Source organism: Massilia aurea (assembly GCF_024753205.1).
In the GTDB taxonomy this organism is placed as follows: domain Bacteria; phylum Pseudomonadota; class Gammaproteobacteria; order Burkholderiales; family Burkholderiaceae_D; genus Telluria; species Telluria aurea.
This window is the reverse complement of record NZ_JANUGZ010000001.1, coordinates 115,344-172,214: the sequence shown is the minus strand read 5'-3', so window position 1 is coordinate 172,214 and position 56,871 is coordinate 115,344. Positions and strand designations below refer to the sequence as shown.

Below are 56,871 nucleotides of genomic sequence, written 5' to 3'. Positions count from 1 at the left end.
AAGGGCGAGTACACGGGCCTGACCTCGAAGGCAATGACGGCGCCGGACGGCATGATCCGGATCCCGCTGAACGAAGAAGGCAAGGCGGGCGGCGGCCAGATCGAGGAATTCCTCATGCAGTTCAACGGCGAAGGCATCCAGCACATCGCGCTGCTGAGCGACGACCTGATCGCCACGGTCGACAGCCTGCGCGCCGCCGGCGTGCCTTTGATGACGGCGCCGCCCGAGACGTATTACGAAATGCTCGACGAGCGCATCCCGGGCCATGGCGAAGACGCCGAGCAGCTCAAGGTGCGCGGCCTGCTGCTCGATGGCAACGTCACGGACGGCAAGGCGCGCCTGCTGGTGCAGATCTTTGGCGTGGCGCAGCTGGGTCCGGTGTTCTTCGAGTTCATCCAGCGCAAGGGTGACGACGGCTTCGGCGAAGGCAACTTCAAGGCGCTGTTCGAGTCGATCGAGCGCGACCAGGTCAAGCGCGGCGCGCTTGGCGCCGCCAGCGAGGCAACCACCGCCGCTTGATCCGTAATTTGCTATCCTGCGTGTTTGCGGCAGCCTCTGGCCGCCGTCTTGCGTCAAGGAGAAAGCATGCTGGCGGCGTTTGCGGTCCTGTTGTTGTTTCAATGCCTGGGGGAGGGCGTTGTATTCGTGCTGCGCCTGCCGCTGCCCGGCCCCGTCGCCGGCATGCTGCTGCTCGTGGCTGCCCTGATCGTCTTTCCCAAGTTGCAGGTGCTGGTCGAGCAGGCGGCCAACGCGCTGCTGGCGCATCTGTCGCTGCTGTTCGTGCCGGCCGGCGTGGGCATCGTGGTCGCTGCCGCCAGCGGCAGTGGCCACTGGCTGGCGATTGTCGCGTCGGTTGTCGTCAGCACGCTGCTGGCGCTGGCCGTCACGGGCTTGCTGCTGCGCGGCATGAAAGGCAGCCCAGCGAAAGATCGCGATGCCTGATTTCGCCGGCTTGCACCAGTTCTGGGTCTACCTGGCGGCGTCGCCCTTGCTGGGCCTGACCATGACGCTGTGCGCCTATCTGGCCGCGCAGCGCATCGGCGCCTGGTGCAAGGGTGCGCCAATTGCCAACCCCGTCGCCATCGCGATTGCCATCGTGGTGGGCATCCTGAGCCTGTCCGGCATGTCGTACGAGCGGTATTTTGCCGGCGCGCAGTTCGTCCACTTCCTGCTCGGCCCGGCGACGGTGGCGCTGGCCGTGCCGCTGGTGCGCCAGCTGCCGCGCCTGCGTCAGCACTGGCTGCCGCTCACGGCGGCGCTGCTTGCTGGCTCGGTGACAGCCATCGTCTCGGTGGTCGTGGTGGCGCGGTTGCTGGGCGCCACGCCTGCGCTGATCGCGACGCTCGCACCCAAGTCGGTCACGTCGCCGATCGCGATGGCCGTGGCCGAGCGGCTGGGAGGCCTGCCTTCCCTGACCGCCGCGCTGGTGATTGGCACAGGCATCTTTGGCGCGATGTTCTCCACCTGGCTGTTTCATGGGCTGCGCGTGCGGTCGGACGCGGCGCGCGGGTTCGCCATGGGGCTGGCCGCGCACGGGATCGGCACGGCGCGTGCGTTCCAGCTCAGCCCCGAGATGGGTGCATTTGCCGGGCTGGCGATGGGGCTGAATGGCGCGCTGACGGCGCTGCTTGCTCCCTGGCTGGTGCCGCTCGTGACGCGCTGGATGGGTTAATGGCCTGCGCTGCGCCGCACAATCGACGCACCGATTACGCTGACGCTTTGATGATTTTTCGGAGCAGATCGTGACCGACCACAAAACAATCAGTCTGGCCATCCAGGGCGGTGGCAGCTACGGCGCCTATGGGTGGGGTGTGCTTGACCGCCTGCTGCAGGAGCCGGGCTTGCAGATCGATGCGCTGAGCGGCTCGAGCGCCGGCGCGATCAATGCCGTCGTCGTTGCAGACGGCTATGCCCGCGGCGGTGGCCGTGAAGGCGCGAGGAAGGCACTCGACAAGTTCTGGCGCGCGATCGGCACGGCCGCAGCGATGAGCCCATTGCAGCGCACGCCGCTCGATCGCATGGCGCCGCACTTCACGATGGCGTTTTCGCCGGTGTACCACTTGCTGGAAATGGCCGGGGCCATGGCCGGCCCGACGCTCGAAGGCCCGCTGACGCTCAATCCGCTGCGCCACTTTCTCGCTGCGACGATCGACTTCGAACGGGTACGCGCCTGCGAAGAGCTGCAGCTGTTCATTGCCGCGACCAATGTGCGCACCGGCACGGGCAAGCTGTTCCGGCGTGACGAGATGGATGTCCAGCGACTGCTGGCCTCGGCCTGCCTGCCGACCGTGTTCGCTGCGGTCGAGGTCGATGGCGAGATGTACTGGGATGGCAGTTATGTTGCCAATCCACCGCTGGCGCCGCTGATGGCGCACGGCGACGGAACGGACGTCGTGATCATCCAGAACAATCCCATCGCACGCCCTGATATGCCACGCACGGTAGCCGACATCGCCAACCGTGCGAACGAGATCGCATTCAACATCAGTTTCGTCCGTGAAGTCAGCGCAGTGCAGTTCCTTGGAAGCGCCACGGATGAAATGCGCGGTGCCGGTGCGACACCTGCCGCCAAGTTCCTGCACCTGATCAGCGGTAACGAGCATCTGGCGGCGCATGGCATTTCCGCCAAATTCAGTGCCGAGATGCCGTTCCTGCAGCACTTGCACGATCTTGGCGTGGCTTCGGCCGATACCTGGCTGAAGGAAAACGGCGCGCACCTCGGCGCGAAATCGACGCTTGACCCGATGCCCGTGTTTTATCCCGACCTGTAAAACGCAAAAAAAACACCGTCGCCGTTGCCGGGGACGGTGCTCGAGAGCGCTGTTGCGCTACATGGACGACGCGTTATGCGTCTGCCGATGTGTCTTTCCAGGTCTTTTTTGGCGTCAGCGCAAAGGCGGCAATCAGGGCGCCAACCACACCGACGGCCAGCGCCGCGCTGCTGCCCGAGAAGCCGACCAGATGTTCCTTGGCCAGCTTGCCGGCTTTTGGCCCGACGAGTTGCAGACGCCGACGCGTCATCGCGGCCCCCAGTTCTGACAGGCGCGCCTTGCCCAGGATGTTCTCGGCATCGGGCAGCAGACGGGTTTCTTCATCGGCGACGTGATGGATCACGTCGCGCATCAATTCCATGACCAGATCGTCGTGGCGCGGATCGGCGCCGCTGGTACGGCGCAGCTGGGCGATCAGGCGGCGCATCTCGTCATGCTCCGGTTCAGCCTCGTGGATGAACGGCTGCTTTGCATCTTCGCGCCGCATCACGGGATAGAAAATCTCTTCCTCCAGCGTTGCATGGATTTCCAGCGCATCGCAAATGGTGTCGGCCAAGGCCTTCTTGACGGTTGGGCTCTTGTCGCTGGAGTATTGATGGAAGGTCACCATGACGTGCGAGTGATCGAAGCGGATCATGTCGGTGATGGTTGGGCTTAGTTGTTTCAGGTTAAACATGGTGGTACCCCCGTTCGTGGTTGTTTGATCAACATCGTGAGGGAGTCCTTGTCAAATGGCTGTAGGCCTGTACGCCGAGGTTGTGTCAGTGCCAGTCCAGATCGGCCAGCACCATGAGCCAATTTTTCCAGCGCTATATTCATGTTGAATTGAAATAACTACTTGTCACATTAGTCCTACACGAACTCGGGATTACCCCTGACGAGCTACCAACAGTTGTCATGCGATCATGTGTTCACTGGCCTGCCGTTCTGGCACTGGCCCGTCCTGGATGGTCACGCACGACGCGTGCCAAAAGGATGAACAACCTTATCGAGGACACTATCCATGTTTGCTCATAATAAGCGTTTGCAGTACACCGTCCGCGTCAGCGGCCCCAATCCCGGCCTGGCGAACCTGATGCTTGAACAGTTCGGCGGTCCGCAGGGCGAGCTTGCCGCCGCCATGCGCTACTTCACCCAGGCTGTTGCCGAGGACGATCCAGGCCGCAAGGACCTGCTGTTCGATATCGCCACCGAAGAACTCAGCCACCTCGAAGTCATCGGCAACATCGTTGCGATGCTCAACAAGGGCGCCAAAGGCCGTCTGGCCGAAGGTGTCGACATGGAAGCCGATACCTATCGCAGCATCACGGGGGCCGGTAATGACAGTCACATCACCCAGGTGCTGTATGGCGCCGGTGTGCCGCTGACCAATTCGGCGGGTGTGCCCTGGACGGCCGCGTACATCGACTCGATCACCGAGCCGAGCGCCGATCTGCGCTCGAACATCGCTGCTGAAGCGCGCGCCAAGATTGTCTACGAGCGGCTGATTTCATTAACCGACGACCCAGGCGTGAAAGAGGCGCTGGGCTTTTTGATGACGCGCGAAGTGGCGCACATGAAGTCATTCGAGAAAGCCCTGTATTCGATGGAGCCGAACTTCCCACCCGGCAAAATGCCCGTGGTGCCAGCGTTTGCCAGCGTCTACTACAATATGTCGCAGGGCGAAGGCGAGGTCCGGGGCGCATGGAACCAGGGCGCCGACTGGGACTTCATCAGCGACCGCGACAAGCAGATGGCCGTCGATGGCGGTGCAGGCGATGCCGAAGTGGCACTGCCGACCGACGATATCGACGTGCTGGAAATGATGGCGGCGCGCACGCTGTCGGACCCGATGGCCATGCCGCGCACCGGTTCCGAACTGGGCATGATGCAATCTGCATCCGGTGGTACGATAGGTGGCAGTAGCGGAAATGCAATGGGCGAACCGACCGTGGCCTCGCGCGGCGGTCCGCTCGACGATACCGGTATTGCCAAGAAAAAGAAGGCCAGCGTCAAAAAGACGACGTAAGCAAAACGCATAGCGTATGTGCACGCCGCCTGCCACATGATCTGTGGCAGGCGGCATTCAGTTATCAGGAAGCCGCATGGATAGTCAAGTCGAGAAAGCCCCACCACACCGCGGCATGCCGAGCTGGCTCACCCCACGTCGCGTCATTATTGCTGGTATCTGCACCGTCGTCCTGTTTGTCCTGATCGGCAGCCTGATCGAGCAGTTCATGAATGCCAACCCGAAGATGCTGGCTGCCTTGCTGGGCGGCAGCGCCGCGGCAGCAGCCACTGCGCTTGGCACGTTGCCCGTCTTGTTTGCACAGAATTTTTCTCGTCGTACCTACGATTCATTCCTCGGTTTTGGCGCTGGTGTCATGCTCGGCGCCACCGCGTTTTCGCTCGTCATTCCGGCCCTGAACGCAGCCTCGTCGGCCGGAGCGGGCAGCTGGGAATCCAGCCTGATGGTGGGCGCGGGCATCCTGGCCGGCGCCGGCGCGATCCTCCTGATGAGCCGCGCGGTCCATACCGACGGCATCCTCTCAACCGATCCCGATCAGGTCTCGCTGCGGCGCGCATGGCTGTTCGTGTGGGCCGTCGCGCTGCATAACCTGCCGGAAGGCCTGGCCATTGGCGTTGCGTTTGCTGGCATCGACCTGGAAAAAGCCACGTCACTGGCCACCGGTGTATCGATTCAGGACGTGCCAGAGGGCCTGGTCGTGGCGCTGGCGCTGCACTCCGTCGGTTACAGCCGCCTCGCCGCTGTTGGCATGGGCATCGTGTCGGGGCTGATCGAGCCGATCGCCGCCGTGTTCGGTGTCGCGCTCATCGGTATCGCGGCTGGCCTGCTGCCGTATGCGCTGGCTGCTGCGGCTGGCGCCATGCTGCTCGTCATCGTCAATGACGTGATTCCCGAATCGCGCCAGTCGGGCAATGGAACCCAGGCCAGCATCGCGCTGGTCATCGGGTTCATCGTGATGACGGTGCTGGATACGGCACTGGCCTGATCGGATAGCCAACACCGGCCCGCGTTACATCGCCAGCGCGGTGTCGCGCTGCATCCCCAGCGGCGGCGCGCTGTCGGCCCGCATGAAACAGCGGGCCGGCACCAGCGGCCGATCGACATAATAGCCCTGGATTTCGTCGCAGCCAAAGTGCTTTAGTTCGCACAACTGCTCGAGATTTTCCACGCCTTCCGCCACCACCTTCAGATTAAGACTGTGCGCCAGGTTGATGACAGCGCGGGTGATCGCGGCGTCGTCGCTGTCGTGCGGCAAGTCGCGCACGAAGGTGCGGTCGATCTTGAGCGCATCGAGCGGGAAGCGCTTCAGGTACGCGAGGCTCGAATAGCCGGTACCGAAGTCGTCGATGGACAGGCGCATGCCGAGCGCCTTGATCCGTCCCAGAATCGCGACCGCAGCGTCCGGGTTCACCATCAGCATCGATTCGGTCAGCTCGAACTCGAGCAGTGCCGGCGCGATGCCGCTGGCGGTCACGATCCGCTCGATCGTTGCAGCCAGGTCGTCCTGCTCGAGCTGGCGTGCCGACAGGTTGATCGCGACCGGCACGATGGGGAAGCCATCGGCGCGCCAGGCGCCAAGCTGGCGGCAGACTTCTGCCACGACCCATTCGCCGACCGCGATGATGAGCCCCGTGTCTTCGAGGACCGAGATGAATTCGAGCGGCGGCACGAGGCCGCGCTGCGGGTGGTTCCAGCGCAGCAGCGCCTCGAAGCCGCTGGTCTTGCCCGTGACCAGGTCGAGCTTCGGCTGGTAGTGCAGCAAAAACTCGCGCCGCTCCAGTGCCTGGTGCAGCTCGGCTTCGAGCTTGATGCGCTGGGTGGTCGCATCGTGCATGGCGGCGCTGAAGAACTGGAAATTGCCACGGCCATTGTGTTTGGCCGCATACATGGCCGTATCGGCGCTCTTGAGCAGCGCCTCCGCACTGGCGCCGTCTTCCGGATAGCGTGCGATGCCGATACTGGCCGAGACGAACAATTGCTGGCCCTGCAGCAGGAACGGCGCGGCCAGCGCATCGATGATGCTGGTGCACAGCGCGCCGACGTCGCCGTCTTCCACGACGTCGGGCAGGATCAGGGCGAATTCGTCCCCGCCCAGCCGCGCGACCAAGTCGCCCGGCCGCGCACAGGCCTGCAGGCGCTTGGTGGCGAGCACCAGCAACTGGTCACCGACGCCATGCCCCAGCATGTCGTTGACTTTCTTGAAGTGGTCCAGGTCGATGAACATGACGCCGGTGCGGCGCGCCTGCGCGGCGGCTGCGCCGATGGCCAGGTCGAGCGACTCGGACAGGTAGCGCCGGTTCGGCAGGTCGGTCAGGGCGTCGTATTGCGCCAGATAGGTCAGGCGCTGCTGGGCCGTGTGGCGCTCGATCGTGGTGGCCAGGATGTGCGCGATGCTGCGCAGGAAGTTACGGTCGTCCGCGCCGAACTGGCGGGCGTCGTCCGAGAATACGCCCAGCACGCCAAACGGGCTTTCCGTACAAATCACGCAGGCATCGACGCTGCTGCGCACCTGGTAGGCGGCGCCGACGGTCGCGAACAGCGGGCGCAGCAGGTCGGCCGGCTCTTGCTGCGGCATCGGCCCCAGCGGGCAGTCAAGGGCGAACCCGGTGGCCGAGGCGAGGGCGCCGCTGCCCGCGCGGATCACCAGTGAGCGCCCGATCGGCGACGGTTCGAGGGCAAACAGCGCCGCGCTCGGCGCATCCAGGCCCCCCGCTGCGGCCTGGATCGCCTCCCGGAACACGTGGTGCAGGTCGGTGGCCGTCAGGGCCACGCGGCTCAGCTCGGCGATCAGGTTTTCGCGGCGCGCCGTGGCCAGGATCGTGCGCTCGAAGGCCTTGCGCTCGGTGATGTCGATATCGATACAGATATAGCGCACCGTGCCGCCCGCATCAAACATCGGCACGATCGTGCGGTGCCATTGCAGCGTGCGGTCGCGCCCGGCGATCATGACGTCGCCTTTCCAGACGTCTGGCCCGGGTGCCCAGGCCGGCGCCGACCCTGGAATGGTCAGGTACGCCAGGGGCTGGCCGACGACTTCGTCGCGCGACAGGCCGCTGTTGGCAATGAACTGGTCGTTGACGACGGCGATGCGGCCGTCGACATCGATCTCGGACACGATCGCAGCCTGGTCCATTGCGCTCTTGTGCTGGACGAGCGAATTCATCAGGAGCTCGATACGCTCGCCATACTGCACGCGCAGGCTGGCGGTGCCGCGGTTGACGGCCAGGATCGCTTCCTGGATCTCGAGCGGCGCGTCGTCGTGCAGCGGCGCCTCGGCGGTGACCAGGCCCGCAGCGACATCGTGTTCGAAAGCGCGCAGGCCGCCGAGACGGTCCAGCCAGCGGCGCAGCAGCACGCGCATCATCAGCAGGCTGGCCGAGGCCAGTACCGAGGCCACCGCGGCGGTTTCGATGATGAGCTGCCACAGTTGGGCCGCCAGTCTGGTCACGTCGAATGACAGGCGCATGACGCCGTAATCCTTGCCACCGACCGTGATGACGCGGTTGACATCGTAGAACCGCTCGACAATCAACGCCGTGAACCAGTCGGGCGGCGCTGCGTGCTGGCTGTCCTGCGCCTCCAGACTGATGGCGCCGCCACCGACCTCGAGGAACTGGGCGCGGTTGAAGGGCGATTTGACGAGCATCTTGCCCAGCGTGCGCTTGACCGTGTCGTAATCGCCGATGACCACGCTTTCTTCTATGGGCTGGATCACCGCCTCGACCAGCATCAGCGCATTGTCCTGCGTCTCTTCGATATGCTGCAGGTACTGGTAGCGGTAGAACATGCCCAGGCCCGCCACCAGCAGGAGCAGCATCGTGGCCGCGAACACGCCGAATACGCGCCCCATCAGGGAGCGCGGCAGGAAGACGCGCTTGAGCAGGCGCAGCGGAGCAAATATCATGGCGAGACGTGTCACCGCAGGCTGGCCGGCGCGTCGGCGTAGAACGCACGGTAGCTGGCGTAGTCGGCCTGGCTGGCGGCGACGAATGACAGCGGCACCGGGGCGTGAACCAGCGCCCCTGATTCGGCGAGCACGCGCTTGCCTTCCGGGTCGGTGTGCATCGTGAGGAAGGCATTGGCGACGGCGCGCACCTGGTCGGCCGGCACCCGTGGCGAGGCCATCAGAGCGAGATCATTGAATGGCGCCGAACTCCACAGCACGCGAAACGCGCTGCCTTCGCGGCCGCTCCAGTTCGCCACCAGCTGCGAATTCGCACCGACGGCCTTGACCATGCCGGCGAACAGCTGCGTGAACGCGGCGTCCTGATTGCCCGCGAACACGACGTTGACAGGGATATTGGCGCGCAGCAGTTGCGCGTAATTGACCTTGTAGGCAACCAGCGCTTCCGCACCTGGAAAACTCACGGCGGCGCCAGCCAGTTCCGTGATGTCCTTGATCGGCGAGTCGACCGGCACCACGATCTGCGCATGCACGGGCGGCGCATTGCGGCGTCCGAAGACCGTCCAGCCCATCTTGTCCCGATCGGGGCTGAACAGGTGATTGGTAAACGCGAAGTCGACTTCGCGGGCCAGCACGAAGCTGGTCGTGTCGGCCGAGGTGCGGCCCAGCTTGAGCTTCATGCAGACCTTGCTGCGGGCCGAGACGTAGCTGATGATCGGATTCCAGTAACTGGCCGATACCTGGACGTTGAATTGATTAACCGGTGAAAAATTGTAGCAAGCCGGCGGGGCGGCGAGGGCCGATTGCGTGACGAGAAGGGCCCCAGCCAGCAGGGACAGATGCAGATTCATGGTTGTGCGATCGTGAGAACAGGATGAAATACGGCCACGTCCCGTTTACCGGGCTGGGCTCCGTGATGTCGTGCCATGCGGCAGACAAGCCGGGCGCGCGGTAGCGATCGGGGCAAGTGCCAGCGTCGCCATCCGTCGATGGATGCGCGAACTGGTCACTGTAGCGCGGGCCGTTGGGGCACACGCGTGTCGGCTGTAAAGATCATACCATCAGCAAAGATTGCTGGCTGGAATGCAATGTTGTATTTAGTTACGCGAACGGTTCATGGCCTGTGCAGGCAGCCGAAAACAACAACGGCCCCGAAGGGCCGTTGTGTTACTGCCAGCAATTGCCGGGCAGATCAGTCACGAATTTCCAGCTTGCGGTTCAGGCTCAGCGCAGCCAGCGTGGCCACGGCTGCCGACAGCAGGTACAGGCTGACATAGCCAAGGCCGAAGTTGGCCGACAGACCCAGGGCGACCAGCGGGGCGAACGCCGCGCCAACCAGCCATGCCAGATCCGACGTCAGCGCCGCACCGGTGTAGCGGAAGTGCTTCTGGAAGTTCGACGTCGTGGCGCCCGCTGCCTGGCCATACGACAGGCCCAGCAGGGTGAAGCCAACCAGGATGAAGGTGTTCTGGCCAGCGGTGCCGCCATCGATCAGCGATGGCACGAAGACCGAGAACAGCGCGATCAGTGCGGCCAGCGTGCCGAGCGTCGTGCGGCGACCGACCTTGTCGGCGATATAGCCCGAGGCCAGGATGCCCAGCGCGGCAAGCACAGCGCCGGCCATCTGGACCAGCAGGAACGACTCGACCGGACGGGTATCGTACAACTGGATCCACGACAGCGGGAACACGGTGACCAGGTGGAACAGCGCGTAGCTGGCCAGTGCGGTCATGGCGCCGATGACGATGTTGGTGCCCTGATTACGCATCAGTTCGCCGACCGGGGCAGGCGTCATGTGGTTGGTGTCGAGCAGGCGTGCATATTCGGTGGTCGAGACCAGACGCAGGCGGGCGAACAGGCCGACGACGTTGATGGCGAAGGCGACGAAGAACGGGAAGCGCCAGCCCCAGGTCAGGAAGTCTTCCTGCGACAGGTTGCCGATCAGGTAAGCGAACACGCCGGCGGCGATGACGAAGCCAAGCGGTGCGCTCAGCTGACCCAGCATCGCGTACCAGCCGCGCTTGCCTTCAGGCGCCGACAGGGCCAGCAGCGATGGCAGGCCATCCCACGAACCGCCCTGGGCGATACCCTGGCCGATGCGCAGCAGTGCCAGCATCACGATGGCGGCGCCGCCGATTTCGCTGTAGCTCGGGAGCAGGGCGATGACGACGGTGCAGGTGCCCATCATGAACAGGGCAATCAACAGTTTCATGTCGAGGCTCCAGCGTTTCTGGATCCACATGAAGAGCAGAGTGCCGAACGGACGCGCGATGAATGCGAACGCAAAAATGACAAAGGCGTACAGTGTGCCTTCGAGGCGATCGGCAAACGGGAAGAAGATCGACGGGAACACCAGCACCGAAGCGATGGCATACACGAAGAATTCGAAGTACTCCGCCGAACGGCCGACAATGACGCCGACGGCGATGTCGCCGGGGGAAATGTGTTCGTCGCGGGCGTTGATGTTACGTGCGCCGCTGTTCGGGCTCGTGATTGGAGCGGCGTCGTCGCTGCCGTGGGTAGTGCTGTGCATGGTTAATTCTCCAAAAGTCGTGTCGCGGTCGCCACTATTGTGGGTAACACTATTGTTAAAATTGCATTATGGCAAAGGGTGGGACAAACTGTCCAATGTTCTTTGACGACCGTTGGCAGTACAGTAGCACGCTCTCCCTCCATGTAACGTTAGATACCTAGCATGATTCCACAAATTGTCCGCCGCGGACTGCCATTACTTCTTCTTGCAGCGCTTGCTGGCTGCAATACCGTCGTAATGAATCCCACCGGCGATATAGCAAAGCAGCAGGCCGATCTGATCGTCATATCGGTTCTATTAATGTTGATCATCATCATTCCGGTGATGCTGTTGGTCGTCTGGTTCGCCTGGCGCTACCGCAAGGGCGCCAACGCGGCCTACGAACCTGACTGGGACCATTCGACCAAGCTCGAACTGATCATCTGGGGCGCGCCGCTCCTGATCATCATCGTGCTGGGCCTGATTACCTGGGTCAGTACCCACAAGCTCGACCCGTATCGTCCGCTCGACCGCATCGACGCCAACCGGCCGCTCGCCGCGTCGGTCAAGCCACTGGAAGTGCAAGTGGTGGCGCTGGACTGGAAATGGCTGTTCATTTATCCGGAACAGGGTATCGCGTCGGTCAATCACCTGGTGACCCCGATCGACGTGCCGGTGCGCTTCAAGATCACGTCGTCGACCGTGATGAACACGTTCTACATCCCGACCCTGGCTGGCATGATCTACGCGATGCCGGGCATGGAGACGGAACTGAACGCGGTGCTGAACAAGACCGGCGATTATCGCGGCCTCTCGGCCAACTTCAGCGGCGACGGTTTCTCGCACATGAAGTTTGCCTACAAGGGCGTGACGCAGGCCGATTTCGACACCTGGGTCAAGGAAATGAAGACCGGTACCGAAGTGCTCGACCGCGCTGACTACATGGTGCTCGAAAAGCCGACCGCCAAGGAGCCGGTGCGCCACTACGCACAGGTCGAGCCCGCGCTGTTCAACCGCATCCTGAACCGCTGCGTTGCTGAAGGCTCCATGTGCATGAACCAGCAAATGCACGAAGATCACAAGCGCAACGAAATGGCTGCGGCCATCCGCCAGCTGCCGAAGGATGGCAAGTCCATGCTGGCTGAGGCGCTGGAAATGTGCGTCGCCCCTTTTAACACTGTGAAGAAGTAACCATGCAAGACACTTTCGACTTGACGAAGTTTATCTTCGGTCGGCTTGGCTGGGACGCGATTCCCTTCCATGAGCCGATCCTGCTTGCTACCTTCGCAGGTGTGATCGTAGGCGGTATTGCCCTCGTGGGCATCCTGACCTACTTCCGCCTGTGGGGCTCCTTGTGGAAAGACTGGATCACCAGTATCGACCACAAGAAAATCGGCATCATGTACATGATCCTCGGTCTGGTCATGCTGCTGCGCGGCTTTGCCGACGCCCTGATGATGCGTACCCAGCAGGCGCTCGCCTTTGGCGACAACGCCGGCTTCCTGCCGCCGCACCACTACGACCAGGTCTTCACCGCCCACGGCGTGATCATGATCTTCTTCGTGGCGATGCCGTTCGTGACGGGCCTGATGAACTACGTGGTGCCACTGCAGATCGGTGCGCGCGACGTGGCCTTCCCGTTCCTGAACAACTTCTCGTTCTGGATGACCACGATGGGCGCCGTGCTGATCATGGCATCCCTGTTCGTCGGTGAATTCGCACGTACCGGCTGGCTCGCGTATCCGCCGCTGTCGGGCATCCTGGCCAGTCCGGGGGTGGGCGTCGACTACTACATCTGGTCATTGCAGATCGCGGGTGTCGGTACCTTGCTGTCCGGCGTGAACCTGATCGTCACCATCATCAAGATGCGCGCACCGGGCATGGGCCTGATGAAGATGCCAGTCTTCGTCTGGACCTCGCTGTGCACCAACATCCTGATCGTCGTGACCTTCCCGATCCTGACCGCCGTGCTGGCCATGCTGGGCATGGACCGCCTGTTCGACACCGCGTTCTTCACGAACGACCGTGGCGGCAACGCGATGATGTACGTGAACCTGATCTGGATCTGGGGTCACCCTGAGGTCTACATCCTGATCCTGCCAGCGTTCGGTATCTTCTCCGAAGTGGTCTCGACCTTCTGCGGCAAGCGCCTGTTCGGCTACACCTCGATGGTCTATGCGACCTGCGTCATCATGGTGCTGTCGTACCTGGTCTGGCTGCACCACTTCTTCACGATGGGTTCGGGCGCCAGCGTCAATGCGTTCTTCGGCATCACGACGATGATCATCTCGATCCCGACCGGCGCGAAGCTGTTCAACTGGCTGTTCACCATGTACCGCGGCCAGATCCGCTTCGAGCTGCCAATGATGTGGACGATCTCGTTCATGCTGACCTTCACCATCGGCGGCATGACCGGCGTGATGCTGGCGATTCCTGCGGCCGACTTCGTGCTGCACAACTCGCTGTTCCTGATCGCGCACTTCCACAACGTGATTATCGGTGGCGTCGTGTTCGGTATCTTCGCAGGCCTGAACTACTGGTTCCCGAAAGCGTTTGGCTACAAGCTCGACAAATTCTGGGGCACCGTGTCGTTCTGGCTCTGGTCGATCGGTTTCTGGGTTGCGTTCACGCCACCGTACATCCTGGGCTTCATGGGCTACACCCGCCGCGTGAGTCACTTCGATGACATGTCGGTCCAGTGGCTGTTCCAGATTTCGTTCCTGGGCACCCTGATGATCGCTGGTGGTATCGGCGCGCTGCTGATGCAACTGTATGTCAGCTTCCGTGACCGCAACACCGCACGTCTGCGCGATTTCACGGGCGATCCGTGGGATGGCCGTACGCTGGAATGGTCGACCTCGTCGCCACCGCCTGACTACAACTTCGCGTTCACGCCGGTGGTGCACGACAATGACACCTTCGCCGACATGAAGAAGAACGGTTACCAGCGTCCGCTCGCCGATTTCGTCGCGATCCACATGCCCAAGAACACCTGGGCCGGTTTCGTGATCTCGGCACTGGCGTGCGCGGTCGGCTTTGCCATCATCTGGCATATGTGGGCTCTCGTGATCGGGGCGTTCATCGTCCTGCTCGGTACGATCATTGCCCATACCTTCAACTACAAACGCGATTTCTACATTCCGGCTGAAGAAGTCCTGAAGACCGAAACCGCACGTACTCGTATGCTGGAAAGCCATGTCTGACATTAAAGCAACCATGACAGGCGGGATGACACCCGCCGAAGTGACCGCGCGCTACATGGCGCGGGAGCACCACCCGGAGCAGGGCACGTTGCTCGGCTTCTGGCTCTACCTGATGAGCGACTGCCTGCTGTTCGCATCGCTCTTCGCTGCCTACGCCGTGCTGGGCCGCAACTACGCGGGCGGCCCGACCGGTGCCGAGCTGTTCGAACTGCCGCTGATCGCGCTCAACACCGGCTTCCTGCTGGTGTCGTCGATCACCTTCGGCATGGCCATGATCTCGGCGCAAGCCAAGAACGTGGGCAAGACCAAGCTGTGGCTGATCGTCACGGGCCTCTTGGGCGTGGCGTTCCTGTCGCTGGAAATCTATGAATTCCAGCACCTGATCCACCTGGGCGCCGGTCCACAGCGCTCGGGCTTCCTGACAGCGTTCTTCTCGCTGGTCGGTACCCACGGTCTGCACGTGCTGTTCGGCATCGTGTGGCTGGTGACCCTGTTCGTGCAGCTGTCCAAGCACGGCATGACGCCGGAAAACTTCCGTCGCCTGGCCTGCCTGTCGCTGTTCTGGCACTTCCTGGATCTGGTCTGGATCTTTGTGTTTACCTTTGTCTACCTGATGGGAGTGCTGCCATGAGCGATCATCATAACGAGCACGACCATGGTCATCATGGTCATGACAGCTACCAGATCCACTACAGTGGCAAGGATTATGCGATCGGCTTCGCGCTGTCGCTGATCCTCACCGCGATTCCGTTCTGGCTGGTGATGGGCAACGTGCTGGCCCCGGAAACGACCCGCTGGGTCATCCTCGGCTTTGCCGCGGTCCAGCTGGTGGTCCAGATGATCTACTTCCTTCACTTGAATTCGAAGGCAGAAGGCGGCTGGAACATGATGGCGCTGATCCTGACCCTCGTGCTGCTGGTCATTGTGATGTCGGGCTCGATCTGGGTCATGCACCACATGAACACCAACATGATGCCGGGCATGGGTGCTGAAAACACCTCCGACATGACCTGACGGTGGTGATGCACGCGCAGCAGCCGCCGACCCTGTCGGCGCAGGATCAGCCCCCGCCACGGCGCTCGCCCTTCGTGCGACGCCTGGTGGCGGTGCTGGCCTTGCTGCTGCTCGTGCTGTTTGCAGTTCTGGGGACCTGGCAGGTGTTTCGCCTGCAATGGAAACTGGACCTGATCGAACGCGTCGATGCGCGCGTTCATGCGGCGCCTGCTGCGCTTCCTCCGGTAGCGCAGTGGCCGCAGATTTCCAAAGAATCCGACGAATACCGGGCCGTTGCCCTGTCGGGTCACTATCTCTACCAATTCACCGCACCGGTCCAGGCGCTGTCCGAGCTGGGCGCGGGCTTCTGGCTGCTCACGCCGTTCTGCACGGACGAGGGCCACATCGTGTTTGTCAACCGCGGCTTCATCCCGTCATCGGGCGATATCGCCACGCGCTTCCCGGCGCGTACGGCCGGGCCTGACGCCTGCGCCGCCCCGGGTGAGCCGGTGGAGCTGACCGGTCTGCTGCGTATCAGCGAACCGAAAGGCGGCTTCCTGCGCGACAACGACCCGGCCGGCAACCGCTGGTATTCGCGCGACATCATCGCCTTGAGCGCCGCGCGCGGGTTCGACGCGGCCCGCACGGCGCCGTTTTTCGTCGACGCCGGCAAGAACCAGGATCCGGCAGGCGCCCCCGAGCGTGCCGTCGGCGGCCTGACCGTCATCTCGTTCCCAAATAATCACCTCGTCTACGCGCTGACTTGGTATGCTCTCGCCCTCATGGTGGCCGCAGCCTGGTGGTGGGTGGCCCGCTACGAGGCGAAGCGCTCCCGCGACGCCAACGATTAAAGACGCCCCGACCGCATTGCCGCGCACGGGGCATTGAACGGACGGGTTTCGATGCAATCTCCGCTGGATTTCTTCGCCCGGGCGGCGCGCACGTCGCCGTCGGCGGCGGCTGCGAACGTGGAATTCGCCGCCGGCCACAAGAACATGCTGCAGCTGATCGAGCTGCGCTGGATCGCCGTCATCGGCCAGGTCACCACCATCGCGCTCGCGATCCTGCTGTTCGGGATCGCGCTGCCGCTGGTGCACATGCTGCAGGTGCTCTCGTGCCTGATCGCCTTCAATATCGCCAGCCACCTGCGCTGGCACGAACGCCGGCCGGTCTCGAACGGCGAGATGTTCATGGCCATCCTGGTCGATGTCTCGAGCCTGACCGTGCTGCTGTACCTGTCCGGCGGCACCACCAATCCCTTTGCATTCCTCTATCTGCTACAGGTGATCGTCTCGGCCGTGCTGCTCGACGTACTGTGGACCTGGAGCATCGTCGCCATCACGATCACCTGCATGGCAGGGCTGGCGGCGTTTGCCGAGCCGCTTGCGCTGCCGTTCGACCATGAGCGCGGCATCGGCAGCCTGTATGTCCAGGGCTTGCTGGTCTGTTTCGCGCTCAATGCCGGGCTGCTGGTGCTGTTCGTCTCGCGCATTTCGGACAATGTGCGCGACAAGGCCACGCAGCTGGCCGCCCTGCGCCAGAGCGCGGCCGAAGAAGAACACATCGTGCGCATGGGCCTGCTTGCCAGCGGCGCTGCGCATGAACTGGGCACGCCGCTGTCGACCGTGTCGGTGATCCTGGGCGACTGGAAGCGCATGCCCGCGTTTCGCGACGACGCCGAGCTACTGGGCGAACTGACCGAGATGCAGACCCAGCTCAAGCGCTGCAAGTCGATCGTCAGCGGCATTCTGCTCTCGGCCGGCGAAGCGCGCGGCGAATCGGCCGAACGCACAACGGTGCGGGGCTTTCTCGATGGCCTGGTCGAACGCTGGCAGGCCAGCCGCCCGGTGCGTGCTTTCACGTACAATAACCGCATCGCCGACGACTGGCCGGTGGCAAGCGACTCGGCGCTGCGCCAGACGGTCGACAACCTGCTCGACAACGCGCTGGAAGCTTCGCCCGACTGGGTCTGCTTCGATGCGCACATCGACGAGCGTACGCTGGTGCTGTCCGTGCTCGACCGCGGTCCCGGCTTTGCGCCCAGCATGCTGGCGCAATTCGGCAAACCGTACCAGTCCACCAAGGGCAAACCCGGCGGTGGTCTGGGGTTGTTTCTGGCTGTGAACGTCGTGCGCAAACTCGGCGGCACGGTGACGGCGACCAACCGGCCGGAGGGCGGCGCCGTGGTCAGGCTGCGGTTGCCGATGTCGGCCATTGAACTGGAAGAGGAACTGAACGATGCCGAACCCTGAGCCGCTGCTGCTCATCATCGAAGACGACGAAGCCTTCGCCCGCACGCTGAGCCGTTCGTTCGAGCGGCGCGGTTACCGCGTGCTGGCCGCAACCGGTCATGATGAAGCTGCTGCCATCCTGGCGCAGCACAATCCCGGCTACGCCGTGGTCGACCTGAAGCTCAAGGGCCAGACCTCGGGCCTGGCCTGCGTGCAACTGCTGCATGATCACGACCCGGACATGCTCATCGTGGTGCTGACGGGCTTTGCCAGCATCGCCACGGCGGTCGAGGCAATCAAGCTGGGCGCGGTCCAGTACCTGGCCAAGCCGTCGGATGCCGACGATATCGAAGCGGCGTTCGGGCACGTGGCCGGCAGCGCTGAAATCGAGGTGACCAACCGTTCGACGTCCATCAAGACGCTGGAGTGGGAGCGCATCCACGCCGTGCTGGCCGAGACCGATTTCAATATTTCCGAGGCTGCGCGCCGGCTGGGCATGCATCGCCGCACGCTCGCGCGCAAGCTCGAGAAGCAGCGGGTGAAGTGATCATGCGCGCGCTCATCATTGGTGTCGCGCTGTTGCTTGGCCCGGGCGTCGAGGCGCTGGCGGCGCTGGCACCGGCACCGGCTCAGGCCCAGGTCGATGCCGGCCGCCGGCTGTTCGCGCGCTGTACCAACTGTCATGAAGTTGGCGCGGGCGCCCGCAATGGCTTCGGGCCGCAACTGAACGGGATCGTGGGCCGCAAGGCGGGCAGCGCCCCTGCGTATGCCTACTCACCGGCCTTGAAGCAGGCCGGATTTGTCTGGAATGAGCAGAAGCTGGTCGCGTTCATTCGTGACAGCGAAAAGGTCGTACCGGGTAACAAGATGCGCTTTCTCAGCTTCATGAGCGAGAAGCAGGCGGCCGAGATCGTGGCCTATTTGCGCACGCAGGGGGCGGTCGCTGCGTCGGCAGCGCCGAAAAGATAGCAAGGCTGGTTCAGCGCAGCCTTGCCGGTCGCACGATGATTACTTGGCCTGGCGCCGCTTGCGCGATGCCAGCAGGACGCCCAGACCGCCGAGCAGCAGTGCAGCGCTGGCTGGTTCCGGCACGTCGACGGGTGGTTCTGGGACTGCATCCAGATCCGTGACGGTCAGCGAGTATCTGCCACTGCCCAGGTATTCGGTCAGTGCGAACGTTCCCAGGCGGAAGGTCGGGCTGAATTCCGAACCCGTGTAGAGCTGGAAGCCATCGGTACTCAACAACAGGTTATCGCCGTAGTAATCGAGGATCTCCATCCCGCCACCGATGGCCTCGCTGTAGAAGGTGAGATCGGCGTAGTCCAGGAACGAACCGGGGAAATTGCCGAACACGTCTTCCAGCACAAAGCCTTCACCTTCGCCGACAGCATCCGGCGAGACGGTGGAATTCAATTGCCAGCTGGCAGTGTAATCTCCGGTCAGCTGGAACTGGTACAGGGCTGCATTGGCCACGCCAGCCGAAAACAGCATGGTGGCAAGGGCGACATTCCTCAAGCTTTTGATCAGTTTCACAGAGCACTCCGTTCTATTAAGGGATGGATGAACATTCATGTGACATCGAAATCCGAACATTGCTGTTGCGATATCTTATAAGCACGTACCGTGCCTGTTCAAAATCCTCAATACCAACAAGTACTTAAATCAATCGACCTTGATTCGTGTCATACAACTGTAAGATTGGTCGACAATCTTGGCGCATCGAACAGGTTCAAGAGCGCTTCCATCTGCACCGGCTTGTTCAGATGATGGTCGATACCCGCATCGACCGAGCGCTGGCGCGACTCGGCATCGCTCCAGCCCGTCAGCGCGACAATGAAGGTCGTGTCATCCAGCAAGCCTTGCGCGCGTGCAGCGATGGCGACCTCGTAGCCGGACATGTCGGGTAAGCCAATATCGAGCAACAAGACGCGGTAGCGATCCTGGGCCAGCGCAGCCAGGGCGGCGGCGCCGGTATGGGCGATGTGCACGTCGAAACCGTGCAGTGCGAGCAGCGCCTGCAACAGCTCGGCGGCATCCACGTTGTCGTCCACGACCAGCACCGACGGCGTCTGCCGGGGCGCTTCGACGGTTGCCGGCATTGGCGCGGCGATGGCCGTCGCGTGTACTTCGGTGCTCAGGGGCAGGGCGATCTCGAATGACGCACCACGGCCATGGCCGTCGCTGTGCGCGGTGAGCGTGCCGCCGTGGCGCAGGACCAGATCACGCGTCAGCGCCAGGCCGATGCCCAGGCCGCTGTTGCCATCGCTGCCGCTGCGGCCTTCCTGCGTAAACATGTCGAACAGGCGGGGGAGCATGTCCGGCGAAATACCGCGGCCCGTATCCGTGACCCGGATGCGGGCCATGCCGTCCGCTCCGGTGCTGATGTGCAGATGGATGTCGCCCTGATTGGCCGAGAACTTGAAGGCATTGTGCAGCAGGTTCGACACGCACTGGGCGATGCGCGTGCTGTCGACGTCCACGGGAATCGGTTGCGGCGGCAACGTCAGCTGGAAGTTGGCGGCCGATTGTTCGATCATCGGTGCGCTCGTTTCCAGCGCGCTGGCGATCACGTCACGCAGGTCGGCCGGCGCGACCTGCAGTGTCAGCTTGGCCGAGTGGATACGTGACGCGTCGAGCAGGTCGTCGACCAGCCGCGTCAGTTGCAGTCCCTGGCGCGTGATGATGGCCGCAGCGCGGGCCAAGGGTTCATCGTTGCCTGCACGCATGGCGATCAGTTGTGCCGCCGACAGGATCGGCGCCAGCGGATTGCGCAGCTCGTGCGCCAGCATTGCGATGAAGACGTCTTTTTGCCGGTTCGCTTCGCTCAGCTCGGCCTGGCGCGCCACCAGCGCATCTTCGCTCTCGCGCAGCCGGGTGCCGGTCGTGCGCAGCTTGCGCATGGCCAGATTCATGCGCTCGATGACGAGGCAGTCGACGACCAGGATCGACGCGAAAAAGACCAGCGCGATCAGGTCGCTGTGCGCCATGGCGGCCGGCGCCAGGCGCGGGCCCATGAAGAATGCCCAGGCCGCCCAGGTACTCAGGAACGCGGTCAGCAGGCCTGGCCCGAGACCGGCCAGGTAGGCCGCCAGCAGTACCGCAGGGAAGAACGACAGAAACGGGAAACCGCGCGCCGGCAGGATGTCCACGAGCATGAAGCGGGCTGCCAGCGCCACGACGAATAGGAACAGCGCGAACAGATAGCGCAGTGCGAGCGGCGCCGCGCCGTCACGCCAGGTGCCGCCGGAAAACTGGGGTTGCATATTCAGGATGAAGTAGGGATTGCGACGCCGGGGGTGCGACGCCGGGGAAGGGACGTCGCTTGAAAGAGTGATTATAAACAGTAATGCATGGCAATCTCAGGAAGAAAGCTTACTCAGTGTAAATGCAGCGAGAAAGCCCGCGGCGACGATCAGGCCGGCAAAATCATGGGTCTCGTCAAAAGCCTCGGGGATCATCGTATCGACCACCATCGCCAGCACGCCCCCTGCCGCCACTGCCGTAGTTGCCGCCAGCATTTCGGGCGGGAACTGGTGAAACAGCGTGAAGCCCATCGTCGCCGCCAGGCCCGAGGCGAGGGCAATCGCCGCCCAGATGCCCAGGATGTACCCGGTCGAATGGCCGGCGCGCTTCATGCCCGCGGCGCTGGATAAACCTTCCGGCAGGTTCGACAGGAATACCGCCGCCACCATCGCCATGCTGACGCCCTGGCCGCCCAGCAGCGACAGGCCGATGACGATCGACTCGGGAATCCCGTCCAACAGGGCGCCGATGGCAATGGCCGTGCCGCTGGCTTTGGCCTTGGGGTCGGCGCCCTCCTGCGGTGTGGAGCGTTTGCGGTGCTTGGCGCCCTTGCGCGCCAGCAGCCAGTTGGCGCCCGTATAGATGCCCGCGCCGACCACGAACCCGGCGGCCGTCGAGGCAAGCCCACCGGTCTCGAGCGCTTCATCCATCAATTCGAACGACAGCGCCGAAATCAGCACGCCGCTGCCGAACGCCATGATGGCCGCGACCAGACGCTTGGGCACGGCATAGCGCACCCCGATCCCGGCGCCCAGCATCAGGGCGCCGCCTGCCAGCAATCCCCATCCACCTGCCTGCAACCATCCTGCGATTTCCATACCTGTTCCTGTCGTGTTCGGGTGTGCGGCGCCCTCCTGTGTCCATTGGCACAAATAAGGTTGCCTTGATTATACTTTTGGGGCAATATAGGGGCGTGGCAAGTGGGTCGTCCGACCACCTTGCCCCGATCAGCGAAGAGGCGGTCAGCGCCGCTTCTTTTCGTCCCCCGCATTCGTCGGGGGGCTTTTTTTTCCCCCGGTGTCTCCCGAGTGTTCCTGTTATGACTGGCCGAGCGGAATCTTGCCTGCCGCCTCATCGGCATTGAGTTGCGCGATCAACGTCCCCAAGTCCTGTTCAAGCCGCAGCAGCGTCGATTCGTCGAGCGTTGCCAGTGCATTGGGCAGCACGCCGGCAAGGGGCGCCGGGGCGCGGCGCAGCACCTCCTGGCCAGCCGGCAGCACGCGCAGCGCCACGCTGCGCCGGTCCGTGCCTTCGCGCGCTGCAGTCACATAGCCGCGCTCGACCAGGCCGCGTACCAGATTGCTGGCAGTGGACTGGTGAATATCGAGCGCGCGGCTCAGGCTGGTTGCGCCGATGCCGGGCTGGCTGTCGATCACCGACAGTGCCCAGACCTGGGCGCCGCCCAGCCCGGATTCATGTTCGAGCTGGCGAAAATGGGTCTTGACCGCATTGAAGACGATACGGAATTGACGCAGCACGCGTTGGGGCGGCGCATCGGGCGGCAAGGGCTGGGGAGGGGCTTGGGGTTCGGACGACATGCGCGAGATGATAATGCAAGCGTTGTCAAAACACATCATCGCATCGCAGATTCTTCTGCATGCGCGGTCTGGCAGCGCTGCGCCCGAACGCGCCGTTCTGCGTTAGCATCCTCTGTATGTACAGTGCATTTGTCCGCCGCTGGCGTCTTGCCGGACGCGGCCTGTCAAGGGCCGCGGTGGCCACCTGTCTGCTCGGGCTGATGCTCACTGGCGCTCTGTGCGGCCTGGTGCACACGCTGGAATCCAGGCGCGCCGATGCCGAATTCGCGCAGCGCGCCAGCGTGCGCGTGGCCGCGGTCACGCGCGCTTTCTCTGAAGCCGTCGATGCCGCGCGCGCCGCCAATCTGCTGTTTCACGCGTCGCAGCACATCACGCGCGAAGAGTTCGATGCCTTTGCGTTGCCGCTCGTGGCGAACCACGGTTACCTGAAGGCGATCGTATTCCAGCGCTTTGTCAGCGCCGCCGAGCGCCCGGCGTTCGAAGCTCAGCGCCGGGCGTTCTGGCCAGATTTCCAGATCCGGGAGCGGGCACAAGGCGGTGAGGCCGCACTGGTGCGCGCCGGCGAGCGGCCCATGTATCTGGTCAACGATTTCATTGCGCCCATTCTCGGCAACGCCATCGCGTTTGGGGTCGACGCATGGGCCGATCCACCCCGGCGCCGCCTCAGCCAGAGTGCGATCGATGCCGGCGAGCCCGTTGCCAGTCCCCTGGTCACGCTGCTGCAGGGCGGCGGCATGCGCCGGGGCATCCTGATCACTGTGCCCGTCTACCGGGGCAATGCGCGTCCTGCGGATGTCTTTGCGCGCCGCGCGGCGGTGGTCGGTCACACCGGGGTGGTAATCGATGTGGCACTGCTGGTGGGCGGCAGCCTGCATGCAGTGCGCCTGCTTGACGACGCCGCCCTCGGCTTGTCGCTGCAGGGGCCGGACGAAGCCGGGCAGCTGGTGACGGCGTACCGCCATGGCCCCGCGCACGCCGGGAACCTGCAGCGCCATGTCGAATTCATCGATATCGCCGGCAGCCAGTGGCAGGTCGTCGTCGATCAACAGCCGCCGGCATTCGGGCGTCACACGGCCGAGCTGGTCGCGCTTGTGCTTGGTCTGGTGCTGAGCGGCCTTGCTGCCACCCTGGTACAGCAGCGCGTGGCGCGTACGCGCCGCATCGAGGCGCTGGTGGCGCAGCGGACCGCTGCACTGAACCGTGCGACCGGCTCGCTGCGGGTCTACGAACGGGCGATGGCGTCCAGCGCCAATCCGATCCTGCTGGTCGATGCGCATGCACCGGGCTATCCGATCGGCTACGCCAATCCGGCCTGCGAGCGCACCTTCGGCCATGCGCCCCACGAACTGGCCGGCCAGCCGCTGATGCTGCTCCTCGGCCCGGACACCGGCCAGCCGGCGGTGCACTTGCTGTGCGCATCGCTGCACGGGCAGCGCGAAGACCATGCGCTGGTGACGATGCACACGCGCGATGGCGCCGAGCTGATTACCGACGTCTACATCGCACCCGTGCGCGGCGCCGACGGCAAGGTGAGCCAGTTCGTCGTGACCGTCTACGATGTCACCACCGCCAAGCACTACGAGGCGGAACTCGAGCGCCACGCCCGTTACGACACGCTCACGGGCCTGGCCAATCGCGCGCTCCTGGCCGACCGCATCGAGCGTGCGATCGCCGCTGCGGGCAATTTCCCGGTGTGGATCGTGCTGCTCGACGTCGACCACTTCAAGCTGATCAACGACACGCTGGGCCGGCGTGCCGGCGACGAGATGCTGCGAATGCTGGCCACGCGCATCCGGCGCACGCTGCGCCCGCTCGACACGGCGGCGCGTGTCGGCGGCGACGACTTCGTGCTCGTACTGTGCGACTGCGCCGACGAACGCCAGGCTGCCACCCGCATCGCGCAGGTGCGCGAGGTCGTGGCCGAACCATTGCAACTGGCCGGCCAGCACCTGGTGCTTGGCTGCAGCGCCGGCGTGGCGGCCTGGCCGGCCGACGGGGCCGACGCCGACACACTGGTCAAGCATGCCGAAATCGCGATGTACCGCGCCAAATCGGACGGGCGCAATGCGGTGCAGTTCTACGCGCCGCACATGAATGCGCAGGCATTCGACCGGCTGGCGCTGGAAAGCGCGCTGCGGCGCGCGCTGCACGAGCAACAGTTCACGCTGCATTTCCAGCCGCAGATCGACCTGGCCACCGGCCGCGTCGTGGGTACCGAGGCGCTGATCCGCTGGCGCCACCCGCTGCTGGGCACGATCCAGCCGGAGCGTTTCATCGGTCTGGCCGAAGAGACGGGCCTGATCGTGCCGATCGGCGCCTGGGTGCTGCAGACGGCGTGCCGCCAGAACCGGCAGTGGCAACGCAGCGGGCTGGGGCCGCTGCGCATCGCCGTGAACCTGTCGGCGCGCCAGCTGGCCGAGCCCGGCCTGCTGGAGGGCGTCGAGCGCGTGCTGCATGACACCGGCCTGCCGCCGGCGTCGCTCGAGATCGAGCTGACCGAAAGCATGATGATGGGCGACATCGAGTCGGCGATCCACACGATGGCGTGCTTCAAGCGCATGGGCGTGAAACTGTCGATCGACGACTTCGGCACCGGCTACTCCAGCCTGCAATACCTGAAGCGCCTGCCGGTGGACGTGCTCAAGATCGACCGCTCGTTTGTGCAGGACATGGTGGGCAGCGCCGACGGCGCGGCGCTGGTCGACGCCATCATCTCGCTGGCCCACGGCCTGCGCATGCACGTCATTGCCGAAGGCGTCGAGACGCTCGCGCAGCTCGACTTTCTGCGCGGCGCCGGGTGCGACTCGGTGCAGGGCCACGTCTACAGCCGACCGCAGACGGGGGAGCGGATCGAGGTGCTGCTGCGCGCCGGCCACATCGAGCCGAGGACCAGCACCGCGTGACGCCTGGTGCAACGGCGCGCCAGGTGCAGGCCACCGGTCGGCTATACTTGCCGAATTGACAGATTGAGCAGGCAGGGATAGCGCGTGGACCAACAGCAGAACGATGACAACACGGGCAGCACGCCTGCGCCGACCTTCCAGCAACGCTTGCAACGCCTCGTCCGGCGTGGTTTCACCGGGGCCCGGACCGGGGCCGGCGCGCTCAGGTCCGGCGCGCAGCAGCGCCTGCATGGGCGGCCGCTGCCGGTCAAGCTGGCGCTGATCGCCTTGTGGACGATGGCGGCCGGGCTGATGGCGATCTTCGCCTGGCTGTTGGTGCTGATACCGCTGACACCCGGTATCGACGACCTGGAACAGGCGAGCCAGGCGCGCCCGACCGTGATCCTCGATGCGGGCGGCAAGTCACTCGGCACCTTCGAACAGGGGCTGCAGGAGCGCGTCAAGCTGTCGCAGGTCTCGCCCCATGTCGTCAAGGCGCTGATCTCGACCGAAGACCATCGCTTCTACGACCACCACGGCATCGATTTCCGGCGCGTGGGTGGCGCCCTGTGGTCGAGCGTGAAGGGCACCCCGCAGGGCGGCTCGACGATCACGCAGCAACTGGCGCGCAATATGTTCCCGCAAGAGATTGGCCGGGCGCGCAGTATCAACCGCAAGATGAAAGAACTGATCACCGCGATCAAGATCGAGAACACCTACAGCAAGACGCAGATTCTCGAGGCGTACCTGAACACGGTGCCGTTCCTGTACAACGCCTACGGCATCGAAATGGCCGCGCGCACCTATTTCAACAAGCCGGCGTCCAAACTCGATGTGCTGGAGTCGGCCACGCTGGTGGGCATGCTCAAGGGCACGCATTACTACAACCCGGTGGCCAATCCGGTGCGCTCGCTGGCGCGCCGCAATGTCGTGCTGGGCCAGATGCGCAAGCACGGCGCGTTCGACGAGCGGCGCTATGCGGCGCTGATCAAACGCCCGCTGCGCCTGCGCTTTGCGCGCCAGCCGGACCGCAGCGGCAAGGACAACCACTTCAGCGCCTATGTGCGCAAGTGGCTGCTCGACTGGGCCGACGAAAACGATGTCAATCTGCAGCTCGACGGTCTGGTCGTGCGCACCACGCTCGACACGGCGCTGCAGGCCGACGCCGAGCGCGCCGTCAAGCGCCAGGCCGACATGCTGCAGGCCATCGCCGACGTCGAATGGGCCAATCCGAATGTCCCGCGCTCGACGTCCGGCGGCATGTACACGTCGATGCGGCGCAACGTCGATCCGTTCTCGTACTACTGGATCACGCACGGGCGCGAGCTCGATGCGTTCGTGCGTGAGACGGGCGCGTACCGCAATGCGGTCGAAGGCGGCGAAGCGCCGGCCGATGCGCTCAAGCGCATCAAGGCCGACCGCAGCTTCATGGCTGACCTGAAAAGCGCCAAGTCGCGCCTGGAAGCGGGCTTTGTCGCGATCGATCCGGCCACCGGCGAGGTGAAAGCCTGGGTCGGCAGCCGCGACTTCGAGCGCGACCAGTTCGACCACGTGGCCCAGGCCGCACGCCAGCCGGGCTCGACCTTCAAGCCGATCGTCTACGGCGCCGCGCTCGAACGTGGCATCCCGCAGGACCAGATGTACCGCGACGTGGTGCAGTCCTTCCGCGGCGCGAATGGCAGCGTCTGGAAACCGACCGACATGAGCGGCAACACGGGCCGCGCGATGTCGATGCGCGAGGGCCTGATCTTCTCAAAAAATACGATCACCGCGCAGGTGAGCCAGGAAGTGGGCCTGCAGCCAATCATCGACCTGGCCCAGCGCCTGGGCATCCGCCAGAGCAAGCTCGAGGCCGTGCCGGCGCTGGCGCTGGGCACCAGTCCGGTGACGCTGCTGGAAATGGTCAGCAGCTATGCGACCATCGCGGCGCAGGGTGAATACCGCAAGCCGATTTTTGTTCGCCGCATCGAAGACCGCGACGGCAACGTGATTGCCGATTTCGGCGGCAGCGCACCGGAGCGCGCCATGTCGCAGCAATCGGCCCTGACGCTGATCGACATGCTGCGCGGCGTCGTCACGCGCGGCACGGGCGCCGGCGTGCGCAGCCGCTTCGGTATCTATGGCGACGTCGCCGGCAAGACCGGCACCACACAGAACAATACGGATGGCTGGTTCATCATGATGCATCCGAACCTCGTGGCGGGCGCCTGGGTGGGCTTCAACGACAACCGCGTGGCCATCCGCAGCACCTATTGGGGGCAAGGCGGCCATAACGCGGCGCTGCTGGTGGGCGACTTCTTCCGCGGCGCATTCGATTCGAAACGCCTCGATGCGGCAGCCTTGCTCCCGGGTGGTAAACGGCCGGAGCCACGCCGCTACGAAGAAGAAGCGCCTGAAGAAGAGATCTTCGAGGAAGCGCCGATCGAACTGGCGCCGGGATCGCGCGCCGATCAGCTCGATTTCCTGCAGCAGCCGGTCCAGATCCAGCAGGAAGAGGCGGTCGAGGTCACCGAGCCGCAGCAGCAGCAGCTGGAGCAGCAGCCAGCATCTAGCGGCCAGGTGCCGCCGGCGCCGATTCCTTAGCCGTCGTCTCGGCGGCCGGTTCGGCGCGCAGCAACGGGTACGGGTTGATGGCGCCGCCCGTCTCGTAGATGCCGTAGTGCAGGTGCGGCGGCGTGCCTTTCGCATTGCCCGTGTTACCGACGTAGCCAAGCACACGGCCGGCCTCGATGCGCATGCCGGCCTCGACGTCGGAATAACGGTCCAGGTGCGCATAATAATGGCGCTGACCGCCCGGCCCCGTGACCCAGACCACCAGGCCGCCAAGACGGTTGGTGCCGACCTGCGCCACGATGCCTTCCGTGCTCGACAACACCGGCGTGCCGCGCCTGGCGAAGATGTCGATGCCCTCGTGCTTGCGGCCTTCGCTGCGCGCGCCACCCCAAGTGTCGCGCAGCGCGCGGACCGCAACGCCGTCAACGGGCACTGGCAGCGCAACAGGTTTGGGCATCGACGCCAGGCGCATCGTGTACAGCGCCCGTTCGATGGTGGGTTGCAGCAGGGCGTAGCCCAGGATCAGGATGACGGCAACCACGAGGGCGCGCAGGAAGATTCGCATGGTGGTCTCGTATTGACAAGGTGATATCAATCAGGTGGGGACACTTTGGCAGATTCCCAGCCTGCAGGGCGGGTCATCCTTTGCAGATGCGATATTCTGGGCGCCTACTATCTCTGGAAAGAACCACTATGCGCGCAAGCCTTTGTCTCCTGTCCATCAGCCTCGCCCTGGGCGCCTGCTCCAGCATGCCTTCAACTGCACCTGCAAATTCTCCCTCGACCGCACCCGCGACGGCCGTCGCAACACCCTCGCTGGCCGGCACGAGCTGGCGCCTGGCGTCGTTCCAGGCGAACGACGATGGCAGCCAGCCACTGCGGCCCGGTTCGCCGGATGGCTTCACGCTGTCGTTCGGCCAGGATGGCCGCCTGGCCGTCAAGCTCGATTGCAATCGCGGCAACGGTCCGTGGCAGGCCGTGGCCACCGATGCGACGGGCGGCACCTTGACCCTGGGGCCAGTGGCGACGACGCGCGCGATGTGTCCGCCCGATGCGGTGGGTTCGCGCCTGGCGCAGGATCTGCCGGCGCTGCGCACCTGGCGCCTGCAGGACAATCGCCTGCACACAGGTTTACCGGCCGACGCCGGTGTCTATGTGTGGGAACGCATTACGCCGTAGCCGGCACGCGCACGACGAAGCAACTGCCTTTGCCGGGCCCGTCGCTGTGGACGGCGACGGTGCCGCCGTGCAGGGCGGTGAGTTGCTTGACCAGGGCCAGGCCGAGGCCCAGGCCGCCCTGGCCGCGGTCGATGCTCGTCGGCCCCTGCACCAGCACGTCGAAGATCAGTGGGTGCAACTCGGGCGCAATGCCCACGCCGCTGTCGCTGACGCTGATTGCTACCTGATCCCCGTCGCGCCAGACGCGCACGTCGACACGGCCGCCTTTCGGCGTGTACTTGATGGCGTTGTGCAGCAGGTTGTCGACCACCTGTTCCAGGCGCGTGCGGTCGCCATCGACCCAGGCGTCCGGTTCTGTCTCGATGGTCCAGGCGTGGGCGCCGGCATCGACCAGCGCCTTGGCTTCGGCGCTGCTGCGCACGATCTGCGCGACATCGATGCGGGCGCGGTGCAGCACGATCTTGCCCGACAGGATGCGCTGCACGTCGAGCAGGTCGTCCACGATGCAGGTCAGGTGGCGCATCTGGCGCCGGCTGATGTCGCGCGCATTGGCCGCAACCTGCGGCTTGAGGTTGGGCATGTCCAGCACCGACATCGCGCCCGAGATCGCCGCCAGCGGGTTGCGCAGTTCGTGACCCAGCATGGCAAGGAAATCATCCTTGGCCCGGCTCTGGGCTTCGGCCAGGCGGCGCGCGCGCTGCTCGCTGATCAGCAACTGCTCGCGTTCTTCCTGCAGCGACTTGCGCACCTGGCTTTCGCTGGACAGCGCTTCGCTGGTGCGGGCCAGGCCTTCGACCAGCGCATCGACTTCCTCGACCCGGGTGCGGGCGGGCAGGGCGATGGCGCCGTCGGCCAGCAGCGTGACGGCTGCCGCCGCCTGGCTCAGCGCCCGCTCGAGGGTCCGCCCGAGGTACAAGACAATGGCCACGGCCAGGCCCAGCAGCAGCACCAGCACGAGCGCCGCATACCAGGTTGCGGTGCGCGCGGCCGCCTCGATCTGCGCTACCGGCACGCCGATCACGATGGTCCAGTCGCTGCTTTTTGAACGCGTGAACACGCCGTAGACATCACGCCCATCCTGCGTCACGTGGCGAAACACGCCGTGGTTCGCGGCGCGCGTGGCAGCCAGGAAGTCCGCATTCATTGGCTGGCCGAGCGTGTCCGATCCGCGGTTGCGCATGATGGCCAGTCCGTTGCGATCGAAAATCCCGACCTTCCAGTCGGCGCCGATGGCGTCATGGCGCAGGATGCGCTCGAAAAAGCGCACATCGAAGATCTGGCTGACGATGTTGTACTGGCCATCCTCGAGCGGCGCCGGCACGCTCACCGCGACGGTCGGGAGTCCCGAATATTCGTCGACGAAGTAGCCCGACACGAGGGTGCCGCCGGCGAGTGACACCTGGCTCGCCCAGTCGCGGGTTGTCGATAGCAGTTTGGTGCCGGCCGGCGCTTGTGTGGTGAACAGCTCGCGCCCTTTGCTGTCGTACACCACGGTCCAGGATTGTGCATTGTTGGCGTTCGTGCTCGAGGTCCAGCGATGCAGGCGCGCATAGTCGTGCTGGCGCATGCCTTCCGAATAGGCGACGGCGCGCAGCGACGCCTCGGCGGCGGCGATCTCGCGGTCGATCTGAAAGGCGGTGGCGCGGGCCATCTCGCGCACGCTGCGCAGGCGCGATTCGCGTTCCCAGTCAAGCAGCATGGACAGGCCGATCCATGAGGCGATTGCCACGGGTAACAAGATCGCCCCTGCCATCAGGAACAGGTAAGTGCGGGTTTTCATGGATAGGCGGCGACGGGCGCGACGAGAAGGCGGAATGCAGCAGATGCTGCGCGCCGTGCCGGGTAAGCGCGTATTGTACTTAAGTTAATAGTTGGATGGGTCTGCGTGACGTGCGCGTGCAGGCAGGGCTTGCCAGCCCTGCCTGCACGCGCACACCGGAATGTGATCAGAGAATCGGCGTGCCGCCGGTGACGGCGATCCGCGCGCCGGAGATATAGCTGGCTTCATCCGAGGCCAGCATCACGAACACGGGCGCCACTTCCTTTGGCTGGCCCGGGCGCTTCATCGGTGTTTCGTCACCGAAGCTTTCCACCTCGTCTGCCGGCATGGTCGACGGGATCAGCGGGGTCCAGATCGGGCCCGGTGCGACCGAGTTGACGCGGATGCCCTTGTCCGCCAGCAACTGCGACAGGCCGCCAGTGAAGTTGGCGATCGCGCCCTTGGTGGTGGCGTAGGCGAGCAGCGTAGGCTTGGGCTTGTCCGAATTGATCGACGTCGTGTTGATGATCGACGAGCCACTCGGCATGTGCTTCACCGCCGCTTTGCACAGATGGAACATGGCGGTGATATTCACCTGGAACGTGTAGTCCCATTCGTCGTCCGGGATGTCTTCGATGGACTCGTGGCTCATCTGGAAGGCGGCATTGTTGACCAGCACGTCGATGCGGCCGAATTCGTTCACGGCGCGCTCGATGACCGCGCGGCAATGCGCCGGATCGGCCAGGTCGCCCGGTACCAGGATCGCGCGGCGACCGGCTTCTTCGACCAGGCGCGCCGTTTCCTTGGCGTCGTCGTGTTCGTTCAGGTACGAGATCAGGACGTCGGCGCCTTCGCGCGCGTACGCCAGCGCCACGGCGCGGCCGATGCCGCTGTCGCCGCCGGTAATCACGGTGGCCTTGTCCTGCAGGCGGCCGGAGCCGCGATACGATGTTTCGCCGTGATCGGCTTTGGGATGCAGGGCAGCTTCGCTGCCCGGTGGTGTTTGTTGTTGGGATGGCATGTTCATCGGTGGATCCTTTCAGAGTTCAGGGCTGAGGGGGAGCCGACTTGAGCTGACTGTATTTAGAGCTGACTCGAGAGCTGACTGCTTGAGACGTCAGGGTGACAGTGTCATCTGCTGCGGTCGGTTAGGTGACACACCCAGGGACGACCATGCTTCAGTAGCAACCACGATAGGCCGCAACGGGGTTTTCGGGTAGGCTTATGCTATTGACAAGGCCAAAGATCGGCCAAGATCGGCTTACACCAGGAGACCCGCATGTCCACAGCCTACGCAACCCACCAGCCCGAGCGCGCCGAGATCGATTCGGCGCCCGGCATTCTCGTCCTCGACTTCGGCACCGACTGGTGCGGCTATTGCCGCGCGGCTGCGCCGGCCATCGCCCAGGCCGTCGCCGGGCAACCAGCTGCCAGGCACGTCAAGGTCGAGGATGGCCCCGGCCGGCCGCTGGGCCGGTCATTCCGCGTCAAGCTGTGGCCGACGGTGGTGGTGCTCAAGGATGGCCAGGAAGTCGCGCGCGTTGTGCGCCCGGCCGATGCTGATACCGTGACTGAAGCGCTGGCGCAGGCGGCTGCATGAGCGTCGCCACGGCCAACAAGCCCCGTACTGTCCTGTTTGCCAGCCTGATCGGCACGACAATCGAGTTCTACGATTTCTATATCTACGCGACGGCTGCCGTGCTGGTGTTTCCGCGGCTGTTCTTCCCGACCGCCGATCCGGGCGCCGCGATGCTGCAGTCGCTGGCGACATTCGCCATTGCGTTCTTCGCGCGCCCGGTGGGTTCGGCCGTGTTCGGCCACTTCGGTGACCGCGTGGGCCGCAAGGCGACTCTGGTCGCTGCGCTGCTGACGATGGGTCTGTCGACCATCCTGATCGGCCTCTTGCCCACCTATGCCCAGATCGGCGTGGCCGCGCCCCTGCTGCTGGCGCTGTGCCGCTTCGGCCAGGGTCTGGGCCTGGGTGGTGAATGGGGCGGGGCGGTCCTGCTTGCCACCGAAAACGCGCCGCCGGGCAAGCGCGCCTGGTACGGCATGTTCCCTCAGCTGGGCGCGCCGATCGGCTTCTTCCTGTCGGGCGGCGTGTTCCTGCTGCTGGGCGAAGTGATGACCGATGCCGACTTCTTTGCCTGGGGCTGGCGCATTCCATTCCTGGCCAGCGCTGTGCTGGTGGGCGTGGGCCTGTACATTCGCCTGAAAATCACCGAGACGCCGGACTTCCAGAAGGTGTTGGACAGCAAGGCGCGGGTCAAGGTGCCGGTCGTGGCCGTCATGCGCGACCATCGCCGCGCGCTGGTGCTCGGCACGTTCATTGCCCTGGCCACCTTCGTCATCTTCTATCTGATGACGGTGTTCGCGCTGAGCTGGGGAACCGCGCAGCTCGGTTACACACGCCAGCAATTCCTGTTGCTGCAACTGTTCGCGGTGCTGTTCTTTGCACTGACCATTCCACTGTCGGCGCTGCTGGCCGACCGGCGCGGGCGGCGCACGGCGATGATGCTGGTCAGCGGCGCGATCGCTCTCTTCGGCCTGCTATATGGGCCACTGTTCGGGGCGGGTGGCGCGTGGTCGGTTGGCGCCTTCATGGTGCTGGGCATGTGTCTGGTCGGCTTTACCTACGGTCCGTTGGGCACACTGCTGGCCGAACTGTTCCCGGCCGAGGTGCGCTATACGGGCGCGTCGCTGACCTTCAACTTCGCCAGCATCCTGGGCGCGTCGGTCGCGCCGTATATCGCGCTGTGGCTGGGGACGAATTACGGGCTCGAGTATGTCGGCTATTACCTGAGCGGCGCGGCGCTGATCAGCTTGGTGGCGCTGATTCTTGCCCGTAGCCTGATACCGCACACGGCGAAGGCGTGAATGTACGCCGCTTCGGCGCGCTGACGGGCCGTGCGCCGCACGCAACCGACACGTCGTTTTTGGCGGCGCTGTACCTGGCGACGCGGCCCGACCTGGGCGTGTTGCCGGTGCCGCGCAGCGTGATCGAGGGCATTGCGCGGCACCAGCAGCAACTGCAGGTCGAAGAGTACACGCAGCGCTATCCCGCTGCCGAGACGTGGCTGCTGACGGATGGCAACGAGGCGCTGGGACGGGTGGTGCTGGACTGGGCGAGCGACACGCTGCGCGTGGTCGACCTGGCGGTTGCGCCCCACGTCCGCCGCCACGGTGTCGCGCGCACGGTGCTGGGGGCGTTGCAGGACGCCTGCCGGGGGCAGCGCACGATGGCGCTGCGTGTGCGCTGTGAAAATACCGCCGCACGCGCGCTGTACGCGGCGTGCGGCTTTGCCATCGTGCAGGACGACGGCGCGACGCTGGAGCTGGCCTGGCGCTGAATGTCGAGAACGTCTAGAACGAATAGACCATCGTCAGCGAGGTCTGGGTATCCGTATTCTTCTTGTCTTCGGGCACGCTGCTGTCGTTGCGGACGCTGAAGCCCGCCTTCATCTGCATGCTGCCGTTGATCTTGGTCGACAGGGATGTCTCGGCCACCGAGTGGGTATTGGACGTACCTTTCTCGACGGCGAGCGTCTGCGAAAAGTACGCTGACGGGCTGACCTGCCAGCGGAACTGCGCCGCGCCGCGCACGGTCAGGCCGTCTTCTTCTTCGTCCGTCTCGCGCTTGCCGTTGAAGTAGCCCGGACCGATCTCGACGTCGAGCGTCTTGTCCGGCGCCGTGTACCAGCGCGAGCCGTAACCGACCGACAGCGACGAATAGCGCACGTAGGCGCCGAACTTGTCGTTCACATGCGAGCCGAGGATGAACGCACGGCGCCCGTCGCCCAGCAGCTTGAAGGAGGCCTTGGCCGACGTGGCCCAGCGCTCGGCCGAGCGCGTACGCTGCAGCTCACCTTCTTCGTTCTCGTACTCGTCTTCCTTGAAGTAGCCGCTGGCAATGAATTCATGGCTCCAGTCCGACGTCTCGTGGCGGGCGTCGATCTTGCCCGTCACTGACGTGCCGCTCGTGTTGCCGGACGTGTTGATCGCACCGAGCTCGGCCGAGGTGAACCAGCCACCATCGGGAATGGTCGGCATCATGACTTTGAGCGGCGCATGGACGTCGCCAACCTGAGGAAGATCGGGGGCCGCATTGGCCGCGCCGTGGACGCTGACAACGAGCAGCGCCAGGATCGGGGATAGTTTCATCAGCATCCGTTGAGAAGCATGGGCCGCACTGCACCAGACCTGCGCAGGGCAACCGGCCCATCGTTCGTGAATCGTTCATGAATCGTGCGCAGCAGACAGGTTGCCGCGAGTTGGCCGATATTGTAACGCATAGGCTGCGCGATGCGGCGTGCCAGGCACCCGGATCGCGCCGCGCACTGGCATTCACGTCCCGACGTAGGCGATCTTGAACGCGAACAGTGCGGCGATCACCCAGACGACCGGTTTTACGTCGCGTGCGCGGCCCGTCAGGAGCTTGAGCACGGCATAGCTGATGAAGCCGAATGCAATGCCCTCGGCGATCGAGTATGTAAACGGCATGCCCAGGGCGGTGACGGCCGCCGGGATGCTTTCGGTGGTGTCGCTCCAGTCGACTTCGCCCAGGTCGGCCAGCATCAGGCAGGCGACGAACAGCAGCGCCGGCGCGGTCGCGTAGGGCGGCACGACGGACGCCAGCGGCGCGATGAACAGGCAGGCGAGGAACAGCGCGGCGACAGTCAGCGCCGTCAGACCTGTGCGCCCGCCCACCTGCACGCCGGCCGCGCTTTCGATGTACGCGGTCGTGCTCGAGGTGCCCAGCACGCTGCCGGCGACGATGGCGCCGCTGTCGACCAGCAGCGCTTTGTTCAGGCGCTCCATCTTGCCTTCGACCAGCAGGCCCGCGCGGCGCGCCACGCCCATCAGGGTGCCCGTCGCATCGAACAGCTCGACCAGAAAGAACACCAGCACGACATTGAGGATGCCGGCCGCCAGCGCGCCCGGGATATCCAGCGCAAACAGCGTCGGCGAGATGGGTGGCGGCAGCGAGAACACGCCCTGGTAGGTATTGCCGCCGAAGAAAAAGCTGAGCACGGTCACCAGCACGATGCCGATCAGGATCGCACCGCGTACCCGCAGCCGGTCCAGCGCGACGATCACGAAGAAGCCCAAGACGGCCATCAACGCTGCCGGCTGGTGCAGGTCGCCCGCCTTGACGAGCGTGGCGTCGCTGGCGACGACGATGCCGGCGTTCTTGAGGGCGATCAGGGCCAGGAACATGCCCAGCCCCACCGTGATGCCGACCCGCATCGAGCGCGGAATGCCGTCGACAATCATCGCCCGCAGCCCGACCATCGTGACGAGGATGAACAGGCACCCGGAGATGAACACGGCGCCCAGCGCCGCCTGCCACGGGATGCCCATGCCGAGCACGACGGCGTAGGCGAAGTAGGCGTTCAGGCCCATGCCGGGCGCCATCGCAATCGGGTAGTTGGCGTACAGGCCCATCAGGGCGGTGCCGCCGGCGGCGATCAGGCAGGTTGCGACGAACACGGACGCCTTGGGCATGCCGGCGTCGCCCAGGATCGATGGATTGACAAAAATGATATAGACCATCGTCAGGAACGTGGTCAGGCCCGCCATGAGTTCGGTGCGGACGGTGGTGTTGTTGGCGCTGAGTTGGAAGAAACGGTCGAGCATGGTGATCCTGCAGATTACGGTAGGGCGAAGCATAGCATTGCGCGTCGGCGCAGCGGCGACGGATGGCGACTGTCAGGGTCCATGCCGGGGGTGTTACCATGCGGGCACGATCATTCTTTCACCCTCATTCCCTATTTCAGACATGCCAAAAAACAAGCGTCCGGTGCCACGCACCTCGAACAACACACGCGAACCGGACACCGATGCCCAGGCCCAGGAAATGGCCGATCTGGCGCTCGAGATCGCCGAGCGCGAAGACCTGGAAACGGGCGAACCCGACACCGTGCGCCGCGACCAGCTCGTGCTGGCGGTGCGCAAGGCCGTGCGCAAGAAGCGCGACGAAGTCCTGTACGAGGCGATCGAACTGGCACGCTACACCGATCCGCTGGCCTGCCGCGTACTGCGCGGGTGCATCGAAGAAGAAGCAGCGACGCTGCGCGTGGGGCGCGAAGGCGGTCCGGAACACGAAATCGACGCCTTCATGGTGCCGCTGTTCGTGCGCAGCGAGGGCGGATTGGTGGCGCAGGAATTGTTCCAGGACGAAGCGGCGTTCGAGGCGCTCGTGGCCAGCTTCCAGGATGGCGGCCTCGACAGTCCGGATGCGCGCGTGATCCTGCTCCAGCACGCGTTCGACCTGGGCGAGATCGACCATATCGCCTATGGCACGCTGCACGAGATGCTGCGCGAAGCAGCCGCCTCGCTGACCGAAAAGAAGCTGCAACCGGCCCCGACCATCGCAGCAAGCATGCGCGGCTGGACCGGTGAACCGGTCGCGCCGGACGAAACGGCGCTCGAGCTGCGTTTCCTGCTCGGCTTTTCGTTCAAGCGCAGCGACGATGCCTTCTACCGGATTCCAAAGGACGAGGCTGGCAGCGACGCCTATTTCACCGCCCGCATGGACCGCTATCGTGACTGGACCGTGGCGGCGGCGCCATTGGTCGCGCGCTGCCTGGCGGCCGACCCCGCACGGCTCGACCTGAACTTTTTATACCAGGACCTGTTCTACGGCGCCAAGGAGCAGGGCGTGGCCGAGCTGGCAACGCTTGGCGTGCTGGCCGACATCAAGGGCCTGCTGCAGGCCAAGGACCTGGCGCCGGATGCCGTGCATGCGGCCGTCGCGCCGATCGATATGGGCGAACACATCCTGCTGCGCGCGAACCTGTACGCGCTGGATGGTGGCCAGCCGTGGGGCAGCGTCGAGAAGCCGGTCGACCTGGCCGCCGATCTGGTGCTTGAAGTCGATGAACTGTGCGACGCGCTGCTGTCGCTTGGTCTGGAAGGTGTGTCGATCGCCGTAGGCTTCAGCGACGATGGCCACGCTGAGGGCGCCGAGCCGTATCACCCGGGCTGAGCGTCGCCGCCCTGGACGGTGCGCCGCCTGGCGCGCCTGAACACGTTGGCGGTACTGGAATTGCCGACCCGTGGTGCGGCGCAACCTGCTTTTATCCCCCATTTTACGGCGTGACTTTTGGTGAGTTTCGTCAAGTTTTTCACTTGTAATCGTAGTGGAACTTCTTGTCGCGCTGTAGGACGCCACTGACAGGAAATCATGTCAAAAACCGCTTCTCCCTATGAGACGCGACAAGAACCATCAACAGTCCTGTTACATTTCCTGAAATATTGCTATGCACAAATCAAAAAATTAAGAAAATTGCATGTTACGATCCACTCGTCCGGCCAGGTTCCCGCGCGCAAGCTGCGGTGGTCCCGAGTAGAGAGAGAAGAACCGTCCGGCTGCACAATTACCAACAACTATAGCGCCACCAAGGCGAAAGGAAAATTCACATGCCGACCCTCATCGTGTTCTGCCATCTCCGCTGGGATTTCGTGTTTCAACGCCCCCAGCACCTGATGACACGTCTGGCTCAACACTACAAGATTCTCTTCGTCGAAGAGCCGATGCACACGGATGGCGAAGCGCGCCTGGAAAAGATGGAAGTTGCCGACAACATCACCGTCTGCCGTCCGCACACGCCGATTCATCAGTGGGGTTTCCACGATGACCAGCTGCCAACGCTGCAAAACCTGCTGGCCGATCTCGTGCCTGCCGGCGAAGAGCCAATCGTCTGGTTCTACACGCCGATGGCGCTGCCACTGCTGCAAGGTCTGAAGCCATCGAAGGTGATCTACGACTGCATGGACGAACTGGCGATGTTCAAGAACGCGCCGAAGCAGCTGCTGCAGCGCGAAAGCGCCTTGCTCAATATCGCCGACGTGGTCTTCACCGGCGGCCCGAGCCTGTACCAGTCCAAGCGCGACCGTCACGCCAACGCGCACTGCTTCTCGAGCAGCGTCGACGCCGGCCACTTCCGCCAGGCACAGGATGCCGCGATTTCGCATCCTGACCAGAACCATATCGCCCATCCGCGCCTGGGCTTCTATGGCGTGATCGACGAGCGCTTCGACGTCGACCTGGTCTCGAGCATGGCCGATGCGCATCCTGAATGGCAAATCGTCCTGGTGGGTCCAGTCGTCAAGATTGATCCGGCAACGCTGCCAAAGCAGGCCAATGTGCACTACATGGGTCAGCGCACCTACAACGAGCTGCCACAATTCCTGGCCGGCTGGGATGTGTGCCTGCTGCCATTCGCGATCAACGACTCGACCAAGTTCATCAGCCCAACCAAGGTGCTGGAATACATGGCAGCTGAATTGCCATCGGTGTCCACGCCGATCACCGACGTCAAGGTGCCATACGGTGATGTGGTCGAGATCGCCGAATCGCACGCTGACTTCATCGCAGCCTGCGAGCGCCAGCTGGCGCTGACGCCCGAAGCCCGTGCAACGATGGCGGCGCGCATGCGTGACGTCGTGGCCGGCACGTCGTGGGATCTGACCGCGCGCAGCATGCATGAGCTGATCGACAGCGCCGTGCGCAGCAACAAGGTCGAGCGCTTCTTCGCCAGCAACCAGGAAGCCGTGCCAAGCACGCCAGATCTGGTCGCGGTTGCCCAAGCGCGTTAACCCAGCAGCAAGAGGAAATAAAAAGGCCGGTGTCGCAGGACACCGGCCTTTTTTACGTGGACATTGGGTACCTGCTACGTCATCTGCCGTAGCACGTCCTCGATGGCTTCCACGGTTGCCGGCTTCGTCAAGTGCGCATCGAAACCGGCCTGGGCAGTGCGTTCGCGGTCGGCTGCGCCGCCCCAACCGGTCAGTGCCACCAGGCGCACGGCGGCGTAGCGGGCATCGGCGCGGATCGCAGTGGCCACCTCGTAGCCGGACATGCCCGGCATCCCCAGGTCCAGAAACACGACATCCGGCATCAGCATCGGCAGCATCCGCAGCGCCTGATGGCCATCGTTGGCCACCGGCGCGCTGTGGCCCAGCATCGACAGCAGCGCGGCCAGGGTTTCGGCTGCGTCACGATTATCGTCGACCACCAGCACGCTGCTCGGCGGCACCGCGCCTGCCGGGGCCGCCTGGGTTGCCGGCGGCGCTGCACCAACAGGCTCGCTGCCAAGGGGCAGGCGCACCGTAAACTGGCTGCCCGCATTCGTGCCGGCACTGTCGGCGCGCACGCTGCCGCCATGCAGTTCGACCAGGCTGCGCACCAGTGACAAGCCGATGCCGAGGCCGCCGGAACCGGGCTGCTGCGCCTGCCCAACCTGCGTGAACATCCGGAATACCACTTCGAGCGCATCGGGCGCGATGCCGATGCCGTTGTCAGTCACGGTAATGACGGCGTCGTTGCTGTCGCGTTCGGCGCGTAGCGCGATGCGCCCGCCTTTGGGCGTGTAGCGCGCGGCGTTGTTCAGCAGATTGCTGATGACCTGGGTCAGGCGTGTGGGATCGGCCAGCAGCGGCAGGGGCAGGGCGGGCAGATGGACATCGAAGCTGTGCCGCGCCGCCTGCAGCAGCGGCATGCTCGTCTCGATGGCTGCGTTCACGACCGTGGCCAGGTCGACCGGTTCGCAGCGCAGCTCGACCTGACCGCGCTGGATGCGGGCGACGTCGAGCAGGTCGTCGACCAGCAGCACCAGGTGGTCGAGCTGGCGGCCCATGATCTCATGCACGCGGCTGACGGCCGCCGCGTCGCCCGGCGCGCGCCGGATGAATTGCAGGCCGCTGCGGATCGGCGCGAGCGGATTGCGCAATTCATGCGCCAGTGTGGCGAGAAATTCGGTCTTGAGCCGGTTGGCCTCGGACAGGTCGGCTGCCATCTGGCGCAGTGCGGCGTCTGACCGGCGCCGTTCGGTCACATCGGTAAACAGCACCGCGAGGCGGTGCGTAAGTAGCCCGCCCAGCCGTGTGGCGTACACGTCGAACCAGCGCGACAGGCCCTTTGCCTCGTTCTCGAAGCGCACCGGCTCGCCCGTGGTGGCGACGCGCCCGTAGATGTCGAACCAGTGCTGTTCGTGACCTGGCACCATGTCACGCATGGTCTTGCCAACCGCGTCGACAAGGCCCGTGTGCTTGATGAAGGCCGGATTGGTTTCAATGAAGCGAAAGTCGCATGGCGCGCCGTTGGCATCGAACAGGACGTCGATCACGCACAGGCCTTCGTCAATCGAGTTGAATACCGTACGGTAGCGCTCTTCACTTGCGTGCAGTTGCTGCTCCGCCTCGAGCTGGCGGGTGGCGTCGATGATGACGCCGCGCACCGCTGTGGGCAGCCCGTCGCCGTCGGTGTCGACATGGCCGCGCGCCATCACCCAGCGCCAGCCACCGCCGGGCAGCCGGATCCGGTAGGTGGCGCCATAGGCGCTGCGCGTTGCAATCGCAGCGCCGATCTCGGCGGTCGTCGATTCGACATCGTCGGGATGGATGGCGGCCAGGTAGCGCTCCAGCGGGGCGCTGCTGCGTTCGTGGCGGGACACCCCGAACAGATCGGCGACCCGCTCGTCAGCATCGACGCAATCGGCGTGGATATCCCACGACCAGATACCCAGTTCGGCAGCTTCAATGATGCGCGCGAGGCGCCGGCTGGTATCGTCGAGCGCCGCTTCGGCGCGCCGGCGCTCGATCTGCGTGTCGAAGGCAGCGGTGTAGAAGCGCGCCTTGGCGCGCAGGATGGTCGGTGAAAGCGGCTCGGTGAGAACGGCAATCACGCCGGCGTCGTACAGCGCCTCGTGCGACATCGGCAGAGGCAGCGGCAAGCCCATCGCGACGATGGGGGTCAGGCTCGAGCGCGCATTGCTGCGCACGGCGGCCACGACGGCAAGCATGCCGTCGGGGTCACCCGCATAGCCAACCAGCACCAGGGCGAAATCACGGCGCTGTACCTGTGTCAGGCCGTCCTGGAGGGAGGTTGCATGCACGACCGCTCTGCCGAGTTCGCGCGCGACTTCCGACACGACCGGATTGACGGTGGGGTGCGTGCAGACGAACAGGATGCAACTACTAATGAGACTGTCGGGGCAGTCGTTCGGATCGTTCAACATGCGCCTGGTTTGCGAGTGTGTTTACTCTGACAATCTAATGCGCTGATGAGCAAGTGTCAATGACAGACTTGCCCGCGAACAAGACGGCTGGCGCCACTGGCGCCCGCCGCGCAATCACGGTATTACGGTTTTTCAGGGACCTGCTGCGATGGCACCGGGGCTTTCAGTGCCTCTGGCAGGGAATCGGCGATGCCGTTGCCCGGCGCCTGGCCGATGCGCCGCGCCTCGTCGGAGTGCTGGTCGAGGCTGACTTCCTCGGCGACGTCGAAGCGGCCGTCCTCGAAACCTTCTTCGCCCGGCAGCAGGTTTTCGGAGCGTTGTTCCTGGCCACCGGCCGGCACCGGCGCTTCTGGCTTGCGGTCTGCTTGTTCTTGATCGGTCATCATAATCTCCAACGTTGGTTTGATATGCGCCAATTATGTCGCAGCGACCGGGGGCGGGGCGCACGTCAACACCGACTGCATCACGCTGCGCGGGCGTGGCGTGGCACGCCGGTGCGGATGCGGTAGAAGAATTTTATGCTTGGGAAATTGTCGCTCAGCTAGAATGCCCGCTGTTTCCCTCACTGTATCGTCATCATGTTCCGATTGTCTTTTGCCAGTATTGCCGCCCGGCTTGCATTCGCCGGCGCGCTGCTGGCCTCCGCCGCCGCCCAGGCCGCGAGTTGCCCTGTCCATTACCTCGACGGCCGTCCGCCGGAAATCCAGAATCAGAAGCTGGCCGTGTCCACGCGCGAGCTGTGCTACGGCGTGTTTGGCGTCGTGCATTCGGGCGTGACCCGCACGCCATTGTGGTCCGCCGAATATGTGCGCGCCGATAATCTCAAGCGGGCGCAGGGTCTCGACCGGGACGATAAATTCCACGCCGAGTCGCGCCTGCCGCGCGGCCAGCGCGCCGAGTTGGCCGATTACGCCCGCAGCGGTTTCGACCGCGGTCACCTGGCGCCGAACGCCAACATGCCCGACCGCCGCACCCAGCGCGAAAGTTTTTCGCTGGCCAATATGGTCCCGCAGGACCGCGACCATAACCGCAAGATCTGGGCGCCGATCGAAGGCGCCGTGCGCACGATGGCAAAGAAGGAAGGCGAGCTGTACGTGATCACGGGACCGGCATTTTTGGGTACGAGCCTGAAAAAAGTCGGCAACGTGATCGTGCCGACCCATCTGTACAAGGTGGTTTACAGCCCGCGTCAACGCCTGGGCGCCGCCTGGCTGACCGAAAACCGGGCCGATGCCCCGATCAACGTCGTGCCCGTGGCCGAGCTCGAGCGGATCGTCGGCATCGAACTGCTGCCGTCGCTGAGCACGAAGCAAAAGGAGCGCATGTTGCGCCTGCCGACGGTCAAGCCATCCAAGAAACGTTCATAACCCGGAGGATCCATGAGCAAGAAAAAACCCGTCAGCTTTGTCCCGTTCGCCAATGAAGCCGATGTCATCGGTATTGGCGACCTGACGCTGGAAAACCGGCTCGACCGCATCACGATTGCGGGCGACGTCGACCTGACTGCGGACGTGCCCGGCCTTGCGCACGCCCGCCGCCTGCACGCCGTGCTGGGTGAGATTGTCGCCGCACTGGAAGCGCGCGCATCGGCTGGCGAATTGCCAGAGCAATTGCCGCCGCCTGAAGTCAAGACGATCGACAATCCATTCGCCTGAGAGGCAGGTCGAGACCAGGGCGGATACCTGGGTCGGGCGGAACTAAATTTCCGCTCGTCAATGGTGTGCGAGTTCCACCGAGAATAGAGTAATGTTGACAACATAGCGCGAACGAAAGAGGCGGCGTCGCCGCCCGCGCAAGACCTACTATTTCGGAGGAACGTCCATGCAACATACCCTCGTCGCGGTGTTCGATAACCGCACTGATGCACAAAACGCCATGAACGAATTGCTGTCGTCGGGCTTTACCCGCACCGATGTGCGACTGTCGACCGCCGATGCAGACACGATTGGTCAGAGCGATAGCCTGAACGCATCGTCCGACCTCGACACGACCCGCAGCGCCGACGGCGACACGGGCATCACGGCCAGCATCAAGAATTTCTTCGGCGACCTGTTCGGTTCGGATAACGCCGAACACGCTAACCGCTACGAAGGCGCCGTGAACCGCGGTAGCCATGTGCTGACGCTGGTCGCCAATTCGCTGCCGGAAGTCGAGCGCGGCGCTGACATCGTCGAACGCTACGGCCCGACCGACATCGATGAAACCTCGAGCGGCACGCCAGATCTGGCATCGACGGGCTTTAGCAGCGGCGCGATGCACGCAGGCAGCACGATCGGCATGCAGCAGGCATCGTCGATGTCGGCGCAATCCAGCTCGACCCCGACCTCGACCTCGACTCCAACCTCGGCTGGCGCTGGCTCGGTGCAAGCCGCGGCGATCCCGTCGCTGGACAATCCAGGCGACCGTCAACTGTTCCAGCATCAGGAATCGCTGGGCACGTCTGATCTGACCAACTCGACGCACCAGGAACCACTGGGCCAGAGCGGCCTGACCGCCACCGGCGGCACGTCGCTGCAAGGCTCGACCCTGCGTGACACGGCGATCCAGGGTTCGGCGCTGGACGGTTCGATCCGCCAAGGTTCGACGGCTGTCGATCGTGGTGACTCGCTGCAGCGCGATACGACAATGAGCAACACCAGCGGCGTCGGCACCAGCGGCACCACCGGCACCAGCGGCACCCAGTTCACCGACAAGCAGCGTAATGGCGTGCGCATCTTCTCGCGCGGCCAGTCTGATGCTGCATTGGGCACGTCAACCGGTTTTGAATCGGGTTCGGGCAGCAGCGCCATGGGTTCCATGAGCGGCGACGACAGCTATTACCGCAATCATTTCGACACCACCTACGGTGCGAGCGGCGCATCGTACGACGAGTACGCACCAGCCTACAGCTACGGTAGCGAAGCTGCCCGCAGCGGCCGCTACACCAACGGCGCCTGGGACGATATCGAAGCCGACCTGCGCAACGACTGGGACAGCCGTTACGCCACCGGTGGCGAGCCATCGACCTGGGAAAAAATGAAGGCCGCCGTACGTCACGGCTGGGAACGCATGACCGGTGACAACGACGACGACCAGTACCGCAGCCACTACGACAGCACCTACGCGTCGAGCGGCGAAAAGTACGACGATCTGAAGCCAGCCTACTCGTACGGCACCGAAATGCGCCGCAACGAGATGTACCGTAACCGTCCATGGGACGATGTCGAGACCGACCTGCGCACGGGCTGGGACAACCGCATCGACGGCACCCGCGAATTTTCCACCACCGGCAGCGACAGCAGCGAGCCGTCGGCATGGGACCGCGTCAAGAACGCCGTGCGTCACGGCTGGGACAAGATGACGGACGACAATGACGACGACATCTACTACCGCAACCACTGGAATTCGGTCTACGGCAGCACCGGTGGCGCCTACGACGAATTCCGTCCGGCGTATAACTACGGTACCGAGATGGCGCGTGAAGAAAAGTACCGCAACCGTCCATGGACCGAAGTCGAAGCCGATCTGCGCAGCGATTGGGACAACCGTTATCCGGGTGAGCAGTCGACCTGGGACAAGATGAAGTCGGCAGTGCGTCACGGCTGGGAACGCATGATGCGTTAAGCCTGTCGGGTCATCGACAGAAGTAGAAACGGCGCCTGCGGGCGCCGTTTTTTTTGTTTCATTCGCGGTATTTCGACGGTTTGGCGTAGGGTGGACGGGTTTCCCGTCCACGCGTTCAGCCGACGCCGCACGTTGAACGCGTGGACGGCACAGCCGTCCACCCTACATCTTGGTAGTAAAGTGACTGCGACGCGCAGTCAAGCCGCCTCGGTCATCGGCAGGCTGATCCGGTTACGCCCCAGGTGCTTGGCCCGGTAAAGCGCCGCATCGGCAATCGCGACCAGCTGATTGGCATGGTTGTCCGGCCCGGCGATGGCCGTGGCCGCGCCGATCGACACGGTGACGTGGCCGGCGGCAAAGCGGCACGGCAGCTGCAGTTGCTCTACCCGGCTGCGAATGCGTTCGGCCACGATGGCCGCGCCCTTGAGCGACTGGTTCGGCAGCACCACGGCGAATTCTTCGCCGCCATAGCGCGCCACCAGGTCATTGGCCCGCATCTCGCTGGCCACGGCGCGGGCAACACGCTTCAGGCATTCGTCGCCGCCCAGGTGGCCATGGGCATCGTTGTAAGCCTTGAAATTGTCGACGTCGACCATCAGCAACGAGAGCGGCTGCACCTGGCGCAGCGCGCGCGCCCATTCCGCATTGAGTGTGTCATCGAAGCAGCGCCGGTTGGCCAGGCCCGTCAGGCCGTCGCGGGTCGCGAGCTGCTCCAGTGCTGCCTGGGCCATTTTTTCATCGGTCAGGTCGCGCAGGGTTTCGACCACCGCCGACAGCTGGCCGCTGGCGTCGTAGATGGGACTGGCGTCCGCCGCCAGGTAGCGCCGGCGGCCGGCACGCGGCATGTCGCACCAGCTCTCGATGGACAGCCCCGGCGTGGCGCGCCCGGCATCGCCCTGGACGGCGAGCGCCTCGCCCGCCTGTGCCGGATCGCAACCGGTGCGCAGGACGAGATCGGCGAGCGTGGGCCGCTGAACGTCGTAGAAGCTGCGCCAGTGGTCGCCCGTGCCCAGCACTTCGGGCGCCGGCACGCCGGTCAACTGCTCGCAGGCACGGTTCCAAATCGTCACGCGCGCATGGGTATCGAGCACGAAGACCGGTACCGACAGGCTTTCCATCAACTGACCGACGAAGGCGACGTCCTGGAGCAGGGCTGTCGGATATGCCGCGCTGCTGCTTGTGTTGATCATGAGCAGTCCTCTGCGAGTGGTAGCGCTTCGGTTTGCGGCAACCGGGTGGCTGCCGTCAGGAACCGATTCTGCTACTCGCATCAACACATGCTATTGATCTTTAGCAAGGAGGTTTCAGCGTTGTGTTTAACGTACACGGTTGTGCGGTCGCTTGCCGGTCATCACACGCCGATGATCACAAGCCGATTATGCAACCACGGCCATTTCCGCAGCCAGTTCGGTAGCGGGATGCCTGACCGGCAGCGACAAGGACCAGCGCCCGGCATCCCCGGCGGTGGCAACGACGCGCAGCACGCCGCCCATGGCGCGGATCTGGTCGATCAGCTCGGCCGGCAGCGAGGCGACTTCGCCCGGGGCGCTGGCGCAGCCGTCGATTTCCAGCCCCAGCGAGCTGGCGTTTTCCAGCAGGCGCACGTGCAGTTCGCCGTGCTGGACCCGCGCAGCCGTGGCCAGCACATCCTGCAGCACACGAAACACGGCCAGCCGCGCGGCGCGATCCTGGCTGGCGCGCGAGCTGGGGTCGATGCCGGCCTCGAAGCGGTAGCGCATGCCGTACAGGTGCGCGTGCTCGGCCAGACAGCGTTCGAGCGCATGGCGCAGGCCATCGCCCGGACCAAAGCCACGCAAGCCGCTCGCCACCGCGCGCACGGCGCCCAGCGCACCGTCGAGATGGGTCATGGCGCTGGCCAGGCGGCTGGCCAGGGCTGGCGCCTCGGCCGATGTGGCGCTGTCATGCAGCGTCGAGAGGTCGGCACGCAGTGTCAGCAGGCGCCGGCCCAGCTCGCTCTGCAGTTCGCGCGCGATCCGCGTGCGTTCGCTGTCGCGCACATCTTCGTTCTGGCGCACCAGGCGGTACACGACATCGTGGTTGTCCGCCAATGCCTGCTCGGACTGCGCGCGCGACTCACGTTCGGCAGCCAGTTGACCGTGCAGGGCCTGGGCCCGTTCTTCCAGGCCCATGCTGCGCCGCAGGCTCAGGCACGCCAGTACCAGCGCCGCCAGCGTCACCAGAACGCAGGCCAGCAGCTCCGGCGCGGCGCTGCGTAGTAGCATCGGCACCATCAAATAAGCGTCACTCGCGCTGGCGCCGCTGGCGACGAAGGGCAAGGTCACCAGCAAAAAGTTCGGTTTGTTCATCATTGCCCTCGTGAAGGTGTCGGAAGTTTCCGTAAGAACTTACCGCTCCGCTCATGTAGGAATGTTGTTCAGTCTCAAACCTGACGTTTCCGACACGCTCTCAGCGGTCGACGACATCCGCTGCGCCGGCGAATGCGCCGCGCTATAATGGAAGGTTGACGAGAGGCTTAACGTGACTTACAGCATTAAAGAGATCTTCTACACCTTGCAGGGAGAGGGCGCCCACGCTGGCCGGCCGGCCGTATTCTGCCGCTTTTCCGGCTGCAATCTGTGGACCGGTCGCGAGCAGGACCGCGCCACATCGATCTGCCAGTTTTGCGATACCGATTTCGTCGGTACCGATGGTGAACGCGGCGGCAAATTCAAGGAAGCGGCGCTGCTCGCCGCCGAGATCGACGGCCTGTGGCCGGCCACTTATCCGGCCAGTAAATATGTCGTGTTCACGGGCGGCGAACCGCTGCTGCAACTCGACCGCGCCTTGATTGACGCCATGCACGAGCGCGGGTTCACCATCGCCATTGAAACGAATGGCACGCTGCCGGTGCCGGAAGGCGTCGACTGGATTTGTGTCAGTCCCAAGATGGGCTCGACGCTGGTCGTGGAAAAAGGCAGCGAAATCAAGGTGGTCATCCCGCAAATCGGGCAAGACCTGGCCGCCTACGAGCGGCTCGACTTCGACCATTTCTTTGTGCAGGCCATGGATGGGCCGCTTGCCGCGCAGAATATTCGCCTGGCCATCGAGACGTGCCGCGCCAATCCGAAATGGAAGCTGAGCCTGCAGACCCACAAGCTGCTCCAGATTCCCTGACTTATTCACTCCATTATCACTCCATTACCTAGTAAAGCAGCAATGTTGACCATTACCCGCAAGCTTGAATTCGATGCCGGACACCGGATTCCCGACCACAAGAGCCAGTGCCGCAACCTGCACGGGCATCGTTACACCCTCGAAATCACGCTGACCGGCGACGTCATCGACGCTGACGGCAATTCCGACAACGGCATGATCATGGATTTCTCTGACGTCAAAGCACTGGCCAAGCAGCACCTGGTCGACGTGTGGGACCATGCCTTCATCGTGTACGAAAAGGATGACAAGGTGCTGGACTTCCTGTCGTCGCTGCCGGATCACAAGACCGTGGTGATTGACCGTATTCCCACGGTGGAAAACCTGGCGAAAGTGGCGTTCACGATCCTCAAGACCGTGTTCATCGACCGTTTCGGCACCGGCCTGCGCCTGCACAAGCTCGTGCTGCACGAAACGCCAAACTGCTGGGCCGAGATCACCGATGCCTGATGTGTCATCCGCAGTCGTGCATGACAATGCTGCGGATGCTGCGCACGCGCGTTTCATGGCCCTGGCCCTGGAACAGGCGCAACTGGCGTGGGACCGCGGCGAAGTGCCGGTCGGCGCCGTCGTGGTCAAGGACGGCGAAGTCATTGCGACGGGTTTCAACCAGCCGATCAGCGGCCACGATCCGACGGCGCATGCCGAAATCGTGGCGCTGCGCGCCGCCGCCGACAAGCTGGGCAACTACCGGCTGCCCGGCTGCGAGCTGTACGTGACGCTCGAGCCGTGCATCATGTGCTCGGGCGCGATGATGCATGCGCGCCTGGCACGTGTGATTTACGCGGCGACCGACCCAAAGACCGGCGCCTGCGGCTCGGTCGTGAATCTGTTCGACGAGCCATCGCTGAATCATCACACGGACGTGGTTGGCGGCGTGCTGGCCGATCAGGCCAGCAGCCTGTTGCGCGCCTTTTTTGCCGAGCGGCGCGCATTGGCGAAAAAGCCCAGCGCGGTCTGACGTGGGCGAGTCGGCTGGCGCTGCCGGCCGACCTTGATCGGCACCGGTGGGCGCGGTAAGATGTTTCCAGACTCCACCTACCGTCTTCTCGCCACCCGTGATCACTTCCCGTCTCGGCATCGCCATCGTGGCGCCCGCCGGCTGCACCAACGATCCGCTCGCCGTCGAGCGTGCCATCGCACGCTTTGAAGCGCAGGGCTGCCTGGTCCGCAATTACTACGATCACAGCTGCACCCACCAGCGTTTCGGCGGCACCGACGAAGCGCGTCTTGCGCAGCTCAACGCGGCGGTGCGAGACCCTGACATCCACCTGATCATCGCGCTGCGTGGCGGTTACGGCATCAGCCGCCTGCTGCCAGCGATCGATTTCGACGCGATTGCCGCCAGCGGCAAGATCATCGTCGGCTTTTCCGATGTCACGGCGCTGCACATGGGTCTGATGGCCCGAACAGGCGCGCTCAGCTACGCCGGTCCGATGGTGGCCGGCGACTTCGGCGCCGAAGAAGCGGTGCCGTTCACGCTCGACGATTTCTGGGCCTGTCTTAGTGGTCCGACGCACACGATCCGCGAGACGGTCAGCGGCAACCCGCAGCTGGATGTGCGCGGGACGGTCTGGGGCGGTAATCTCGCGATGATCGGCTCGCTCGTCGGCACGCCATACTTTCCGCAGCTCGACGGCGGCATCCTGTGGCTCGAAGACGTCAGCGAACACCCGTACCGCGTCGAGAGACTGCTGCTGCAATTGATGCAGGCGGGTGTGCTCGAACGCCAGCAAGCGGTGGTGCTGGGCGACTTTTCCGGCTACCGCCTGGGGCCGCTCGACAATGGCTACGACTTCGAGGCCATGCTGACGTATGTGCGTCGCACGTTGCCCGTGCCCGTGCTCACGGGGCTGAGTTTTGGCCATATTCCACGGCGCGTCACGATTCCATTCGGCGCGCAAGGGCGCCTGGAGTCGGATGCCGATGGATTCAGTCTGCTGCTGTCGGACTACCCGACCGTGCGCTGCACCTAAGCGCGCCTCAGCCAACGGCGCCCGCCAATCCAGCCCATTCGCCCTGCAGGGCATGCGATGGTAAAATAGCCGGTTAATCAAATACGCTTTTTGGGGTCATACAGTGCTATCCACAGCCAACATCACGATGCAATTCGGCGCCAAGCCGCTCTTCGAGAACATTTCCGTGCGCTTCGGCGACGGCAACCGCTACGGCCTGATCGGCGCCAACGGCTGCGGCAAGTCGACGTTCATGAAAATTCTGGGCGGCGACCTCGAGCCGTCCGCAGGTAACGTCAGCCTCGATCCGGGCGAGCGCCTGGGTAAGTTGCGCCAGGACCAGTTCGCCTACGAAGACACGCGCGTGCTTGACGTCGTCATGATGGGCCACACCGAGCTGTGGAACGCGATCGCCGAACGCGATGCGATCTACGCGAACCTCGAAGCCACCGACGACGACTACATGAAAGCCGCCGAGCTCGAAGGCAAGGTCGCCGAGTACGACGGCTACTCGGCCGAAGCGCGCGCCGGCGAGCTGCTGCTGGGCCTGGGTATCGGTACCGAGCTGCACCAGGGCCCGATGAGCGCCGTGGCGCCGGGCTGGAAGCTGCGCGTGCTGCTGGCGCAGGCGCTGTTCTCGAATCCGGACATCCTGCTGCTCGACGAGCCGACCAACAACCTGGACATCAACACGATCCGCTGGCTGGAAGACATGCTCAACGAGCGTAACTCCACGATGATCATCATTTCCCACGATCGCCACTTCCTGAACCAGGTCTGCACGCACGTGGCCGACATGGATTACGGCACGCTGAAGGTGTATCCGGGTAACTACGACGAATACATGCTGGCCTCGACGCAGGCGCGCAACCAGCAGTTGTCGAACAATGCCAAGGCCAAGGAGAAGGTCGCCGAACTGCAGGATTTTGTCCGCCGCTTCTCGGCCAACAAGTCCAAGGCACGCCAGGCGACGTCGCGCGCCAAGCAGATCGACAAGATCAAGATCGAAGAGTTCAAGCCATCCTCGCGCGCCTATCCGTTCGTGCGTTTCGAAGGCGAGAAAAAGCTGCACCGCCTGGCGGTGGAAGCCGAGAACATCTCGAAAGCCTACGACCGCCAGCTGTTCAAGAATTTCTCGATCATGGTCGAGGCCGGCGAGCGCATTGCGATCATCGGCGCCAACGGCGCGGGCAAGACCACGCTGCTGCGCACGATTGGCGGCGAGCTGTGCGGTCTGCAGCCGGATGGTGGCCGCGTTAAGTGGGCAGAGAACGCGAATCCCGGCTACATGCCGCAGGATCCGACTGAAGAATTCGCAGTGGGCGACAACCTCACCGACTGGATGGGCCAGTGGACGCAAGAGGGTGACGACGACCAAGCCGTGCGCTCGATCCTGGGTCGCCTGCTGTTTGGCGGCGACGAAGTCAAGAAGTCGGTCAACGTGCTGTCCGGTGGTGAGAAGGGCCGCATGATGTACGGCAAGCTGATGCTGGGCCGTCACAATGTGCTGCTGCTCGACGAGCCGACCAACCACATGGACATGGAGTCGATCGAGTCGCTGAACATCGCCCTGGACAAGTACGCCGGCACCCTGATCTTCGTCTCGCACGATCGCGAGTTTGTGTCGTCGCTGGCCACGCGCGTGCTGGAAATCCGTGAAAACGAGATCGTCGACTTCCGTGGCAACTACGAGGAATATCTGGCGAGCCAGGGCATCGACGCGTAATGTAGTACCGGCAGGGGCGCCGTGTTCGACGCGCCCCCTGTCAAGGAGACCGAGAAGAGTATGGACACCGTACCGATCAAGACATACGAATATGACCGGCCCCAGGCCGGTCTGGCCTGCACCGCCGAGGCCTGGGCACGCATCCCCAGCGCGCCCGAACTGGCCGAACGCAATGCGCTCAAGGACAAGATCCGGCGCCTGCTGAAAGAAAAAGGCGCGGTCCTTGTCGCCCACTACTATGTGGACGCCGACCTGCAGGACCTGGCCGAAGAAACGGGCGGCTGCGTGTCCGACTCGCTCGAGATGGCGCGCTTTGGCCGTGACCATGCGGCGCAGACGCTCGTCGTGGCCGGCGTGCGCTTCATGGGTGAGACGGCCAAAATCCTCAGCCCCGAAAAAACCATCCTGATGCCCGATCTCGACGCGACCTGTTCGCTCGACCTCGGCTGCCCGGCCGACGAGTTCGCAGCGTTCTGCGACCAGCATCCCGATCGCACCGTCGTCGTCTATGCCAACACGAGCGCCGCAGTCAAAGCGCGGGCCGACTGGATGGTGACATCGTCCATCGGCCTGGACATCGTGGCCGAGCTGCATGCGCAGGGCAAGAAAATCCTGTGGGCGCCCGACCGCCACCTGGGCTCGTACATCCAGACCAAGACCGGCGCCGACATGCTGTTGTGGCAGGGCTCGTGCCTCGTGCACGACGAATTCAAAGGCATCGAACTTGACCTGCTCAAGGCCGAGTACCCGCTGGCCAAGGTGCTCGTGCACCCCGAGTCGCCGGCGAATGTCGTGGCGCAGGCCGACGTGGTCGGCTCGACCACGCAGCTGATCAACGCTGCGCAGACGCTGGACGCTACCCACTTCATCGTCGCTACCGACAACGGCATCCTGCACAAGATGAAGATGGCCGCGCCTGGCAAGACATTCATCGAAGCGCCGACCGCCGGCAACAGCGCCACCTGCAAGAGCTGCGCGCATTGCCCGTGGATGGCGATGAACGGTCTGCGCAATCTGGCGGACGTGCTCGAATCAGGCGCCAATCAAGTGCATGTCGATCCCGCCGTCGGCCTGCAAGCCAAACGCGCCATCGACCGCATGCTCGACTTTGCTGCGGCCAAGCGCGCCAAGGCGCTGCCAACCGGCGCGCTCGAACAGAATGCCCCCATGTTTTCCGGAGTCGGCCCCGCATGACCAGTCTGCACAATCCCCACGCCCAGTTTGACGACAAACTGCAGGCAGCATTTGAACAGAATATCCTGGCTGCGCTGCTGGAAGACATCGGCAGCGGCGACCTGACCGGGAAGCTGGTGCCAGGCGATACCCGCGTTACGGCGCGCGTCATCGTGCGCGAAGCGGCTGTGCTGTGCGGCGCGCCGTGGTTCGAGGGCGTCATGCTCGCAGTTGATCAGGACACCGACATTGCGTGGCAGTTTGCCGAAGGCGACCTGATGCCAGCCAACAGCACCGTCTGCACCATCACGGCGAACCCGCGCGCGCTGCTCACGGCCGAGCGCGCCGCGCTGAACTTCCTGCAGCTGCTGTCCGGCGTGGCGACTGCCACCCGGCGCTACGTCGACGTCATCGCGGGCACGAACGCGGCGATCCTCGATACCCGCAAGACCTTGCCGGGCCTTCGCCAGGCGCAGAAGTACGCGGTGCGGGTCGGTGGCGGCAAGAACCAGCGCATGGCGCTGTATGACGGCATCCTGATCAAGGAAAATCACATTGCTGCTGCCGGGGGCGTCACGCCCGCGCTGACGGCGGCTGCCAGTCTGAACGCTGGTGCGCCGGTACAGATCGAAGTCGAGACCATCGCCCAGCTCGAAGAAGCGCTGGCGGCCGGCGTCAAGTCGGTACTGCTCGATAATTTTGATCTGGCCATGATGCGCGAGGCGGTGCAGGTAAATAGCGGCCGCGCGCTGCTCGAAGCCTCGGGGGGCATCAATCTGGACACCGTGCGCGCGATTGCCGAAACGGGCGTGGACCGCATTTCCATTGGCAGCCTGACCAAGGACGTGCGCGCGACCGACTACTCGCTGCGCATCGTCTGATCGCACCGCTCAACTCTCAGACCACACCATGTCGATCACCACCAAACTGAAACGTTCGCTCGTGTTCCGCCTGTTCTGGCTTGGCTTCGGCCTGCTGCTGGGCGTGCCCCAGCTGATGGACGGGATTCTCTACAATATGAAGGGCGAACTGTTCTTCGGCATCGGCATGCTGCTGGTCGGTATTCGCGGTTTCCTGCGCCCGGTCGTGTTGAGCCGTGCGATGGCGATGCAGCGGGATGCGGCGGCGTCGGATGCGTCGATTGGCTCGCCCGTATTGCACGGCGTGCTGTCGATTGCGATGGCGGCGGCGTTGATCACTGGCCTAGTGATCAAGTTCAGCAACAATTAAGCCGTAGGGTGGACGGCTGTGCCGTCCACGCGTTCAAATGTGTGGCACATTGAGGATCGTTGAACGCGTGGGCGGGAAACCCGCCCACCCTACGTAGTAAGCAATCCGGCCACGATCGGCAACACCCGCTCAGCCGACGCTTCAATCTTCAGCGCAAGCATGTCATCGGCGCGCGTACGCCCCAAGTTCAGCGCCGCGATCGGTTTGCCGGCCGCTTCGGCCAGTCGGCAGAAACGAAACCCCGAATACACCATCAGCGACGAGCCGACCACGACCAGTGAGTCGGCCGCTTCCATGCGTGCCAGCGCGGCTGCCGTGCGCGCTGCCGGCACATTGTCGCCAAAGAACACGACGTCGGGCATCAGCATGCCGCCACAGTGCACGCATGCCGGCGCCGTGAACCCCGTCACCGCATCCGGATCGATCTCGGCGTCGCCATCGGGCAGTGGCTGCGCGAGCACCTGGCGCAGACCCGGATTGTCTGCCTCGAGCTGCACCTGCAGCGCAGCGCGCGTGAAGTTCGCTCCGCAGCCGAGGCACGTCACATGGTGGATATTGCCATGCAATTCCAGCACATCGCGACTGCCCGCCTGGGTATGCAGGCCATCGACGTTTTGCGTCAGGATCGAGCCGATCCGGTTGTCCGCACCAAGCGCGGCCAAAGCACGATGGCCAGCATTGGGCGCGGCGCCCGACATCATCCGCCAGCCGACCATGCTGCGCGCCCAATAGCGGCGTTGAATCGCCGGGTCGCGCCGGAATTCCGGACCCTGGATGGGAAGCCTGCCACGCCGCACGCCATCCCGGTCGCGGTAATCGGGAATGCCGGACGCTGTCGACAGCCCCGCGCCGGTGAGCACCAGCGCATGGGGATATTGTTCGAGAAACGTGGCCAGCTGCGTGGCCGCGTGGTGTTCGCCAAGTGGGTTGCCAAGTTCGTCGTTCATGGGTGGAATCGTACCACCGCTCTGCAATCAGCGCGCCGACACGACAATCCCGCCGACGATCAGGCCGAACGCCGCCACGTGGTACAACTGCGGCAGTTCGCCCAGAAAGGCGGCCGATAGCAGCGCCGTAAACAGCGGCGTCAGATTGATGAAGAATGCGCTGATCCCGGGCCCGGCGCGCTGGACACCCGCGCCCCAGCAGCGCATGGCGATGATCGCCGGCCCGATTGCCAGGTACAGAAGCGCAAACGCAAGGGGCCAGCTCCAGACGATCTGGGGCGTGCTCAGCGCCCACTCGCCGCTGGCCAACGCGCCCGACCACAGCACGCCATACGCTACCTGGGCCAGCAGGAAGGCGGCCCAGTCCGCGCGCAGCGCTGGCACATCATGCTTCTGCAGCAGCGACCAGCTGTAGAACGACCAGACAATCGTCGCCACGATCATGATCAGGTCGCCCGCCACCAGGCGCAGCGCGGCCAGCTCGGCCAGGCTGCCCCGGCACATGACGACCAGCACGCCGGCAATCGACAGCACGGCGCCGCCGATCTGGCGCCCCTTGACCGGCACGTTGTAGAACAGCCGGCCAACCAGCAGCATCCAGACCGGTACGCCGGACGCAACGAGCGTCACGTTCAGCGGCGACGAGGTCGTCAGCGCCAGGTATTGCATCGAGTTGTAGAGCCCGATGCCCAGGAGGCCGAGCAGGGCGTAGCGGCGCCAGTTGCGCAGTACGCCGTTGCCTGGGCGCAGTGCGGCGCGGCCCAGCATCAGCAGGATGAGGAGGGCGATCGACCAGCGCAGCAGGTTGAGCGTCATCGGCGGCATCGCGTCGCGCACGAGGCGGCCGATGATGGCATTGCCCGCCCAGAGTATGGGCGGGATGCTCAGCAGCAGGACGGTGGTAAGTGAAAGCCGCTGCCGTTCCATGCTAACGCCGGCGCGGCGTCAGCACGCTCGGGAGTGCCTTGGGCAAGGTGTCTGGGAAGTCGCGCGAATAGTGCAGGCCGCGGCTTTCGTGGCGCGACATCGCGCTTTTCACGATCAGGTGCGCCACTTCAACCAGGTTACGCAGCTCGAGCAGGTCGGGCGTGATGCGGAAGTTGCGGTAGTACTCGTCGATCTCTTCCTTGAGCAGCTTGATCCGGTGCAGCGCGCGTTCGAGTCGCTTGGTCGTGCGCACGATGCCGACGTAGTTCCACATGAAGC

The 56,871-nt window shown here is 64.2% G+C and carries 53 protein-coding genes (2 of these 53 running past the window's edge); 33 read left to right on the top strand and 20 right to left on the bottom strand.

Annotated elements, in window-relative coordinates; genetic code table 11:
- From hppD to NX775_RS00725, 4 genes are all read left to right on the top strand, one after another.
- A protein-coding gene (gene hppD, locus NX775_RS00740) for a 4-hydroxyphenylpyruvate dioxygenase (protein WP_258834243.1) crosses the window boundary here: on the top strand, positions 1-519 show its final stretch. Its footprint begins 591 nt before the window's first position; the window shows 519 of its 1,110 coding nt (coding positions 592-1,110); the start codon falls outside the window, past its left edge; its stop codon occupies positions 517-519.
- A gap of 66 nt (positions 520-585) precedes the next feature.
- Entirely contained in the window at positions 586-942 is a 357-nt protein-coding gene (locus tag NX775_RS00735) for a CidA/LrgA family protein (protein ID WP_258834242.1), read from the top strand.
- Positions 935-1,672, top strand: a complete 738-nt coding sequence (locus NX775_RS00730) for an LrgB family protein (RefSeq protein WP_258834241.1) — start codon at positions 935-937, stop codon at positions 1,670-1,672. The genes NX775_RS00735 and NX775_RS00730 overlap by 8 nt, the downstream gene beginning before the upstream one ends.
- Positions 1,673-1,742: 70 nt before the next feature.
- The gene (locus NX775_RS00725) at positions 1,743-2,771 is read left to right on the top strand and encodes a patatin-like phospholipase family protein (protein ID WP_258834240.1); all 1,029 of its coding nucleotides are present in this window, start codon (positions 1,743-1,745) and stop codon (positions 2,769-2,771) included.
- A gap of 73 nt (positions 2,772-2,844) precedes the next feature.
- Here the strand turns inward: NX775_RS00725 and NX775_RS00720 are convergent, their stop codons facing one another.
- Positions 2,845-3,447, bottom strand: a complete 603-nt coding sequence (locus NX775_RS00720; RefSeq protein ID WP_258834239.1) for a hemerythrin domain-containing protein — start codon at positions 3,445-3,447, stop codon at positions 2,845-2,847.
- A 327-nt stretch (positions 3,448-3,774) separates the two neighbouring features.
- Here NX775_RS00720 and NX775_RS00715 point away from each other — a divergent pair, with 327 nt between their 5' ends.
- Both NX775_RS00715 and NX775_RS00710 read left to right on the top strand, forming a co-directional pair.
- A complete protein-coding gene (locus tag NX775_RS00715) occupies positions 3,775-4,779 on the top strand; it encodes a manganese catalase family protein (RefSeq protein ID WP_258834238.1) in 1,005 nt (334 codons plus the stop codon).
- Between the two features lie 76 nt (positions 4,780-4,855).
- Complete coding sequence (locus tag NX775_RS00710; RefSeq protein WP_258834237.1) at positions 4,856-5,764, top strand: ZIP family metal transporter; 909 nt, start codon at positions 4,856-4,858, stop codon at positions 5,762-5,764.
- 24 nt (positions 5,765-5,788) lie between these two features.
- Here the strand turns inward: NX775_RS00710 and NX775_RS00705 are convergent, their stop codons facing one another.
- The 3 genes from NX775_RS00705 to NX775_RS00695 all read right to left on the bottom strand — a co-directional run bounded on the left by NX775_RS00705 (position 5,789) and on the right by NX775_RS00695 (position 11,216).
- Positions 5,789-8,683, bottom strand: coding sequence for a putative bifunctional diguanylate cyclase/phosphodiesterase (locus tag NX775_RS00705; protein WP_258834236.1), 2,895 nt, complete (start codon positions 8,681-8,683; stop codon positions 5,789-5,791).
- Between the two features lie 11 nt (positions 8,684-8,694).
- Positions 8,695-9,534, bottom strand: coding sequence for a phosphate/phosphite/phosphonate ABC transporter substrate-binding protein (locus tag NX775_RS00700; protein ID WP_258834235.1), 840 nt, complete (start codon positions 9,532-9,534; stop codon positions 8,695-8,697).
- 341 nt (positions 9,535-9,875) lie between these two features.
- Positions 9,876-11,216 (bottom strand): MFS transporter, encoded by a 1,341-nt coding sequence (locus NX775_RS00695; protein ID WP_258834234.1) that lies wholly within the window; start codon positions 11,214-11,216, stop codon positions 9,876-9,878.
- 162 nt (positions 11,217-11,378) lie between these two features.
- Between NX775_RS00695 and cyoA the strand changes: the two genes are divergently transcribed.
- From cyoA to NX775_RS00655, 8 genes are read left to right on the top strand one after another with little or no spacing between them, the layout of a single operon-like run.
- Positions 11,379-12,386, top strand: a complete 1,008-nt coding sequence (gene cyoA / locus NX775_RS00690; protein ID WP_258834233.1) for a ubiquinol oxidase subunit II — start codon at positions 11,379-11,381, stop codon at positions 12,384-12,386.
- Between the two features lie 2 nt (positions 12,387-12,388).
- Complete coding sequence (cyoB, locus tag NX775_RS00685) at positions 12,389-14,398, top strand: cytochrome o ubiquinol oxidase subunit I (protein WP_258834232.1); 2,010 nt, start codon at positions 12,389-12,391, stop codon at positions 14,396-14,398.
- Positions 14,391-15,029: a cytochrome o ubiquinol oxidase subunit III gene (gene cyoC / locus NX775_RS00680; RefSeq protein ID WP_258834231.1), complete on the top strand. Its 639-nt coding sequence runs from the start codon at positions 14,391-14,393 to the stop codon at positions 15,027-15,029. Before cyoB ends, cyoC begins: the two co-directional genes overlap by 8 nt.
- Positions 15,026-15,412: a cytochrome o ubiquinol oxidase subunit IV gene (gene cyoD, locus NX775_RS00675; RefSeq protein WP_258834230.1), complete on the top strand. Its 387-nt coding sequence runs from the start codon at positions 15,026-15,028 to the stop codon at positions 15,410-15,412. The genes cyoC and cyoD overlap by 4 nt, the downstream gene beginning before the upstream one ends.
- An 8-nt stretch (positions 15,413-15,420) precedes the next feature.
- Positions 15,421-16,242 carry an SURF1 family protein gene (locus tag NX775_RS00670; protein WP_258834229.1) on the top strand — a complete coding sequence of 274 codons (822 nt, stop codon included), beginning with the start codon at positions 15,421-15,423 and terminating at the stop codon, positions 16,240-16,242.
- Between the two features lie 51 nt (positions 16,243-16,293).
- The gene (locus NX775_RS00665) at positions 16,294-17,643 is read left to right on the top strand and encodes an ATP-binding protein (RefSeq protein WP_258834228.1); all 1,350 of its coding nucleotides are present in this window, start codon (positions 16,294-16,296) and stop codon (positions 17,641-17,643) included.
- The gene (locus NX775_RS00660) at positions 17,630-18,169 is read left to right on the top strand and encodes a response regulator transcription factor (protein ID WP_258834227.1); all 540 of its coding nucleotides are present in this window, start codon (positions 17,630-17,632) and stop codon (positions 18,167-18,169) included. The genes NX775_RS00665 and NX775_RS00660 overlap by 14 nt, the downstream gene beginning before the upstream one ends.
- A 2-nt stretch (positions 18,170-18,171) precedes the next feature.
- Positions 18,172-18,591, top strand: a complete 420-nt coding sequence (locus NX775_RS00655) for a c-type cytochrome (protein WP_258834226.1) — start codon at positions 18,172-18,174, stop codon at positions 18,589-18,591.
- A 39-nt stretch (positions 18,592-18,630) separates the two neighbouring features.
- Here NX775_RS00655 and NX775_RS00650 read toward each other — a convergent pair whose 3' ends face one another.
- From NX775_RS00650 to NX775_RS00635, 4 genes are all read right to left on the bottom strand, one after another.
- Positions 18,631-19,155, bottom strand: a complete 525-nt coding sequence (locus NX775_RS00650; protein WP_258834225.1) for a PEP-CTERM sorting domain-containing protein — start codon at positions 19,153-19,155, stop codon at positions 18,631-18,633.
- 149 nt (positions 19,156-19,304) lie between these two features.
- Positions 19,305-20,885, bottom strand: coding sequence for an ATP-binding response regulator (locus tag NX775_RS00645; RefSeq protein WP_258834224.1), 1,581 nt, complete (start codon positions 20,883-20,885; stop codon positions 19,305-19,307).
- 96 nt (positions 20,886-20,981) lie between these two features.
- Positions 20,982-21,743 carry a ZIP family metal transporter gene (locus tag NX775_RS00640; RefSeq protein WP_258834223.1) on the bottom strand — a complete coding sequence of 254 codons (762 nt, stop codon included), beginning with the start codon at positions 21,741-21,743 and terminating at the stop codon, positions 20,982-20,984.
- 219 nt (positions 21,744-21,962) lie between these two features.
- Positions 21,963-22,463: a MarR family winged helix-turn-helix transcriptional regulator gene (locus NX775_RS00635; RefSeq protein WP_258834222.1), complete on the bottom strand. Its 501-nt coding sequence runs from the start codon at positions 22,461-22,463 to the stop codon at positions 21,963-21,965.
- A gap of 116 nt (positions 22,464-22,579) precedes the next feature.
- On the opposite strand from NX775_RS00635, the gene NX775_RS00630 reads away from it, so the two are divergent.
- Both NX775_RS00630 and NX775_RS00625 read left to right on the top strand, forming a co-directional pair.
- Positions 22,580-25,366: a bifunctional diguanylate cyclase/phosphodiesterase gene (locus NX775_RS00630; RefSeq protein WP_258834221.1), complete on the top strand. Its 2,787-nt coding sequence runs from the start codon at positions 22,580-22,582 to the stop codon at positions 25,364-25,366.
- An 84-nt stretch (positions 25,367-25,450) separates the two neighbouring features.
- Positions 25,451-27,928: a penicillin-binding protein 1A gene (locus tag NX775_RS00625; RefSeq protein ID WP_258834220.1), complete on the top strand. Its 2,478-nt coding sequence runs from the start codon at positions 25,451-25,453 to the stop codon at positions 27,926-27,928.
- Here the strand turns inward: NX775_RS00625 and NX775_RS00620 are convergent.
- Positions 27,894-28,463 carry a M23 family metallopeptidase gene (locus NX775_RS00620; RefSeq protein ID WP_258834219.1) on the bottom strand — a complete coding sequence of 190 codons (570 nt, stop codon included), beginning with the start codon at positions 28,461-28,463 and terminating at the stop codon, positions 27,894-27,896. The genes NX775_RS00625 and NX775_RS00620 overlap by 35 nt on opposite strands.
- Before the next feature lie 185 nt (positions 28,464-28,648).
- Here NX775_RS00620 and NX775_RS00615 point away from each other — a divergent pair, with 185 nt between their 5' ends.
- Positions 28,649-29,077: an META domain-containing protein gene (locus tag NX775_RS00615; RefSeq protein ID WP_258834218.1), complete on the top strand. Its 429-nt coding sequence runs from the start codon at positions 28,649-28,651 to the stop codon at positions 29,075-29,077.
- Here NX775_RS00615 and NX775_RS00610 read toward each other — a convergent pair.
- Positions 29,067-30,857: a sensor histidine kinase gene (locus tag NX775_RS00610; RefSeq protein ID WP_258834217.1), complete on the bottom strand. Its 1,791-nt coding sequence runs from the start codon at positions 30,855-30,857 to the stop codon at positions 29,067-29,069. The two genes, NX775_RS00615 and NX775_RS00610, sit on opposite strands and share 11 nt — an antisense overlap.
- 166 nt (positions 30,858-31,023) lie before the next feature.
- A complete protein-coding gene (locus NX775_RS00605) occupies positions 31,024-31,863 on the bottom strand; it encodes a glucose 1-dehydrogenase (RefSeq protein ID WP_258834216.1) in 840 nt (279 codons plus the stop codon).
- Between the two features lie 252 nt (positions 31,864-32,115).
- Between NX775_RS00605 and NX775_RS00600 the strand changes: the two genes are divergently transcribed.
- From NX775_RS00600 to NX775_RS00590, 3 genes are read left to right on the top strand one after another with little or no spacing between them, the layout of a single operon-like run.
- Positions 32,116-32,436, top strand: coding sequence for a thioredoxin family protein (locus NX775_RS00600; RefSeq protein ID WP_258834215.1), 321 nt, complete (start codon positions 32,116-32,118; stop codon positions 32,434-32,436).
- Positions 32,433-33,713: an MFS transporter gene (locus NX775_RS00595; RefSeq protein ID WP_258834214.1), complete on the top strand. Its 1,281-nt coding sequence runs from the start codon at positions 32,433-32,435 to the stop codon at positions 33,711-33,713. Before NX775_RS00600 ends, NX775_RS00595 begins: the two co-directional genes overlap by 4 nt.
- Positions 33,710-34,186: a GNAT family N-acetyltransferase gene (locus NX775_RS00590; RefSeq protein WP_258834213.1), complete on the top strand. Its 477-nt coding sequence runs from the start codon at positions 33,710-33,712 to the stop codon at positions 34,184-34,186. The genes NX775_RS00595 and NX775_RS00590 overlap by 4 nt, the downstream gene beginning before the upstream one ends.
- A 13-nt stretch (positions 34,187-34,199) precedes the next feature.
- On the opposite strand, the gene NX775_RS00585 is transcribed toward NX775_RS00590, so the two are convergent.
- Together NX775_RS00585 and NX775_RS00580 are read right to left on the bottom strand one after the other, a co-directional pair.
- Complete coding sequence (locus tag NX775_RS00585; protein WP_258834212.1) at positions 34,200-35,003, bottom strand: DUF481 domain-containing protein; 804 nt, start codon at positions 35,001-35,003, stop codon at positions 34,200-34,202.
- A gap of 177 nt (positions 35,004-35,180) precedes the next feature.
- The gene (locus NX775_RS00580; RefSeq protein ID WP_258834211.1) at positions 35,181-36,473 is read right to left on the bottom strand and encodes an NCS2 family permease; all 1,293 of its coding nucleotides are present in this window, start codon (positions 36,471-36,473) and stop codon (positions 35,181-35,183) included.
- A gap of 142 nt (positions 36,474-36,615) precedes the next feature.
- On the opposite strand from NX775_RS00580, the gene NX775_RS00575 reads away from it, so the two are divergent.
- Positions 36,616-37,824 carry a hypothetical protein gene (locus NX775_RS00575; RefSeq protein WP_258834210.1) on the top strand — a complete coding sequence of 403 codons (1,209 nt, stop codon included), beginning with the start codon at positions 36,616-36,618 and terminating at the stop codon, positions 37,822-37,824.
- 434 nt (positions 37,825-38,258) lie between these two features.
- Positions 38,259-39,437, top strand: a complete 1,179-nt coding sequence (locus NX775_RS00570) for a glycosyltransferase (protein ID WP_258834209.1) — start codon at positions 38,259-38,261, stop codon at positions 39,435-39,437.
- Positions 39,438-39,511: 74 nt separating this feature from the next.
- On the opposite strand, the gene NX775_RS00565 is transcribed toward NX775_RS00570, so the two are convergent.
- Both NX775_RS00565 and NX775_RS00560 read right to left on the bottom strand, forming a co-directional pair.
- The gene (locus NX775_RS00565; RefSeq protein WP_258834208.1) at positions 39,512-41,857 is read right to left on the bottom strand and encodes an ATP-binding protein; all 2,346 of its coding nucleotides are present in this window, start codon (positions 41,855-41,857) and stop codon (positions 39,512-39,514) included.
- A gap of 122 nt (positions 41,858-41,979) precedes the next feature.
- A complete protein-coding gene (locus tag NX775_RS00560) occupies positions 41,980-42,243 on the bottom strand; it encodes a hypothetical protein (protein WP_258834207.1) in 264 nt (87 codons plus the stop codon).
- A 192-nt stretch (positions 42,244-42,435) separates the two neighbouring features.
- Between NX775_RS00560 and NX775_RS00555 the strand changes: the two genes are divergently transcribed.
- The 3 genes from NX775_RS00555 to NX775_RS00545 all read left to right on the top strand — a co-directional run bounded on the left by NX775_RS00555 (position 42,436) and on the right by NX775_RS00545 (position 45,460).
- Positions 42,436-43,224, top strand: a complete 789-nt coding sequence (locus tag NX775_RS00555; RefSeq protein WP_258834206.1) for a DNA/RNA non-specific endonuclease — start codon at positions 42,436-42,438, stop codon at positions 43,222-43,224.
- Positions 43,225-43,236: 12 nt separating this feature from the next.
- Positions 43,237-43,512 carry a hypothetical protein gene (locus NX775_RS00550; protein WP_183552427.1) on the top strand — a complete coding sequence of 92 codons (276 nt, stop codon included), beginning with the start codon at positions 43,237-43,239 and terminating at the stop codon, positions 43,510-43,512.
- A gap of 166 nt (positions 43,513-43,678) precedes the next feature.
- Positions 43,679-45,460, top strand: coding sequence for a general stress protein (locus NX775_RS00545; RefSeq protein WP_258834205.1), 1,782 nt, complete (start codon positions 43,679-43,681; stop codon positions 45,458-45,460).
- A 197-nt stretch (positions 45,461-45,657) separates the two neighbouring features.
- On the opposite strand, the gene NX775_RS00540 is transcribed toward NX775_RS00545, so the two are convergent.
- Positions 45,658-46,578 carry a GGDEF domain-containing protein gene (locus NX775_RS00540; RefSeq protein WP_258835084.1) on the bottom strand — a complete coding sequence of 307 codons (921 nt, stop codon included), beginning with the start codon at positions 46,576-46,578 and terminating at the stop codon, positions 45,658-45,660.
- Positions 46,579-46,836: 258 nt separating this feature from the next.
- Positions 46,837-47,790, bottom strand: coding sequence for a histidine kinase (locus NX775_RS00535; RefSeq protein ID WP_258834204.1), 954 nt, complete (start codon positions 47,788-47,790; stop codon positions 46,837-46,839).
- Positions 47,791-47,959: 169 nt separating this feature from the next.
- On the opposite strand from NX775_RS00535, the gene queE reads away from it, so the two are divergent.
- The 8 genes from queE (at position 47,960) to NX775_RS00495 (ending at position 54,718) form a co-directional block, all read left to right on the top strand.
- Entirely contained in the window at positions 47,960-48,595 is a 636-nt protein-coding gene (gene queE, locus NX775_RS00530) for a 7-carboxy-7-deazaguanine synthase (protein WP_258834203.1), read from the top strand.
- A gap of 42 nt (positions 48,596-48,637) precedes the next feature.
- Positions 48,638-49,084, top strand: a complete 447-nt coding sequence (queD, locus tag NX775_RS00525) for a 6-carboxytetrahydropterin synthase QueD (RefSeq protein WP_258834202.1) — start codon at positions 48,638-48,640, stop codon at positions 49,082-49,084.
- A complete protein-coding gene (gene tadA, locus NX775_RS00520) occupies positions 49,077-49,595 on the top strand; it encodes a tRNA adenosine(34) deaminase TadA (protein WP_258834201.1) in 519 nt (172 codons plus the stop codon). Before queD ends, tadA begins: the two co-directional genes overlap by 8 nt.
- Before the next feature lie 97 nt (positions 49,596-49,692).
- Positions 49,693-50,610: a muramoyltetrapeptide carboxypeptidase gene (gene ldcA / locus NX775_RS00515; protein WP_258834200.1), complete on the top strand. Its 918-nt coding sequence runs from the start codon at positions 49,693-49,695 to the stop codon at positions 50,608-50,610.
- A 103-nt stretch (positions 50,611-50,713) separates the two neighbouring features.
- Positions 50,714-52,315: an ABC-F family ATPase gene (locus tag NX775_RS00510; protein WP_183552413.1), complete on the top strand. Its 1,602-nt coding sequence runs from the start codon at positions 50,714-50,716 to the stop codon at positions 52,313-52,315.
- A gap of 60 nt (positions 52,316-52,375) precedes the next feature.
- Positions 52,376-53,509 (top strand): quinolinate synthase NadA, encoded by a 1,134-nt coding sequence (gene nadA, locus NX775_RS00505; RefSeq protein ID WP_183552411.1) that lies wholly within the window; start codon positions 52,376-52,378, stop codon positions 53,507-53,509.
- Entirely contained in the window at positions 53,506-54,369 is an 864-nt protein-coding gene (gene nadC, locus NX775_RS00500; protein ID WP_258834199.1) for a carboxylating nicotinate-nucleotide diphosphorylase, read from the top strand. The genes nadA and nadC overlap by 4 nt, the downstream gene beginning before the upstream one ends.
- A 28-nt stretch (positions 54,370-54,397) precedes the next feature.
- The gene (locus NX775_RS00495; protein WP_183552409.1) at positions 54,398-54,718 is read left to right on the top strand and encodes a hypothetical protein; all 321 of its coding nucleotides are present in this window, start codon (positions 54,398-54,400) and stop codon (positions 54,716-54,718) included.
- 89 nt (positions 54,719-54,807) lie between these two features.
- Here the strand turns inward: NX775_RS00495 and NX775_RS00490 are convergent, their stop codons facing one another.
- The 3 genes in view from NX775_RS00490 to nadB are tightly spaced (at most 27 nt apart) and all read right to left on the bottom strand, a layout consistent with a single transcriptional unit that may run on beyond the window.
- Positions 54,808-55,665 carry an NAD-dependent protein deacetylase gene (locus NX775_RS00490; protein ID WP_258834198.1) on the bottom strand — a complete coding sequence of 286 codons (858 nt, stop codon included), beginning with the start codon at positions 55,663-55,665 and terminating at the stop codon, positions 54,808-54,810.
- A 27-nt stretch (positions 55,666-55,692) separates the two neighbouring features.
- A complete protein-coding gene (locus NX775_RS00485) occupies positions 55,693-56,592 on the bottom strand; it encodes a DMT family transporter (protein ID WP_258834197.1) in 900 nt (299 codons plus the stop codon).
- Position 56,593: 1 nt separating this feature from the next.
- On the bottom strand, positions 56,594-56,871 hold the 3' end of the coding sequence (gene nadB, locus NX775_RS00480) for an L-aspartate oxidase (protein WP_258834196.1). The gene runs 1,333 nt beyond the window's last position; the window shows 278 of its 1,611 coding nt (coding positions 1,334-1,611); its start codon lies off the right edge, out of view; the stop codon is at positions 56,594-56,596.

Coding starts and splice junctions, on each gene's coding strand:
- NX775_RS00735 (WP_258834242.1), top strand. CDS start 586: ATGCTGGCGGCGTTTGCGGTCCTGTTGTTGTTTCAATGCCTGGGGGAG.
- NX775_RS00730 (WP_258834241.1), top strand. CDS start 935: ATGCCTGATTTCGCCGGCTTGCACCAGTTCTGGGTCTACCTGGCGGCG.
- NX775_RS00720 (WP_258834239.1), bottom strand. CDS start 3,447: ATGTTTAACCTGAAACAACTAAGCCCAACCATCACCGACATGATCCGC.
- NX775_RS00715 (WP_258834238.1), top strand. CDS start 3,775: ATGTTTGCTCATAATAAGCGTTTGCAGTACACCGTCCGCGTCAGCGGC.
- NX775_RS00710 (WP_258834237.1), top strand. CDS start 4,856: ATGGATAGTCAAGTCGAGAAAGCCCCACCACACCGCGGCATGCCGAGC.
- NX775_RS00705 (WP_258834236.1), bottom strand. CDS start 8,683: ATGATATTTGCTCCGCTGCGCCTGCTCAAGCGCGTCTTCCTGCCGCGC.
- NX775_RS00700 (WP_258834235.1), bottom strand. CDS start 9,534: ATGAATCTGCATCTGTCCCTGCTGGCTGGGGCCCTTCTCGTCACGCAA.
- NX775_RS00695 (WP_258834234.1), bottom strand. CDS start 11,216: ATGCACAGCACTACCCACGGCAGCGACGACGCCGCTCCAATCACGAGC.
- cyoA (WP_258834233.1), top strand. CDS start 11,379: ATGATTCCACAAATTGTCCGCCGCGGACTGCCATTACTTCTTCTTGCA.
- cyoB (WP_258834232.1), top strand. CDS start 12,389: ATGCAAGACACTTTCGACTTGACGAAGTTTATCTTCGGTCGGCTTGGC.
- cyoC (WP_258834231.1), top strand. CDS start 14,391: ATGTCTGACATTAAAGCAACCATGACAGGCGGGATGACACCCGCCGAA.
- cyoD (WP_258834230.1), top strand. CDS start 15,026: ATGAGCGATCATCATAACGAGCACGACCATGGTCATCATGGTCATGAC.
- NX775_RS00670 (WP_258834229.1), top strand. CDS start 15,421: ATGCACGCGCAGCAGCCGCCGACCCTGTCGGCGCAGGATCAGCCCCCG.
- NX775_RS00665 (WP_258834228.1), top strand. CDS start 16,294: ATGCAATCTCCGCTGGATTTCTTCGCCCGGGCGGCGCGCACGTCGCCG.
- NX775_RS00660 (WP_258834227.1), top strand. CDS start 17,630: ATGCCGAACCCTGAGCCGCTGCTGCTCATCATCGAAGACGACGAAGCC.
- NX775_RS00655 (WP_258834226.1), top strand. CDS start 18,172: ATGCGCGCGCTCATCATTGGTGTCGCGCTGTTGCTTGGCCCGGGCGTC.
- NX775_RS00645 (WP_258834224.1), bottom strand. CDS start 20,885: ATGCAACCCCAGTTTTCCGGCGGCACCTGGCGTGACGGCGCGGCGCCG.
- NX775_RS00640 (WP_258834223.1), bottom strand. CDS start 21,743: ATGGAAATCGCAGGATGGTTGCAGGCAGGTGGATGGGGATTGCTGGCA.
- NX775_RS00635 (WP_258834222.1), bottom strand. CDS start 22,463: ATGTCGTCCGAACCCCAAGCCCCTCCCCAGCCCTTGCCGCCCGATGCG.
- NX775_RS00630 (WP_258834221.1), top strand. CDS start 22,580: ATGTACAGTGCATTTGTCCGCCGCTGGCGTCTTGCCGGACGCGGCCTG.
- NX775_RS00620 (WP_258834219.1), bottom strand. CDS start 28,463: ATGCGAATCTTCCTGCGCGCCCTCGTGGTTGCCGTCATCCTGATCCTG.
- NX775_RS00615 (WP_258834218.1), top strand. CDS start 28,649: ATGCCTTCAACTGCACCTGCAAATTCTCCCTCGACCGCACCCGCGACG.
- NX775_RS00610 (WP_258834217.1), bottom strand. CDS start 30,857: ATGAAAACCCGCACTTACCTGTTCCTGATGGCAGGGGCGATCTTGTTA.
- NX775_RS00605 (WP_258834216.1), bottom strand. CDS start 31,863: ATGAACATGCCATCCCAACAACAAACACCACCGGGCAGCGAAGCTGCC.
- NX775_RS00600 (WP_258834215.1), top strand. CDS start 32,116: ATGTCCACAGCCTACGCAACCCACCAGCCCGAGCGCGCCGAGATCGAT.
- NX775_RS00595 (WP_258834214.1), top strand. CDS start 32,433: ATGAGCGTCGCCACGGCCAACAAGCCCCGTACTGTCCTGTTTGCCAGC.
- NX775_RS00585 (WP_258834212.1), bottom strand. CDS start 35,003: ATGCTGATGAAACTATCCCCGATCCTGGCGCTGCTCGTTGTCAGCGTC.
- NX775_RS00580 (WP_258834211.1), bottom strand. CDS start 36,473: ATGCTCGACCGTTTCTTCCAACTCAGCGCCAACAACACCACCGTCCGC.
- NX775_RS00575 (WP_258834210.1), top strand. CDS start 36,616: ATGCCAAAAAACAAGCGTCCGGTGCCACGCACCTCGAACAACACACGC.
- NX775_RS00570 (WP_258834209.1), top strand. CDS start 38,259: ATGCCGACCCTCATCGTGTTCTGCCATCTCCGCTGGGATTTCGTGTTT.
- NX775_RS00565 (WP_258834208.1), bottom strand. CDS start 41,857: ATGTTGAACGATCCGAACGACTGCCCCGACAGTCTCATTAGTAGTTGC.
- NX775_RS00560 (WP_258834207.1), bottom strand. CDS start 42,243: ATGATGACCGATCAAGAACAAGCAGACCGCAAGCCAGAAGCGCCGGTG.
- NX775_RS00555 (WP_258834206.1), top strand. CDS start 42,436: ATGTTCCGATTGTCTTTTGCCAGTATTGCCGCCCGGCTTGCATTCGCC.
- NX775_RS00550 (WP_183552427.1), top strand. CDS start 43,237: ATGAGCAAGAAAAAACCCGTCAGCTTTGTCCCGTTCGCCAATGAAGCC.
- NX775_RS00545 (WP_258834205.1), top strand. CDS start 43,679: ATGCAACATACCCTCGTCGCGGTGTTCGATAACCGCACTGATGCACAA.
- NX775_RS00540 (WP_258835084.1), bottom strand. CDS start 46,578: ATGGAAAGCCTGTCGGTACCGGTCTTCGTGCTCGATACCCATGCGCGC.
- NX775_RS00535 (WP_258834204.1), bottom strand. CDS start 47,790: ATGATGAACAAACCGAACTTTTTGCTGGTGACCTTGCCCTTCGTCGCC.
- queD (WP_258834202.1), top strand. CDS start 48,638: ATGTTGACCATTACCCGCAAGCTTGAATTCGATGCCGGACACCGGATT.
- tadA (WP_258834201.1), top strand. CDS start 49,077: ATGCCTGATGTGTCATCCGCAGTCGTGCATGACAATGCTGCGGATGCT.
- nadA (WP_183552411.1), top strand. CDS start 52,376: ATGGACACCGTACCGATCAAGACATACGAATATGACCGGCCCCAGGCC.
- nadC (WP_258834199.1), top strand. CDS start 53,506: ATGACCAGTCTGCACAATCCCCACGCCCAGTTTGACGACAAACTGCAG.
- NX775_RS00495 (WP_183552409.1), top strand. CDS start 54,398: ATGTCGATCACCACCAAACTGAAACGTTCGCTCGTGTTCCGCCTGTTC.
- NX775_RS00490 (WP_258834198.1), bottom strand. CDS start 55,665: ATGAACGACGAACTTGGCAACCCACTTGGCGAACACCACGCGGCCACG.
- NX775_RS00485 (WP_258834197.1), bottom strand. CDS start 56,592: ATGGAACGGCAGCGGCTTTCACTTACCACCGTCCTGCTGCTGAGCATC.